This is a genomic window from Azospirillum thermophilum (assembly GCF_003130795.1).
Lineage (GTDB): Bacteria > Pseudomonadota > Alphaproteobacteria > Azospirillales > Azospirillaceae > Azospirillum > Azospirillum thermophilum.
Window position 1 is genome coordinate 1,307,436 of record NZ_CP029353.1, and the last position, 54,582, is coordinate 1,362,017.

Annotated in this window: 54 protein-coding genes and 1 other RNA gene (2 of these 55 running past the window's edge); 34 read left to right on the forward strand and 21 right to left on the reverse strand. The window is 70.3% G+C overall.

Annotation, left to right across the window (positions count from 1 at the left end):
* The 4 genes in view from DEW08_RS12395 to DEW08_RS12410 are tightly spaced (at most 49 nt apart) and all read left to right on the forward strand, a layout consistent with a single transcriptional unit that may run on beyond the window.
* A protein-coding gene (locus DEW08_RS12395) for a tetratricopeptide repeat protein (protein WP_109327527.1) crosses the window boundary here: on the forward strand, positions 1–689 show its 3' portion. Its footprint begins 367 nt before the window's first position; only the last 689 of its 1,056 coding nucleotides appear in the window; its start codon lies beyond the left edge, outside the window; its stop codon occupies positions 687–689.
* Between the two features lie 49 nt (positions 690–738).
* The gene (locus DEW08_RS12400) at positions 739–2,115 is read left to right on the forward strand and encodes a hypothetical protein (protein ID WP_109327529.1); all 1,377 of its coding nucleotides are present in this window, start codon (positions 739–741) and stop codon (positions 2,113–2,115) included.
* The gene (locus DEW08_RS12405; RefSeq protein WP_109327531.1) at positions 2,112–4,049 is read left to right on the forward strand and encodes a HAMP domain-containing methyl-accepting chemotaxis protein; all 1,938 of its coding nucleotides are present in this window, start codon (positions 2,112–2,114) and stop codon (positions 4,047–4,049) included. The genes DEW08_RS12400 and DEW08_RS12405 overlap by 4 nt, the downstream gene beginning before the upstream one ends.
* A 17-nt stretch (positions 4,050–4,066) precedes the next feature.
* Entirely contained in the window at positions 4,067–5,536 is a 1,470-nt protein-coding gene (locus DEW08_RS12410) for a mechanosensitive ion channel family protein (protein WP_109327533.1), read from the forward strand.
* Here the strand turns inward: DEW08_RS12410 and DEW08_RS12415 are convergent.
* Entirely contained in the window at positions 5,520–5,924 is a 405-nt protein-coding gene (locus DEW08_RS12415; RefSeq protein ID WP_109327536.1) for a DUF6524 family protein, read from the reverse strand. The genes DEW08_RS12410 and DEW08_RS12415 overlap by 17 nt on opposite strands.
* A 37-nt stretch (positions 5,925–5,961) precedes the next feature.
* Complete coding sequence (locus DEW08_RS12420; RefSeq protein WP_109327538.1) at positions 5,962–6,366, reverse strand: DUF6524 family protein; 405 nt, start codon at positions 6,364–6,366, stop codon at positions 5,962–5,964.
* A gap of 158 nt (positions 6,367–6,524) precedes the next feature.
* On the opposite strand from DEW08_RS12420, the gene DEW08_RS12425 reads away from it, so the two are divergent.
* The 7 genes from DEW08_RS12425 (at position 6,525) to DEW08_RS12455 (ending at position 14,190) form a co-directional block, all read left to right on the forward strand.
* On the forward strand, positions 6,525–7,244 hold the full coding sequence (locus tag DEW08_RS12425) for an MlaA family lipoprotein (protein WP_109327540.1): 720 nt from the start codon (positions 6,525–6,527) through the stop codon (positions 7,242–7,244).
* A gap of 186 nt (positions 7,245–7,430) precedes the next feature.
* A complete protein-coding gene (locus DEW08_RS12430; RefSeq protein ID WP_109327542.1) occupies positions 7,431–8,345 on the forward strand; it encodes a hypothetical protein in 915 nt (304 codons plus the stop codon).
* On the forward strand, positions 8,342–9,139 hold the full coding sequence (locus tag DEW08_RS12435; protein ID WP_168220353.1) for an efflux RND transporter periplasmic adaptor subunit: 798 nt from the start codon (positions 8,342–8,344) through the stop codon (positions 9,137–9,139). Before DEW08_RS12430 ends, DEW08_RS12435 begins: the two co-directional genes overlap by 4 nt.
* Positions 9,140–9,296: 157 nt before the next feature.
* On the forward strand, positions 9,297–9,863 hold the full coding sequence (locus DEW08_RS12440; RefSeq protein ID WP_146214687.1) for a hypothetical protein: 567 nt from the start codon (positions 9,297–9,299) through the stop codon (positions 9,861–9,863).
* 13 nt (positions 9,864–9,876) lie between these two features.
* Positions 9,877–12,987 (forward strand): efflux RND transporter permease subunit, encoded by a 3,111-nt coding sequence (locus DEW08_RS12445; protein ID WP_109327548.1) that lies wholly within the window; start codon positions 9,877–9,879, stop codon positions 12,985–12,987.
* 31 nt (positions 12,988–13,018) lie between these two features.
* Complete coding sequence (locus DEW08_RS12450) at positions 13,019–13,255, forward strand: hypothetical protein (RefSeq protein ID WP_109327550.1); 237 nt, start codon at positions 13,019–13,021, stop codon at positions 13,253–13,255.
* Complete coding sequence (locus tag DEW08_RS12455) at positions 13,252–14,190, forward strand: SH3 domain-containing protein (RefSeq protein ID WP_109327552.1); 939 nt, start codon at positions 13,252–13,254, stop codon at positions 14,188–14,190. Before DEW08_RS12450 ends, DEW08_RS12455 begins: the two co-directional genes overlap by 4 nt.
* 25 nt (positions 14,191–14,215) lie before the next feature.
* Here the strand turns inward: DEW08_RS12455 and DEW08_RS12460 are convergent, their stop codons facing one another.
* The 3 genes from DEW08_RS12460 to DEW08_RS12470 all read right to left on the reverse strand — a co-directional run bounded on the left by DEW08_RS12460 (position 14,216) and on the right by DEW08_RS12470 (position 16,199).
* A complete protein-coding gene (locus DEW08_RS12460) occupies positions 14,216–14,626 on the reverse strand; it encodes a hypothetical protein (RefSeq protein ID WP_109327554.1) in 411 nt (136 codons plus the stop codon).
* Between the two features lie 99 nt (positions 14,627–14,725).
* Positions 14,726–15,817, reverse strand: a complete 1,092-nt coding sequence (locus tag DEW08_RS12465) for a cation diffusion facilitator family transporter (protein ID WP_109327556.1) — start codon at positions 15,815–15,817, stop codon at positions 14,726–14,728.
* Positions 15,801–16,199 carry a hypothetical protein gene (locus DEW08_RS12470; protein ID WP_109327558.1) on the reverse strand — a complete coding sequence of 133 codons (399 nt, stop codon included), beginning with the start codon at positions 16,197–16,199 and terminating at the stop codon, positions 15,801–15,803. Before DEW08_RS12470 ends, DEW08_RS12465 begins: the two co-directional genes overlap by 17 nt.
* A gap of 233 nt (positions 16,200–16,432) precedes the next feature.
* On the opposite strand from DEW08_RS12470, the gene DEW08_RS12475 reads away from it, so the two are divergent.
* On the forward strand, positions 16,433–16,852 hold the full coding sequence (locus DEW08_RS12475) for an OsmC family protein (RefSeq protein WP_109327560.1): 420 nt from the start codon (positions 16,433–16,435) through the stop codon (positions 16,850–16,852).
* 10 nt (positions 16,853–16,862) lie between these two features.
* On the opposite strand, the gene sugE is transcribed toward DEW08_RS12475, so the two are convergent.
* The gene (gene sugE / locus DEW08_RS12480; protein ID WP_109327562.1) at positions 16,863–17,180 is read right to left on the reverse strand and encodes a quaternary ammonium compound efflux SMR transporter SugE; all 318 of its coding nucleotides are present in this window, start codon (positions 17,178–17,180) and stop codon (positions 16,863–16,865) included.
* Between the two features lie 296 nt (positions 17,181–17,476).
* Between sugE and DEW08_RS12485 the strand changes: the two genes are divergently transcribed.
* Positions 17,477–18,703, forward strand: a complete 1,227-nt coding sequence (locus DEW08_RS12485; protein ID WP_109326513.1) for an ISAs1 family transposase — start codon at positions 17,477–17,479, stop codon at positions 18,701–18,703.
* Positions 18,704–19,201: 498 nt separating this feature from the next.
* Positions 19,202–21,397 carry an anthranilate synthase gene (locus DEW08_RS12490; RefSeq protein ID WP_109327564.1) on the forward strand — a complete coding sequence of 732 codons (2,196 nt, stop codon included), beginning with the start codon at positions 19,202–19,204 and terminating at the stop codon, positions 21,395–21,397.
* Positions 21,398–21,454: 57 nt separating this feature from the next.
* On the opposite strand, the gene DEW08_RS12495 is transcribed toward DEW08_RS12490, so the two are convergent.
* Positions 21,455–21,703: a DUF2312 domain-containing protein gene (locus DEW08_RS12495; protein WP_109327566.1), complete on the reverse strand. Its 249-nt coding sequence runs from the start codon at positions 21,701–21,703 to the stop codon at positions 21,455–21,457.
* 103 nt (positions 21,704–21,806) lie between these two features.
* The gene (locus tag DEW08_RS12500) at positions 21,807–22,928 is read right to left on the reverse strand and encodes an ISAs1 family transposase (protein WP_109326842.1); all 1,122 of its coding nucleotides are present in this window, start codon (positions 22,926–22,928) and stop codon (positions 21,807–21,809) included.
* A gap of 408 nt (positions 22,929–23,336) precedes the next feature.
* Here DEW08_RS12500 and DEW08_RS12505 point away from each other — a divergent pair, with 408 nt between their 5' ends.
* From DEW08_RS12505 to DEW08_RS31180, 5 genes are all read left to right on the forward strand, one after another.
* Positions 23,337–24,488 (forward strand): Re/Si-specific NAD(P)(+) transhydrogenase subunit alpha, encoded by a 1,152-nt coding sequence (locus tag DEW08_RS12505; RefSeq protein WP_109327568.1) that lies wholly within the window; start codon positions 23,337–23,339, stop codon positions 24,486–24,488.
* Positions 24,489–24,511: 23 nt separating this feature from the next.
* Entirely contained in the window at positions 24,512–24,931 is a 420-nt protein-coding gene (locus tag DEW08_RS12510) for an NAD(P) transhydrogenase subunit alpha part 2 (RefSeq protein WP_109327570.1), read from the forward strand.
* Between the two features lie 4 nt (positions 24,932–24,935).
* A complete protein-coding gene (locus tag DEW08_RS12515; protein WP_109327572.1) occupies positions 24,936–26,333 on the forward strand; it encodes an NAD(P)(+) transhydrogenase (Re/Si-specific) subunit beta in 1,398 nt (465 codons plus the stop codon).
* A gap of 126 nt (positions 26,334–26,459) precedes the next feature.
* Positions 26,460–26,747: a DUF1330 domain-containing protein gene (locus DEW08_RS12520; protein ID WP_109327574.1), complete on the forward strand. Its 288-nt coding sequence runs from the start codon at positions 26,460–26,462 to the stop codon at positions 26,745–26,747.
* Positions 26,748–26,874: 127 nt separating this feature from the next.
* Complete coding sequence (locus tag DEW08_RS31180; RefSeq protein ID WP_168220354.1) at positions 26,875–27,027, forward strand: hypothetical protein; 153 nt, start codon at positions 26,875–26,877, stop codon at positions 27,025–27,027.
* 9 nt (positions 27,028–27,036) lie between these two features.
* Here the strand turns inward: DEW08_RS31180 and panB are convergent, their stop codons facing one another.
* Entirely contained in the window at positions 27,037–27,873 is an 837-nt protein-coding gene (panB, locus tag DEW08_RS12525; protein ID WP_109327576.1) for a 3-methyl-2-oxobutanoate hydroxymethyltransferase, read from the reverse strand.
* A 143-nt stretch (positions 27,874–28,016) separates the two neighbouring features.
* The gene (gene rpsU / locus DEW08_RS12530; protein ID WP_012974546.1) at positions 28,017–28,220 is read right to left on the reverse strand and encodes a 30S ribosomal protein S21; all 204 of its coding nucleotides are present in this window, start codon (positions 28,218–28,220) and stop codon (positions 28,017–28,019) included.
* Between the two features lie 215 nt (positions 28,221–28,435).
* Here rpsU and def point away from each other — a divergent pair, with 215 nt between their 5' ends.
* Both def and DEW08_RS12540 read left to right on the forward strand, forming a co-directional pair.
* Positions 28,436–28,975, forward strand: coding sequence for a peptide deformylase (def, locus tag DEW08_RS12535; protein ID WP_109327578.1), 540 nt, complete (start codon positions 28,436–28,438; stop codon positions 28,973–28,975).
* 21 nt (positions 28,976–28,996) lie between these two features.
* Positions 28,997–29,707, forward strand: coding sequence for a COQ9 family protein (locus DEW08_RS12540; RefSeq protein WP_109327580.1), 711 nt, complete (start codon positions 28,997–28,999; stop codon positions 29,705–29,707).
* A 21-nt stretch (positions 29,708–29,728) separates the two neighbouring features.
* On the opposite strand, the gene DEW08_RS12545 is transcribed toward DEW08_RS12540, so the two are convergent.
* The 3 genes from DEW08_RS12545 to ssrA all read right to left on the reverse strand — a co-directional run bounded on the left by DEW08_RS12545 (position 29,729) and on the right by ssrA (position 31,057).
* The gene (locus DEW08_RS12545) at positions 29,729–30,127 is read right to left on the reverse strand and encodes a TfoX/Sxy family protein (protein WP_109327582.1); all 399 of its coding nucleotides are present in this window, start codon (positions 30,125–30,127) and stop codon (positions 29,729–29,731) included.
* A 6-nt stretch (positions 30,128–30,133) separates the two neighbouring features.
* The gene (locus DEW08_RS12550) at positions 30,134–30,649 is read right to left on the reverse strand and encodes an SspB family protein (RefSeq protein ID WP_109327584.1); all 516 of its coding nucleotides are present in this window, start codon (positions 30,647–30,649) and stop codon (positions 30,134–30,136) included.
* A gap of 47 nt (positions 30,650–30,696) precedes the next feature.
* Positions 30,697–31,057: a transfer-messenger RNA gene (gene ssrA / locus DEW08_RS12555) on the reverse strand.
* Positions 31,058–31,115: 58 nt separating this feature from the next.
* On the opposite strand from ssrA, the gene thyX reads away from it, so the two are divergent.
* Both thyX and DEW08_RS12565 read left to right on the forward strand, forming a co-directional pair.
* A complete protein-coding gene (gene thyX, locus DEW08_RS12560; RefSeq protein WP_109327586.1) occupies positions 31,116–32,054 on the forward strand; it encodes an FAD-dependent thymidylate synthase in 939 nt (312 codons plus the stop codon).
* Positions 32,055–32,089: 35 nt separating this feature from the next.
* Positions 32,090–33,985: an O-linked N-acetylglucosamine transferase, SPINDLY family protein gene (locus DEW08_RS12565; protein ID WP_109327588.1), complete on the forward strand. Its 1,896-nt coding sequence runs from the start codon at positions 32,090–32,092 to the stop codon at positions 33,983–33,985.
* On the opposite strand, the gene DEW08_RS12570 is transcribed toward DEW08_RS12565, so the two are convergent.
* Positions 33,972–34,382 (reverse strand): DUF983 domain-containing protein, encoded by a 411-nt coding sequence (locus DEW08_RS12570; protein ID WP_109327590.1) that lies wholly within the window; start codon positions 34,380–34,382, stop codon positions 33,972–33,974. The two genes, DEW08_RS12565 and DEW08_RS12570, sit on opposite strands and share 14 nt — an antisense overlap.
* A 193-nt stretch (positions 34,383–34,575) precedes the next feature.
* Here DEW08_RS12570 and DEW08_RS12575 point away from each other — a divergent pair, with 193 nt between their 5' ends.
* The 3 genes from DEW08_RS12575 (at position 34,576) to DEW08_RS12585 (ending at position 37,304) form a co-directional block, all read left to right on the forward strand.
* Positions 34,576–35,556, forward strand: a complete 981-nt coding sequence (locus DEW08_RS12575; protein ID WP_109327592.1) for an ABC transporter substrate-binding protein — start codon at positions 34,576–34,578, stop codon at positions 35,554–35,556.
* Between the two features lie 69 nt (positions 35,557–35,625).
* The gene (locus DEW08_RS12580; protein WP_109327594.1) at positions 35,626–36,510 is read left to right on the forward strand and encodes an ABC transporter permease; all 885 of its coding nucleotides are present in this window, start codon (positions 35,626–35,628) and stop codon (positions 36,508–36,510) included.
* On the forward strand, positions 36,507–37,304 hold the full coding sequence (locus tag DEW08_RS12585) for an ABC transporter ATP-binding protein (protein WP_109327596.1): 798 nt from the start codon (positions 36,507–36,509) through the stop codon (positions 37,302–37,304). The genes DEW08_RS12580 and DEW08_RS12585 overlap by 4 nt, the downstream gene beginning before the upstream one ends.
* A 13-nt stretch (positions 37,305–37,317) precedes the next feature.
* Here the strand turns inward: DEW08_RS12585 and DEW08_RS12590 are convergent, their stop codons facing one another.
* Together DEW08_RS12590 and apbC are read right to left on the reverse strand one after the other, a co-directional pair.
* Positions 37,318–39,093, reverse strand: coding sequence for a monovalent cation:proton antiporter-2 (CPA2) family protein (locus tag DEW08_RS12590; protein WP_109327598.1), 1,776 nt, complete (start codon positions 39,091–39,093; stop codon positions 37,318–37,320).
* A gap of 344 nt (positions 39,094–39,437) precedes the next feature.
* Positions 39,438–40,568: an iron-sulfur cluster carrier protein ApbC gene (apbC, locus tag DEW08_RS12595; protein WP_109327600.1), complete on the reverse strand. Its 1,131-nt coding sequence runs from the start codon at positions 40,566–40,568 to the stop codon at positions 39,438–39,440.
* Between the two features lie 167 nt (positions 40,569–40,735).
* Between apbC and hflK the strand changes: the two genes are divergently transcribed.
* The 3 genes from hflK (at position 40,736) to DEW08_RS12610 (ending at position 44,748) form a co-directional block, all read left to right on the forward strand.
* A complete protein-coding gene (gene hflK, locus DEW08_RS12600) occupies positions 40,736–41,971 on the forward strand; it encodes an FtsH protease activity modulator HflK (RefSeq protein WP_245986181.1) in 1,236 nt (411 codons plus the stop codon).
* Between the two features lie 14 nt (positions 41,972–41,985).
* On the forward strand, positions 41,986–42,858 hold the full coding sequence (gene hflC, locus DEW08_RS12605; protein ID WP_109327602.1) for a protease modulator HflC: 873 nt from the start codon (positions 41,986–41,988) through the stop codon (positions 42,856–42,858).
* 423 nt (positions 42,859–43,281) lie between these two features.
* The gene (locus tag DEW08_RS12610) at positions 43,282–44,748 is read left to right on the forward strand and encodes a DegQ family serine endoprotease (protein WP_109329802.1); all 1,467 of its coding nucleotides are present in this window, start codon (positions 43,282–43,284) and stop codon (positions 44,746–44,748) included.
* Positions 44,749–44,848: 100 nt separating this feature from the next.
* Here the strand turns inward: DEW08_RS12610 and ltrA are convergent, their stop codons facing one another.
* Entirely contained in the window at positions 44,849–46,003 is a 1,155-nt protein-coding gene (gene ltrA / locus DEW08_RS12615) for a group II intron reverse transcriptase/maturase (protein WP_245986183.1), read from the reverse strand.
* Between the two features lie 671 nt (positions 46,004–46,674).
* Positions 46,675–47,496 carry an N-formylglutamate deformylase gene (gene hutG / locus DEW08_RS12625; protein ID WP_109327606.1) on the reverse strand — a complete coding sequence of 274 codons (822 nt, stop codon included), beginning with the start codon at positions 47,494–47,496 and terminating at the stop codon, positions 46,675–46,677.
* Between the two features lie 318 nt (positions 47,497–47,814).
* Between hutG and DEW08_RS12630 the strand changes: the two genes are divergently transcribed.
* Positions 47,815–48,288 carry a DUF3299 domain-containing protein gene (locus DEW08_RS12630; RefSeq protein WP_109327608.1) on the forward strand — a complete coding sequence of 158 codons (474 nt, stop codon included), beginning with the start codon at positions 47,815–47,817 and terminating at the stop codon, positions 48,286–48,288.
* A gap of 373 nt (positions 48,289–48,661) precedes the next feature.
* On the opposite strand, the gene DEW08_RS12635 is transcribed toward DEW08_RS12630, so the two are convergent.
* Positions 48,662–49,465 carry a succinylglutamate desuccinylase/aspartoacylase family protein gene (locus DEW08_RS12635; RefSeq protein WP_245986184.1) on the reverse strand — a complete coding sequence of 268 codons (804 nt, stop codon included), beginning with the start codon at positions 49,463–49,465 and terminating at the stop codon, positions 48,662–48,664.
* 98 nt (positions 49,466–49,563) lie between these two features.
* On the opposite strand from DEW08_RS12635, the gene DEW08_RS12640 reads away from it, so the two are divergent.
* The 4 genes from DEW08_RS12640 to DEW08_RS12655 all read left to right on the forward strand — a co-directional run bounded on the left by DEW08_RS12640 (position 49,564) and on the right by DEW08_RS12655 (position 53,906).
* Entirely contained in the window at positions 49,564–50,811 is a 1,248-nt protein-coding gene (locus tag DEW08_RS12640) for a hypothetical protein (protein ID WP_109327609.1), read from the forward strand.
* 62 nt (positions 50,812–50,873) lie between these two features.
* On the forward strand, positions 50,874–52,070 hold the full coding sequence (locus DEW08_RS12645) for a glycosyltransferase family 4 protein (RefSeq protein WP_245986186.1): 1,197 nt from the start codon (positions 50,874–50,876) through the stop codon (positions 52,068–52,070).
* Positions 52,063–53,046 (forward strand): Wzz/FepE/Etk N-terminal domain-containing protein, encoded by a 984-nt coding sequence (locus tag DEW08_RS12650; protein WP_109329804.1) that lies wholly within the window; start codon positions 52,063–52,065, stop codon positions 53,044–53,046. Before DEW08_RS12645 ends, DEW08_RS12650 begins: the two co-directional genes overlap by 8 nt.
* On the forward strand, positions 53,043–53,906 hold the full coding sequence (locus tag DEW08_RS12655) for a glycosyltransferase family 2 protein (protein ID WP_245986187.1): 864 nt from the start codon (positions 53,043–53,045) through the stop codon (positions 53,904–53,906). The genes DEW08_RS12650 and DEW08_RS12655 overlap by 4 nt, the downstream gene beginning before the upstream one ends.
* Before the next feature lie 7 nt (positions 53,907–53,913).
* On the opposite strand, the gene DEW08_RS12660 is transcribed toward DEW08_RS12655, so the two are convergent.
* Entirely contained in the window at positions 53,914–54,381 is a 468-nt protein-coding gene (locus DEW08_RS12660) for a helix-turn-helix domain-containing protein (protein WP_109329806.1), read from the reverse strand.
* Between the two features lie 100 nt (positions 54,382–54,481).
* Positions 54,482–54,582, reverse strand: the final stretch of a protein-coding gene (locus DEW08_RS12665; protein ID WP_245986189.1) for a glycosyltransferase family protein. It continues 538 nt past the right edge of the window; only the last 101 of its 639 coding nucleotides appear in the window; the start codon falls outside the window, past its right edge; its stop codon occupies positions 54,482–54,484.

Consider the following 54,582-nt stretch of genomic DNA (forward strand, 5'->3'; position numbering starts at 1 on the left):
CCATCCGCGGCGAGGACCGCAAGAGCGGCCGCAACCTCTACACCAAATACACCGGAGACCGCCCGGAGCAGCTGATCCGCCCCGTCGCGCTGGACATCGTCCGCTTCATCGATCCCTACATCATCGCCTCCTACTATTACGAGACGACCAAGGACGCGGGCGGCAGCGACTACTCCGACACGATCCGCGAGCTGCGCAACTGCATGATCGCCATGCCGAAGGAGGAGCGGCACTGGGCGGTCAACCTGATGGGCCTCGTGCTGCTGCAGCAGGGCAAGCCCGACGAGGCGATCGAGAAGTTCGCCGAGGCGCGCAGCATGAAGCCGGACTTCGTGCTTCCCATCCACAACACCGGTCTCGCGCTGGCCGCCAAGGGCAAGCACGAGGAGGCCATCGCCAGGTTCAAGGAAGTGCTGACGCTGGACGCCGAGAAGCGCAGCCGCTACCCGCACGCCTACACCCAGTGGGGTCTGGCCCTCGCCGCCCTCGGCCGGCCGGACGAGGCGGTCGCCATGTTCCGCCGGGCCGAGCAGGCCGACCCGACCTACGCCGACCTCTACAACGCCTGGGGCAAGGTGTTGCGCGACCAGGGCAAGACGGCCGAGGCGAAGGAGATGTTCCAGAAGGCGGTCGACCGCGTGCCGCAGCGGCAGGAGTTCCAGGCGAACCTGAAGTCGGTGACGAGTTGACGGCGCCATCCCCCGGCGAATGGGCCGGGCAGGGACGGGCCGATCGCTGATGGGCCAGGCGGTGACGGCGGCGATGTCGGCGGATCCGGCAGCACTGGAAGGACCGGGGGCGGAGCGGGGGGCGGTTGCGGGCTCCGCGCTCCGCCTCTGCGTCTGCGGCGTCGGCTGGACGGTGCCGGCCGCCTCCCTGCGCGCGGTGGCGGAGCCGGGACCGGTGACGCTCCTGCCGCTCGCCCCGGCACCGGCCGACGGGCTGGTCGCGGTGGAGGGGGTGCCTCTGCTGCAGGTGGACGGCGGCCTGCTGGCCGGCGCGTCCGCCGGTGAACGCCGGATGCTCGCGGTTCTGGCGACCGGTGCCGGCGACATCGCTCTGGCGGTCGACCGGGTCGAACCGCAGGACCCGTCCGGCGCGACGCTGGACCTCGCGCGGCTGCTGCCCTGGACCGGCGGCCTGCGCCCGGTGGAGCGTCCGCCCCGGAGACGGCCGTCCGTCCCCGGCCCGGCCGTCGGCCTCCTTCTCGTCCAGTCGGGGAACGAAACGGTCGGGCTGCGGCTGGAGCGGGTCGAGCGGACCGGCCGGGCGCGGATCCTCGGGCCCTTGCCGGATGGCGGACGGGCCGCCGACCGGCTGGTTCTGCTGGAGGACCGGCCGGTCGCCGCCCGCCCGCTCGACGGGGCCGTCCTGCCGGAGGAGCCCGTGGCCATCCTGCTGCGGGGCGACAACGGCGAGCGCGTCGCCCTGCTGGCCGGCCGCGTCCTGGGGGTGGAACCGGTCGAGGCCGGCCGGCTCGTGGCGGTCGACCATCCCGGCGGGGGCCGTTCGGTCTGGTGGCCGCAGGATGCCGGTCCGCCGGTCCGGCTGGTCGATCCCGGCCCCCTGGTCGGCTGGCCGCCGGCTCCGCCGCTGGCGGCCGGCGGCCCGGCCACGGTGCGGGGAACGCCGTTGCCCGGCCGCAGGAGATTCTGGTCGAGGCCGGTGGCCTGCGCATTGCGCTGCCCCTGGCCCTGGTCGGCCATGTCGAGGAGGAGCCGGTGGAGATCGGACGACGGCGCGGCGGCCGCCCGGTATGGGACGCGGCGCGGCTGCTCGGACGGCCCGACGGCGGGGCACGGCGCCTCCTGGCGCTCGCCGGAGGTGCCGGGCTGCTGCGGGTGCGCCGCATCCTTCCCTTGTCCGCCGCGCCCGCCACGCCCTGGCAGCCGCTCCATGCTCTTCCCCCGGCAGCGGCCGCCCTGTTCGACGCCGCGCGCCGGGAGGATGGCGCCTGGACCCTGCGCCTGCGCGGCGACCTGTTCGACCGTGCCCTGCCGCCCCTGCTGCGGCGTCCGCTGGCGGCGGCGCGGGTCGGCCGCGCCTCCTCTTCCGCCGCGGCCTCGCCTTCCTGACCCCAGAATCCCCGCCCCAACGAACCGACGAGACCGATGACCATCAAGACGAAGCTTCGGCTGGCCTTCCTGCTGATGATCGCCCTGTTCGCCGTGTTCGGTGCGGTGGCGCTCCATGCCCTGCGGACGGTCACGGGGGATGTCGAGAGGCTGGCCGGGCAGGTCGTGCCGTCCATCGTGCTGTCCAACGCGATCAACACCGCCACCAGCGACTACCGCGCGGCGGAGATGCAGCACATCCTCAGCACCGACCCGGCCGAGATGGCGCGGCTGGAGCGGGAGATGGACGGGCTGCGCGCGCAGATCGAGGCGCTGCGCAAGGAGTATGAGCCGCAGGTGGACACCCCGCGCGAGCAGGAGCGCTACCAGAACTTCTCGCGCGACTTCGCCTCCTATCTGGCGTCCAGCGAGCGTCTGGTCGCGCTGTCGCGGCAGAATGTGAGCCAGGACGCCGCCGCCGTCATCCGGGAGACGGAGCGGCTGTTCGCGGCCTTCAGCGACGACCTCGTCGCCCTGGTCGCCATCTCGAAGGAGGAGGGCGACGCGGCCGGCCGGGAGGCGGTGACCGTCGCAGCCCAGGGACGGACCACGCTGCTGGCGGGGCTCGCCGCCCTGATCGGCTTCGCGCTCTTCTGCATGTGGGCGGTCGATGCGCTGATCTCCCGTCCGGTGGCCGGGCTGACCGGCACGCTGACGCGGGTGGGGACCGGCGACCTCGCCGTGACCGTCGGGATGACGGAACGGGCCGACGACATCGGCCAGATGGCGCGGGCGGCCGAGGCGACGGTCACCGCGGTCAGGGGGCTTGCCGCCGACCTCGGCCGGCTGGTGGAGGCGGCCCAGGGCGGCGCCCTGTCGGTGCGCGTCGATCCCGCTGCCCATCACGGCGAATACGCCGCCCTGGTCGCCGGGCTGAACGATCTGATCGAGCTGCTGAGCAAGCCGCTGTTCGAACTGGTCGGCGTCATGCAGCTCCTGGCCGGCGGCGACCTCAAGGGCCGGATGACCGGCAGCTATGAAGGCGACCTGCGGGCGCTGAAGGCCAACATGAACCGCAGCCTCGATTCGCTGGTCAGCCTGCTGGACGAACTGGCGGCGGTCGCCGGCCGCATGGCCGACGGCGACCTGACCCGGTCGGTCGGCGGCAGCTACCAGGGCGAGTTCGCCGTGCTGAAGGGCAACGTCAACCGGGCGCTGGAGCAGCTCCGCGGGCTGGTGGGGGAGGTGGCGGCCAACACCACCCAGATCACCGCCGCCGCGACCGAGACCGCCGCCGCCGCCCGGCAGGTGGCGCAGGAATCGGCCCGCCAGCTCACCAGCCTGACCGCGGTCGCCGGGGCGGTGACCCAGACCGCCCAGTCGGTCACCGACATCACCGGCAACGCGGCGCGCGGGCGCGACCTCGCCGCCGGCACCGCGGCCCTGGCGGAGGACGGGCGGGCCAAGCTGGCGACCCTGTCGGGGGCGGTGGAGCGGATCGCCGCCGGCCATGGCCGGATCGAGCAGATCACCGGCACCATCACCCGCATCGCCGACAAGACCCATATCCTGTCGCTGAACGCCGGGATCGAGGCGGCGCGGGCCGGCGAGCAGGGCACCGGCTTCGGCATCGTCGCCCAGCAGATCGGCCGGCTGGCCGAGGAGGCCGCGCTCGCCGCCCGCGACATCGACGGGATCATCGCCGAGTCGGCCCGCACCGTCCATGAAGGCGTCGCCGACGCCGGCGAGGCGCGGCTGACCATCGAGCGGATCGCCGAGGCGGCGCGCGACAGCGGCGTCGCCATCCAGGCGATCTCCGCCGCGCTGGCGCAGCAGTCGGCCGCCGTGCAGGAGCTGGTCGGCCGGCTGGGCGAACTGCGCACCGGCAGCGAGGGCAACGCCGCCGCCGCCGAGGAGATCAGCGCCACGATGGAGGAGCTTGCCCGCATGGTCCACCGCGCCCGTGCGCAGGTCGACCGCTTCACGCTCGCCTGACCCGGAGCGGCGCCGCCATGACCCTTCGCCCCCTTCTTGCCGCGCTCAACAAGCTGCTGATGCCGCTCGGCGGCTGCATCCTGCTGGGCGGCGCGCTCTATCTGGAGGGCAGCGCCTATCAGGCGGCGGGGGTGGAGGCGCTGGAAAGCGGCTGGCGGGTGCTGGGCTACGGGCTCAGCATCGGCCTGGTCCTGTCGCTGGCCGTCCTGCTGCGGCGGCTGGTCCAGGTGGTGGTGCTCGACGGGCTGGTCGCCTCGGCGCTCGGCGGGCCGGTGCCGAGGCTGCTGAGCCAGCTCTCCGGCCTGCTGATCTACCTGATGGCGGTCGCCGCCATCGCCGGCTTCGTCTTCAAGCAGGACCTGACGGTGCTGTGGGCGGCGTCGGGCGTCGCCGGCGTCGTGCTGGGCATGGCGCTGCGGGAACTTCTGGTCGACATCTTCACCGGGCTGGCGCTGAACCTCGACCGGCCGTTGAGGATCGGCGACCACATCCGGCTGCACAAGGCGGGCGACATCACGATCGAGGGGCGGGTGGCGGAGATCAGTTGGCGCAGCACCCGGCTGAAGGATGATTTCGGCAACATCATCACGGTGCCCAACAGCCGGATCGCCGCCTCCACCATCACCAACCATTCGCTGCCCACCCCCTACCTGGAATTCATGGTCACGCTGACGCTGGATGTCGGCGTTCCGGCCGAGCGCGCCCTGCGCATCCTGGAGGCGGCGGCGGTCGAGGCGATGCTGCCCTTCGCCGCGCCGGGGGTGGACGCCCCCTATGTCCGGATCCGCGCCGTCACTCCGACCGGCGTGGAGTACGGCGTCTTCTTCTGTCCGCCGGTGGAGAAGCGGTTCCGTGCGCGCAGTCTCGTCCTGCAGCGGATCCTGAGCCATCTCGACCATGCCGGACTGCGTCCGGCCTGGCCGAAGGAGGAGCGGGCGCCGGGCGATCCCGACAGTGCCGTCTGGCGGTCGGTCGGCGCGGAGCGGCTCGCCCTGCTGCTGGGAGCTGCCGATCCCCTGTCGGCGCTGGATCATGCCGACGTCGCGTTGCTGGCGGCGGGCGTGCGCCAGCGCTGCCTGCCGCCGGGCAGCACGCTGGTCCAGGCGGGGGAGTCGGCCGCGGCGGCCTATCTGGTGATCGAGGGGCTGCTGTCCGCCGAACCGGCGCGCGGCCGCGGTGCGGCGACGGAGCCGGTGGCGGTCGGGCCGGGCCGCCTCGTCGGGCTGGACGCCCTCTTCCTCGGCGGCGCCCATGGGGCCACCGTGCGCAGCCGCACCGAAGCGCTGGTCGGCGAGATCACCATGGAGGCGATGCGGCGCCTGCTGGAACAGCGGCCGGAAACGGCAGCCCCGCTGGCCCGGGCGGTGGCCGGCGCGCTGGCCCGCGGTGGCGAGGGGCGGGCGGCGGAAACCGCGGACCTCGCGGCGGACATCCTGTCGAACCTGCGCCGGTCCACCGGCATCGCCGGCCTCATGGCGGCGGACTGAGCACCTGAGACTGTCCGGTGATCCGGCGCTTCACATGCGCCCAGCAGATGCCGACGCTGAGCGTCAGGGCGCTGACGACCAGGATCACATAGCCCGACCAGAAGGGCGCGTCGGGATCGACCAGCCCCAGCCGGCGCATCGCCAGATAGGCCGTCAGCACCACCGCCCACAGGGCGGCGGTGCCCAGCACGCCGAGCGCCAGCCACGTCACCCGCAGGTAGATGATGTAGGCGCCGACCAGGAAGGTGCCGGCCACCGCCTTGGCCGACCAGTAGGAGCCGTCGGCGGAGAACAGCCAGTCGATGTAGGAATAGCCTTCCGGATTCCAGGTGGCGAACACCAGCAGGAAGCAGCTCAGCGTCCGGGTGACGATGCCGAGCCACTTCATCGCGGAGCGTCCCTGCCGATGGGGAACGGCCGCCCGGTCATGCCGCGATGTTCTCCGAATCGACCTGCCCGCTGAGGCGGTAGCGGATGTGCGACCAGCAGAAGCCGGTGCCGAGCAGGATCGCCAGCGCCACCTGCACCACCAGGATCCGCGCCGTGTCGTCCGACAGGTCGACGAGGCCGAGGTCGGAAGCCAGCCACACGCTGGTGGCGATGATGGCGCTCAGCGTCGTCGTGCCGACGAACCGCATCGACCGCCACATGGCGCGGATCTGCAGGTAGAACAGGATCAGCAGGACCAGCCCGACGAACAGCTTCAGCGCCCAGTCGCCGATTTCCACATGCAGCCAGTGGTAATAGGAGTAGCCGGACGGGTTGTAGCTGCCGAAGATGACCAGCATGGCGATCAGCAGTCGGACCAGATAACCGGGAATCGTCAGCATGGCGGCAGGGCAGGGAATGCGATCGGAGTACCGACTCTACGCCCGCCGCGCCCGCGCGTCCAACGGCCTGTGCGGGGCCTCCTTCGGGTTGTGGTTCCGCTGCGTCGCCGAAAGGGGTAGAGTGTCGGCCACGCCGACAATCCGCCGCAGGAGGCTCCGTGTCCCGGTTGCGCGCCCTTCTCCTGTCCGCCCTGCTTCTGGGTGGTCTTTCCGCCGCCCGGCCGGTATCGGCGGACCCTGCCGTCTATGATCCGTGGGAGACGTACAACCGCGCGGTCTTCAGCTTCAACAACGGGTTCGGCAACGGCCTGCTGGAACCGCTGCGGCAGGCCTATGTCGGCAACGTCCCGTCCGGGACGCGCGCCGGCATCGCCAACGTCTTCGCCAACCTGCGCGAGCCCTGGACCGCGGTCAGCAGCGTGCTGCGCGCCGACCTGCCGAACGCCCGCGCGGCGGCCGGCCGCTTCCTGGTCAACAGCACCGCCGGCATCGGCGGCTGGTACGACGTGGCGGCCGAACGCTACGAACTGACCAGCCGGTACGACGATCTCGGCAACGTGCTGTGCAGTTGGGGGCTGAAGAGCGGTCCCTACATGGTGCTGCCCTTCTTCGGGCCGATGACCGCCCGCGACCTCGTCGGGCGTGCCGCGACGATGGCCGGCACATACTCGGTGCTGGGCATGGACGGCTACATCCTCTACCGCAGCACCGACGGTACGGTGCGCTATCTGGAGGACGGCTTCATCGGCCCCTACGCCCGCGATCCGTCCAAGGACGCCTACGCCATCGAGCGCACGCTCTACGCCACGGTGCGGGAGCGGCAATGCGCCGGCGGGGTGGTGCCGCCGACCTCGCCCTACGGGCTCGACCAGCAATAGGCCCACGGATGAGTGGCGCTGGTTGCGGAAAATCGCCGTTCCGCTTTCCGCACTGCGAGATGCGCCTTCCGTAGGGATAATTGTTTGTGCATGCTCGCCTTATGAGTTAGCCCGATGGTCGGTTCGGGCGATTGTTTCACGGGCTCCGGGGCGGGAGCCGGTGCAGAGCACGGGAGGCGAGGGGGCATGTCCTGCAAGCGCGCGGCCCGCGTGGCCACCGCACTGCTTGGTGTTTCGGTCCTGGCATTGACGGCCGGCGGGCGGGCAGAGGCGTCCTGGTGGTGGCGCCCCGCCGCCGACGAGGCCGACATCACCCTGGTGTCCGGCGGCCGGTCGGTCCAGCCGGCGCTCCCGGCGGAGGAACCCTCCCTGCTGGACAGCGCCCAGGCCTTGCTCGGGCAGGCTGCCGATGCCGGGGTGAGCGCCGCCGGGGCCGCCGCCTCGGCGCTCGCCGAGGTGCCGGGGCTGCTTGCCGTGCCGGTCGGCGCGGTGGGCAGCCGGGCACGCTCCGCCGCCGACACGATCGGCCAGTTCGCCTGGGAGGTCGCCTACGCGCTGGGCACCAACAGCACCCCGGTGACGGCCATTCCCATCACCGAACCCTATGATCCGCCGGAACCGGCCGCAGCCGGTACCCGCACGGTGCTGCGCAGCGAGCGCCGCGATCCGCCTCCGGCGCAGAAGCCGGTCAGACCCCAGCCGAAGCGTCCGGAACTCGCCACGACCGCTGCCGGTCCGCTCGCCCTGTCCGCTGCCGCGGTCGAGACGGCGCAGGGCGGTGCTTCGGCCGGCGGCCTGCCGCCGATCCAGATCGCCGCGCTGCCGTCGGGGTCCGACGCCGGTGCGATGCAGTCCGATGCCGCGGATCCTCCGGTCAGCCGGCCGCTCGCGTCCGCGGCGAAGGCTGCGAAGCCGCCGGCCCCCGCCGCCGAACCCGCCGCGGAGGAAGAGGGGCCGATCGATCCCAAGCTGCTCGCCAACTTCGTCTACGACAGGGCGCAGCGCCGGCCCGACGGTTCCTACTTCGTGCCCAAGCCGCTGCAGCGCCTGTTCGAGCTGCGCACCCAGGCGGTGGAGCAGGGGAGGCGGCGCTGTCGGTGAAGATCCCGGGCCGCATCGTGCCCGACCCCAACGCCCATGGCGATGTCGAGGCCAGCCTGACCGGCCGGATCGAGGCGCCGAAGGGCGGCCTGCCGGTGCTGGGCGAGGAGGTCAAGCAGGGCCAGATCCTGGGCTATGTCTCGCCGGCCGTCGGGGTGGTCGACCGCACCCAGGTCCGCCGCGAGGTCGCCCGCCTGACCACCGAGATCCGCCAGACCGCCGAGAGCGTCGAGCTGCTGAAGCAGTTCTGGTTCGTCCCCTTCCGCGACGGCAAGGTCATCCAGGCCGAGATGAAGCTGGAAGGGCTGCGGCGCGAGCGGGCGGCCCTGCTGCCGATGCTGCAGACCCAGGAGGTGCTGCGCGCCTCGACGGACGGGGTGGTCTCCGTCTCCAACGCCATCAACGGGCGCATCGTCCAGCCCGGCGAGAAGATCTTCGAGATCGTGAACCCGAAGCGCCTGTGGGTGGAGGCCGTCGCCGCCGACCCGCATCTGGCGGCGGTCGCGGCGGAGGTGGAGGAGGCGGTCGCCACCACGCCGGACGGGCAGGCGCTCGACGTCTCCTTCGTCGGCAGCGGGTTGTCGCTGCAGCAGCAGGCGGTGCCGCTGATGTTCCGGGTCGAGGATCCGGCGGAGGGCCTGCGGGTCGGCCGGCCGGTCACCGTGTCGATCCGCAGCAAGCAGAAGTCCCGTCCGGGCATCGCCGTGCCGCGCGACGCGGTGGTGACCGGCTCCAACGGGCTGGAGCAGGTGTGGGAGCATGTGGCGCCCGAGGTCTTCGTCCCCGCACCGTGACGACGGAGGCGATCGACGGCCGCACCGTGCTGGTGACCGCCGGCCTGCCCTCCGGCGCCCGGATCGTCACCCGCGGAACCCGTCTTCTCGTGCAGCTGCAGTAGCCCCGTCCCCATCCCCCCGTGTTTCCAGCCGAGAGATGATGCCGAACCGGTCCATGCCGCAGCACCGCAGCACGCCCCCCGGCCGCTTCGCCGGCCGTCTCCGCCGCCTGACGGCGCTGATGCTGCTGGCGGGGTTGGTCCTCCCCGTCCTCGTCCTGGCGCCGGCCGCCCGCGCCGCGGAGGAACCCGGACCGGCCCCGCGCGTCAGCCTGACGGTGGGCGGGGTCGGCGTCGTGCTGATCGCGGCCAACCGGCAGCTTTACGCCTTCCTCGACCGCACGGCCGACAACGCCCCGGTGACCGGCGGGCGGGTCGGCGTGAAGGCCGGCCGGACGGAGCTGCAACTGGCGGAAAGCTCGCCAGGCGTCTATGTCGGCGGCCCCTTCGCCCCGACCGCGCCCCGGGTGGCGCTGACCGTCTCGATCGACACGGCCGCCGGATCCGGCCGCGCCGCCGCGGAGATCGAGATGGCCCATGTCCCGGTGCAGTCCGGCGGCGGCGGCGCGCTGCGCCTGCTCGGCTGGGTCCTCGGCCTCGCGTCGGCCGGGGGCATCGGCTGGTTCGGCTGGCGCCAGTGGCACGGACGCCGCCGCGGGCTCGCCGACGCCGGACCGGCGTGACGGGCGGCCCGCGATGTTCCAGGCTCTCGTCGGCATCTGTCTGCGCCAGCGCGTTCCGGTCCTGATCCTGACCGCGCTGCTGACCCTCTGGGGAATCCTCGTCGGGCGCGACATGCCGATCGCGCTGCTGCCCGAACTCCACCCGCCCGTGGTCACCATCGTCACCGAGGCCGGCGGCCTTGCGCCCGAGGAAGTGGAGCAGATGGTGTCCTTCCCGCTGGAGACCATGCTGAACGGCATGCCCGGCGTGGCGCGGGTGCGCAGCTCCTCCAGCCCGGGCTTCTCGCTGATCTATGCCGAGTTCCAGTGGGGCACCGACCCCTACCGCAACCGGCAGATCGTGGCGGAGCGCATCGGGATGGCGCGCGACCGGCTGCCGCCCGGCCTGTCGCCGCAGCTCGCCCCGATGTCGTCGGTCGCCGGCCTCGTCATGCAGGTGGCGCTGACCTCCGACACGCTCGATTCGATGGCCCTGCGCGAGGTTGCCGACTGGACCCTGCGGCCGCGGCTGATGGGGGTGGACGGCGTGTCGCAGGTCTATGTGGTGGGTGGCGACGTGCGGCAGTTCCGCTTCACCCCCAGCCTTGCCGCCATGCGCTCGCTCGGTATCGGGCTGAACCAGGTGGACCATGCCCTGACGGCCTTCGGCACCAACAGCTCCGGCGGCTTCAACGACGTCCACCACTCCGAGTACATCATCCGCAACGTCGCCCGCAGCCACGACCTGGACGACATCCGCAACCTGGTGGTCGCCTACCGCGACGACCGGCCGGTGCTGCTGAGCCAGCTCGGCGAGGTCAGCTACGCGCCGAAGATGAAGCGCGGCGACGGCAGCTTCAACGGCAGGCCGGCGGTGCTGCTGTCGGTGCTGAAGCATCCCGGCGCCAACACGGTGCAGGTCGCCGCCAACATCGAGCAGTTCCTGGCGGAGATCGCCCCCTCGCTGCCGGCGGGTGTGCGGGCGGACCAGATCAGCTACAGCCAGGCCGAGCTGATCAACGCCTCCATCACCAACGTCACGCATGTGCTGCGCGACGCCATCATCATCGTGGTGATCGTCCTGCTGGCCTTCCTGCTGAACCTGCAGACGACGCTGATCGCCATGCTGTCGATCCCGGTGTCGCTGCTGGTGACGATCATCACCTTCCATCTGATGGGCGCCACCATCAACACGATGACGCTGGGCGGCATCGCCATCGGCATCGGTCAGCTCGTCGACGATTCGGTGGTGAATGTCGAGAATGTCCTGCGCCGCCTCTACGAGAACCGGCAGCGCAAGCATCCGCGCCCCATCCTGGCGGTGATCGCCGACGCCTCGCAGGAGGTGCGGTCGGGCATCGTCTACGCCACCATGATCATCCTGCTGGTCTTCCTGCCGCTGTTCGCGCTGCCGGGCGAGCAGGGGCGGCTGTTCGGGCCGCTGGGGCTGGCCTACATCGTGTCGATCTTCGCCAGCCTCGTGGTGTCGATGACGCTGACGCCGGTGCTGTGCTCGTACCTGCTGCCGCGGATGAAGGACCTCGGCGCCTCCTACCACGGCAAGCCGGTCCTGCTGCTGAAGGCGGCCAACACGCGGGCGCTGAACTGGGCGCTCGACCATCGGAAGGCGCTGTTCGTCGCCGCCGGCGCTCTGGTGGTGCTGGCGGCGGCCACCCTGCCGTTCCTGCCGCGCAGCTTCCTTCCCCCCTTCAACGAGGGCACGCTCTACGTCCAGATCCTGAACAAGCCGGGCATCTCGCTGGCGGAATCGGTGCGCATCGGCCAGATGGCCGAGCATCTGATCCTGCAGGTGCCGGAGGTGGTGAGCGTGTCCCGCCGCACCGGCCGCAACGAGAGCGACGAGGACGCCGATCCGGTCAGCGCCAGCGAGTTTCCCGTGCGCATCGCGCTGGCCGGACGCAGCCGCGCCGAGGTGATCGAGGATCTGCGCCGCCGCCTGTCGGTTCTGCCGGTGGACCTGACGGTGACGCAGTTCCTCACCTCGCGCATGCAGGTGGCGCAGAACGGCGTGCGCGGCGCCATCGTGCTGAAGATCTACGGGCAGGACCTCGACACGCTGCGGGTCCTGGCCGACGGGATGCGCCAGAAGTTCGCCGCCATTCCCGGCCTCGTCGACCTTATGGTGGAACAGCAGGTGCGCGTGCCGCAGGTCCGCATCACCATGGACTACGGGCGGGCCAAGCTGTTCGGCGTGACGCCGGCGGAGGTGACCCAGGCGCTGGAGACGCTGGCCAACGGCCGCGTCGTCTCGCAGATCATCGACGACGGCCGGCGCTTCGACGTGCTGCTGAAGCTGTCGGACGACGAGCGGACGCCGGAGGCCCTGCCGCAACTGCGCATCGAGACGCCGGCCGGCCATGTGCCGCTCTCCACCATCGCCACCGTGGTCAGCGGCGACGGCCCCAACCAGATCCTGCGCGAGAACGGCATGCGCCGCATCGCGGTCATCGCCAACACCGACGGGTCGGATACCGCGGCCATCGTGGCGAAGATGCGCGAGGCGGTCGCCGCGACGGCCCTGCCGCAGGGCTATGCGACCCGCCTCGAAGGCTCCTTCCGGCAGGAGGAGGAGGGGCGGCCGATGATGATCGGGCTGAGCTGCCTGTCGGCTGCCCTGGTATTCCTGGTGCTCTACCAGCGCTACCGCTCGGTGGTGCTGACCGCCATCATCATGGGCAACATCCCGCTGGCGCTGATCGGCAGCGTGGCCGCCCTGTGGCTGGCGGGCGAGGATCTCAGCCTCGCCGCCATGATCGGCTTCATCGCGGTGGCCGGCGTCGCGGTGCGCAACGGCGTGCTCAAGATCAGCCACTTCATCAACCTCGCCCTTCACGACGGCATGCCGGTCGGCCGGGCGCTGGTGGTGCGCGGCTGCGAGGAGCGGCTGATGCCGGTGCTGATGACGGCGCTGTCCGCCGGGCTCGCCCTCATCCCGCTGCTGATCGCCTCCGACGCGCCGGGCAGCGAAATCCTGCATCCGGTGGCGCTGGTGATCTTCGGCGGGCTGGTCAGCTCGACCCTGCTGGACACGCTGACGACGCCCGTCCTCTTCCACCGCTTCGGCGAACCCGCCATCGACCGCCTGCTGGCGGCCGGCGGCGAGCTTGCCGTCGAGACCTACTGACCCGACGACCTCCACCGGGGAGACACCGCCCATGGGCTCCGCATCGCTGACCGCACTGGTGATCACGGCCTCCGTGCTGGGGTCGGTCGCCGTGGATGTCGGAATGAACACGCTGCAGGACTGGTACCAGACCTTCTACGCAGACGCCCTGTGGGGCAACCGGCCGGCGACCAGCGAGCTGGACCACCAGCTCCGCAAGGAGGAGGCGGAGATCGACCGGCTGATGCGCGAGGACAACTTCATCGTCGAGGAGGCCGAGGCCCGATGACTTCCACCCCTCATTCCAGGGCCGCTCTCGCCGCCGCGCTTCTCTGCTGGTCTCTCGCCGCCGGACCCGCCCTCGCCCAGACGCCGTCCCCGACCGGCCCCGCCAGCCGGGCGGCGGTCCGGCTGGAGGCGCTGGAGGGCGAGTATGTGACGCTCGGCCGGACCAACCTGCGCCAGCAGCCGAGCCAGCAGGGAGCCCGCCTCGCCCAGATCGACGCCGGCACCCGGCTGCGCGTCACCGGCAAGGTGGCGGACGCCCCCTGGTACGCGGTGGTCGGGCCGGACGGGCGCAGCGGCTATGTCTTCGCCGATCTCCTGCGGCCGGCGGCGGATGCCGCGCAGCAGCCGGCGGCGGCCGGGGACGCGGTGGGCTCGGCGCTCACCAGGCGGCTCGACGCCATGGAGTCCTCGCTGAACGCCATCCGCGACCAGTTGAAGGCGCCGGCCGATGCCATGCAGTCGATGGCCGCCCGCCAGGAGTCCCTCGAAAAGGCGGTGGAGGGTCTGCGCGCCGACATCGCCGGCCTGCGCGGGGCGGCGGCCGAGGCGGCCGGGGCCGCGGTGGCGGAGGCCGACAAGCCCGGCGGGCTGATCGACCGCGTGCTGAAGCTGCAGGAGCAGATCGCCGCCCAGATCGCGGAGCAGAAGGCCGAGGTCGGCAAGCTGGCCGAGCGGCTCGACAAGACCGAGGAATGGCTGAAGCCGCTCGGTTCCTGGAGCGAGGAGACGTGGAACCGCGTCCGTCCCGAGGCCGAGAGCTGGAGCGGCTGGATCTGGAACCGCTATTCGGCGGTGAAGGGCTGGTTGACCGAGGGCTGGTGGTGGCAGCAGCCCGCCGCCCCGGCGGTGCAGCCGGCGCCGCCCGCCGAACCGCCCGCCGAACCGCCCGCCCCGGCGCCGGCCAGCCCCTCGGCCGGCCGCACGATCATGGGCTGAGCGGTCAGCGACATGGGCTGAGCGGTCAGGGGATGTACTCTGCCGCCTGGATGCGCAGCCGCCGGCTGTCCGGCGACTCGCGTGCCGGCGCCGGCGCTTCCGGTGCGGGGGCGCCGGGCGGGAAGGCGGTGGCGATGAAGGCCCCCATGGTGCAGCCGGCCCCGAAGAAGGCCAGGAGCTCCGCCACCGCCGGCGCAGCGGTCGCGCCGCCGCCCGCGGTCGCCATGGTGCCGGAGGCGAGCGCCAGCCCGGTCACGCCGAGCCCGACGACGCTGCAGCCGATCGCCTGGCGCTGGGCGATCTCCGGCCGGCTCGACAGGGTCGGGAATCCTTCCGGCGCGCCGCCCGCCGCCAGGGCGGGAGAGGCGGCGAGCGTCAGCGTGACGGCACAGGCCGCGGCGAGGCGGCGAAGGGGCGAGGCGCTTTCGTGATCCATGGCGGGGGCGTCCGGAAACCGACTGAAGGCTTCCCATCAAACGCCGGGCCCCGGCCTGCGGACCGCCACTCTTCCGGCGGTCGCCGCCGTGGGTAACCGTCAGACCACGTTGGAGGGGGCGAGGCGGCAGAAGGCGCCGTCATGCTCCACCTGGAGGGTGGCGTGGCCGATGCCGAAGCGCTCCTTCAGCGTCTGGGCCACCTCCTTCAGCAGATCGTCGTCGGGACCGGCGCCCGGCCGGACGAGATGGGCGGTCAGCGCCACCTCGGTCGTGCTGAGCGGCCAGATATGCAGGTCATGCACCGCGGTGACGCCGGGCAGGTCGGCCAGATAGGTCTCGACGCCGGCGCGGTCGACGCTCTCCGGTACGGCGGCCAGCGCCAGCCGGATCGAATCGCGCAGCAGCCCCCAGGTGCCGACGGTGATGACGGCGGCGATGGCGAGGCCGGTCAGCGGGTCGATCCACAGCCAGCCGGTCAGCCCCACCAGGATCGCCGCGATCACCACCCCCAGCGACACCGCGGCGTCGGCCGCCATGTGCAGGTAGGCGCCCTTGACGTTCAGGTCGTGCTGGCCGCCCATGAACAGCCAGGCGGTCAGGCCGTTGATGACGATGCCGATGGCGGCGACCACGATCACCGTGCCCTCGGCGACCGGCTCCGGCTCGACGAAGCGGCGGACCGACTCCATGGTGATGGCACCGACCGCGATCAGCAGGATCACGGCGTTCAGCAGCGACACCAGGATCGAGACGCTCCCGAACCCGTAGGTATAGCGCCCGGCCGGGATGCGCCGGCCGATCCAGGCGGCGCCCCAGGCGAACAGCAGCCCGGTCACATCGCTCAGATTGTGGCCGGCGTCGGCCAGCAGGGCGGTGGAGTTCGCCAGGAACCCGTAGACCGCCTCCACCGCCACGAATCCGATGTTCAGCACCGCCCCGATGGCGAAGGCCCGGTCGTAGCTGACGGGGCCATGGGAATGACCACCATGGGAATGGCCCCCGTGGGAATGGCCTGCATGGGACTGATTGCCGTGAAAGTGCCCGCCGTGCCCGCGGCCCTCCTGCGACCGGCCGGTATGCCCGTGCCCCGCCTGCGCGCCATCCGCCTGCGCGTGGCCGTGGGCGTCGTGGCCGTGCTTGTGGCCGTCGTGCTTGTGGCTGTCGTGCCCGGGGTCAGGGGAAAGCGGCATGGATCAGGGTCTCTCGCGGCCTCTCGGGCGGCAGTGGCGCGGTTGGCAGGTCTTCGATCTCCGGCTCGTCCGGCGGGGCGACGAAGCTGCGCCAGGCCCAGCTGTAGCCGGTCGCGGCAGCGGTATAGGCGACGCCGAGCCCGCAGCCCACCCCGGCGGATGCGGCGACCGCCGACGCGGCAACGCCCGTTCCGATTCCGCTGTGCGCCAGGGGAATGGCGACGAAGGCGGTGGTGACGCCGCTGATCGTCGCGCCGCTGAGGCAGGAGACGACGGCCTGCTCGGTGAAGCCGTCGCCGCTGCGGACGCGCTTGGCCTCGGCGGCCCCGGCTGTGCAGAGCGCCGCGAGAAGGATGGGGATCGCGAGGATCGGTCGGCGCATCGAATGTCCTCCGGCGGCGATCGGCAAGGTCCCGGTCGGCCGTGCCGCACCGGCCGCTCCCGGTGGCGGGATCGACCGTTTCGCACCTGCGGCAGGCGAAACCACCCTTAGGAGATATCATCGGCGGATGAACAGCGGCAAGCCGGATTCGCCCGCCGGCGGGACTTGCGCGGCAGCCCGGCCGGGCCTAGCCTCCGCCCCATCCATTCGTTTGCACATGCGGAGATGGCACGATGAAGGCGCGGGTGACCTGGGTCGACGGCAGGATGTTCGTCGGCGAATCCGGCAGCGGGCACGCCGTGGTGATGGACGGCGCGCCGGAATCCGGCGGGCGCAACCTGGGCATCCGCCCGATGGAGATGCTGCTGATCGGCATGGGCGGCTGCACCTCCTTCGACGTGGTGATGATCCTGGAGAAGGGGCGTCAGGTCATCACCGACTGCGAGGTCTCCATCGAGGCGGAGCGGGCGGAGACCGACCCGAAGGTCTTCACCAGGATCCACGCCCATTTCGTCGTCACCGGCCGCAACCTCGACCCGGCGAAGGTCGAGCGCGCCATCGCCCTGTCGGCGGAGAAATACTGCTCCGCCTCCATCATGCTCGGGCAGACGGCGACGATCACCCACGACTTCGAGGTGCGCGAGGCGCCGTAACGGTGCCTCGTCAGGCGGGCACCAGCTTCAGCCCGACGATGCCGGCGGCGATCAGCGCGATGCAGGCAAGCCGCAGCGCCCCCGCCGGCTCCCCGAACAGCAGGATGCCGAGCAGTGCCGTGCCGATGGTGCCGATGCCGGTCCACACCGCATAGGCGGTACCGAGCGGCAGGCTCTTCAGCGCCACCCCCAGCAGGAGGACGCTGACCAGCATCGCGAGGCCGGTGAACAGGCTGGGCCACAGGCGGGTGAAGCCTTCGGTGTACTTCAGTCCGACGGCCCAGCCGACCTCGAACAATCCGGCGAAGAACAGCGTAATCCATGCCATCGCGGCACCTCCCAACATCTATCCCTGGATCTGGCCCTGGATCGGGCACTGGATCAGGGTGTCGTGCGGCAGGGTCGTCCCTGCACGGAAGGCCCCTCGGCAAAGGGCGGGGTCGTCCCCGCGGGGCAGGGCCTCCCATATGGCACCCCGACCGTGAGGGTCAAGGTTGAGGAATTCCGATCACCTCCGGCCGATCGTCCGTTTTTCCCCAGGGCTCCGAAGTCGGGTTAACGCTGGTTTACGAACGGCACGGTTTCTGATTCGGTGGGGCCGAACCGGATCGGGGGTGCCGTGCCATGAGTTCCATCGCAGCCGAATTTGGTCAGAAATCGCGTCTGAAGGCGCTGCTGGATCATTTTTCGCTGATCGACGATCCGCGCGATCCGTGGCGGGTGGCCTATCCCTTGCCGGAGATTCTGCTTCTGGCGGTCTGTGGGACGATCGCCGATTGTGAGGATTATGAGGCGATCGCAGCGTGGGGCGAAGCCCGGCTCGATTTTCTGCGGCGGTTTCAGCCCTACCATCACGGGGTGCCGAGCGGACGCTGGCTGACCGTGTTCATGAACCGGATCAACCCGTGCCTGTTCCAGGACTGCTTCACAGCCTGGGTGCGCGAGGCTTGGCCCGACCGCCCCGAGCTTGTCGCCATCGACGGCAAGACCTCGCGGCGCAGCCATGACCGCAGCCGCGCTCAAGCCCCTCTCCACTTGGTGTCGGCCTTCGCCACCACCAGCCGTCTGGTGCTCGGGCAGGAAGCCGTCGAAGACAAGGCTGGCGAACTCGCGGCCATTCCCGTTCTTCTGGAGCGCCTGGCGGCCGACGGCGGCCTCACGGGAGCGATCGTGACCATCGACGCCATCGCCTGCAACGCCACCATCGCCCAAGCCATCCGCGACGCCGGGGCCGACTACCTGCTGGCGGTCAAGGCCAACCAGCCGACCCTGCGCGATGAGATCGAAACTTACTTCGCCGAGGCCCCGGACGTGGCCCTCGAGCACGCCACCGACATCGACAAGGGCCATGGCCGGATCGAGCAGCGCACGGTCACGGTCGCCCGCGAGGTCGATTGGCTGACCGGCGAGCGCCGCTTCCCCGGCGAGGTGCGTCTGCCCGCCGTCGCCTCGATCATTCGGGTTGGCAGCAAAGCCGAGTTGAAGGACCGCTGCCGCTTCGACACCCGCTACTACGTTTCTTCCGCCACGCTGAGCGCCCAGGCAGCGGCTGAGGCCATTCGGGGGCATTGGGGCATCGAGAACCGGCTGCATTGGGTTCTCGACGTCGTCTTCACCGACGACCAGTCCCGCTTGCGCAAGGGACATGGCGCTCAGAACATGGCCGTCGTCCGCCATTTCGCCATCAATCTCGTCCGCAAGGCCGAGGAACCCGCCCGGCCGCGCTCGGGACTGCGGCGCGCCACCAAAAAACCGGCCAAACCCAAAGCGACAAGCATCAAGCTCCGACGAAAGCTGGCGGGATGGGACACCGATTACCTCGACGCCATCCTTGCCGCCAAAATCCGTTAACCTGGATTCGGAGCCCTGCGTTTTTCCCGGCAGCCTTGCGCCGCCTGCGTCGTGACGATAGCCTTCTCCTGTCGGAGGCCGGAGCGCGCCCCGGCCATTGTGCAGCCGACGCACAACGGACGTACCCGGACGATCTCCGGCAAGTCCTTGACTATCCTCTGAAAATGACGGGTGAAGCGCATTGTGCGGCAAATGAGGTCCGCACAACGCGCACCATCCGGCACGGGAACGGACCCGGCGGACCTGCTTGACAAGCGGCAGGCCCTGTGGCGAAGTCGGGGCCATGACGACGTTTGCGCTCCTCCTGTCGCACCGCTGGTGGTGGCCCGCTTAACCGGGCCGGCCAGGCGATGCGCGTGAGCGCGATACCGATCGAAGAGACGATCATCAGGCCGCCCGGGGGTTCCCGGAGCGGCCTTTTCCTTGTGCGGGAAGCGGGGTGTCGGGCGGGGATCTCCAGGCGGTTCATCCAGGAACGACGAACCGCGGAGCCATTCGATGTTCTCCCCCAGCTTCTTCCTCGCCGATCCCGGGCATCTGGAGCCCCTGACCTTCCGGACCGCCGGCGGTCTGACCGTGCTGCGGACGGCCGAGCCGCTCGATCCGGCCGATGCGGTGGAACCGCTGATCGACGCGCTCGACAGCCGCCGCGGCCTCCTGCTGTCGAGCGGGGTCGAGGCGCCCGGCCGCTATCGCCGCTGTGCGCTCGGCTTCGTCGATCCGCCGCTGTCGGTGACCGCCCGCGGGCGGACGGTCCGGATCGACGCTCTCAACGCGCGGGGTAGGCTGCTCCTGCCGGCGGTGGCCACAGCGATGGAAGCGCTGCCCGCCGCCAGGGCCGTCGAGGTGGCGCCGGCCCGCGTCTCGGTGCTGGTGCGCAAGCCGGCCCATCCCTTCCCGGAGGAGGAGCGCAGCCGCCAGCCCTCGGTCTTCTCCGTGCTGCGCGGGCTGACCGGGCTGTTCGGTGCGGAGGCGGATCCGCTGCTTGGGCTGTTCGGCGCCTTCGGCTACGACCTCGCCTTCCAGTTCGAGCCGATCCGGCGGCGGCTGGAGCGGCCGGACGACCAGCGCGACCTCGTCCTCTACCTGCCCGACGAACTCGTGGCCGTCGATCCCGCCGCCGGCGTGGCCCGCCGCTTCCGCTACGACTTCGCGGTGGGGGAGGCGGGCACGGCCGGCCTGCCGCGGGACGGGCGGCCGCACCCCTACCGCCGCGAGACCAACGCTCCGGCCGAGGGAGACCACGCGCCGGGGGAGTATTGCGCGGTGGTCGAGGCGGCGAAGCAGGCCTTCCGCCGAGGCGACCTGTTCGAGGTGGTGCCCGGCCAGACCTTCGCCGAGCCCTGCGCCGACACGCCCTCGACCGTCTTCCGCCGGCTGCGCGCCGCCAACCCGGCCCCCTATGAGGCGCTGGCGAATCTCGGCCGCGGCGAGTTCCTGGTGGCGGCCAGTCCGGAGATGTATGTGCGGGTCGGCGGCCGTCGGGTGGAGACCTGTCCGATCTCCGGGACCGTGGCCCGTGGGGCCGACGCGCTGGAGGATGCCGACCGCATCCTGTCCCTGCTCAACTCCGCCAAGGACCGGGCGGAGCTGACCATGTGCACCGACGTCGACCGCAACGACAAGGCAAGGGTGTGCGAGCCCGGCTCGGTCCGCGTGGTGGGGCGGCGGATGCTGGAGCTCTACTCCCGCCTGATCCACACGGTGGACCATGTGGAAGGGCGGCTGCGCGAGGGGTTCGATGCGCTGGACGCCTTCCTGACCCATACCTGGGCGGTGACGGTGACCGGCGCGCCCAAGCGCTGGGCCATGCAGTTCCTCGAGGATACGGAGAAGTCGGCCCGCCGCTGGTATGGCGGAGCCTTCGGGCGGATCGGGTTCGACGGCGGCCTGGATACCGGGCTGACGCTGCGCACCATCCGGATGCAGGACGGCGTCGCCTATGTCCGGGCCGGCGCCACCCTGCTGTCCGACAGCGACCCGCGGGCGGAGGATGCCGAGTGCCGGCTGAAGGCGGCGGCCTTCCTCGGCGCCATCCGGGGCGAGCCGGTGGCCGGCCGTGCCGTGACCGCACCGCGCGGCGGCCTGGGGCAGCGGGTGCTGCTGGTCGATCATGACGACAGCTTCGTCCATACGCTGGCCGACTATCTGCGCCAGACCGGGGCGGAGATCACCACCCTGCGCCATGGCCATGCGCGTGCGGCTCTCGCCGCCGACCCGCCGGACCTGCTGGTGCTGTCGCCGGGACCGGGCCGGCCGGCCGATTTCGACGTGGCCGGGACGATCGACGCCGCGCTGGCGCTCGGCGTGCCGGTGTTCGGGGTCTGTCTCGGGCTGCAAGGCATGGCCGAACGGTTCGGCGGCAGCCTGGGGCAGCTTCCGGAGCCGGTGCACGGCAAGGCGTCGGAGGTTCGGGTATTGGGCGGTCGGCTGTTTGCCGGTCTGCCGGAGCGTCTGACGGTCGGCCGTTACCACTCGCTGGTCGCGCGGCGGGAAACGCTGCCGGCCGAACTGCTGGTGACGGCGGAGACGGCGGACGGGCAGGTGATGGCGATCGAGCATCGCGCGCTGCCGCTGGCCGCGGTGCAGTTCCACCCGGAGTCGATCCTGACCCTGGAGGGTGGGGTCGGGCTGGCGCTGATCGGGAACGTGATGGCGGGCCTCGCCGGCCGGCTGCGGGCGGAGGCCGCATGAGGTGGCAGAAAAGGGCGTCCGGCAGCGATGCCGGACGCCCCCTGGAGGCGGCGGAGCCTACTCCGCCATCCCCAGCGCTTCCTTGTAGAGGTCGAGCAGGGCCTCCTGCTCCTGGCGGTCGGCCTTGTCCATCTTCCGCAGGCGGATGATCTGGCGGATGATCTTGGTGTCGAACCCGGTGCCCTTGGCCTCGGCGTAGACTTCCTTGATGTCCTCCTGCAGGCCGCGCTTCTCCTCCTCCAGGCGCTCGATGCGCTCCACGAAGGATTTCAGTCGATCCGCCGCAATGCCGCCGACGTCGGACATGATCGGGTACCTCACTCGAATTTTCGGGATATCGGGAAATCGGGGGCGGACGATATCCGGCCGAGCGGGGCCCTGACAAGTGCCGCCTGCCCGGCGGCCACGGCTATCGCATTTGAGCGAGGATTGAACGGGCGTAGTCGTCGGACCATCCGGCGCGCTTGCGTCTGGCGCGGATGGAGTCGTCGTTTTTCGCGGCGCGCACGACGTTGAGGGCGAGCTTTCGCAGGATGGCGAGGTTTTCGGGGCCATGGTCCTTGCGGTTGCGGGCGCGGTCCTCGTCAAAGCTGGTGTCGAGCACCCAATGGACGGCGGCCTCGATGCTCCAATGGGCGCGCACGGCGCGGGCCAGGGCTTTGGCATCCAGTCGAGCGGAGGAGAGATAGAGGGTGCGGGTGGTCGTCGTGCGCTGGTCGGCCGCGGTGACGGTGCGCTCGATCAGGCCCAGGGTCTTCAGGCCCGGCAGGGCGGCCTCGTCGGGAAAGCGGCGGTCGGAGGCCAGCCACGCCACCTCCGGGCTGGTCCAGTGCCGGCGAACCTCGATGCGGCCGTGATCGGCGTCGGTGGTGACGTGGGCGTCGCCCAACGCCGCCGCCGGGTCGGCGAAGTAGCGCTCCACCTCGGCCCGCAGCGCCGGGCGGTTGTCCTTGAGCGGGAACAGCCAGTCGCCACCCCGCTCCAGAATGGTCTGCGCGGTCTGCGCCTGACAATGAAGGGCGTCGCCGGTGACCAGCACGCCGTTGAGGTCGAACAGTTCCAGCAACGCCCGCGCCGCGGTGATCTCGTTCTCGCCCGCCGCCACCGCCCGCTGCCCCACCACCATCCGGGCGCCGGAGGCAAACGCGGTGACGACATGCAGGGCCGAGCGGCCGGCGGCCCGATCGAAGGAGCCGCGCAGCGTCTTGCCGTCGATCGCCAGCACTCCGGCGCCATCCTCGCCCAACTGGCCGAGAAATTGCTCAAAGCAGCGCGCGAGCGCCGCCGGGTCCAGCAAGCGGAAGATGCGTGAGAAGGTGTCGTGGCTGGGCAACCCGCCCGCCAGTTCCAGAAACTCCGCGAACAGCGCCCGCCGGTCGCGGGCGAACAGGGCGAAGTCCACGCAGCTTTCCGCCCCGCAGATCGATGCCGTCAGCGCGATGGTCAGCACCTCCAGCAGGTCGTGACGACGGGCATTGCCCGTTCGCGGATCGGGTAGCCCTTGAAAGGAAATGCGAAACACACCGGCCATCGACACAGTTCCTCTGCCTTGGGCCGATAGTCAGAATCCATTTCCACCCACGACGCTACTCCTCTTTTTCAAATGCGATTCCCGTGGCCCGGCGGCCGGCGCGGGGCAGGTAGCTGGGCGCTGCGGCCAACTGTCGCGCAAGGAGGCGGAAAGCGGACTTGACAGAGGGTGGGTTCCGAAATGCCGCGGTTGTCGGAGATTTCACAACAATCCTGCTGCAATTGCCAGCTCGAACATGGCTTTGTTGCGACGCGAAGGAGAGGCTGGTAGTACCATCAACCTGTGTGGCTTCACAAAGCCGCTCAAATCCGGCATGTATGCCGGTCGTCGTGGCGGAGCGCCGCAAAGACGGCCTGGGGATTTGGCCGTTGCGGGGCGTTGTGCCCTTTTGAGGCAGGGGAGTGGAAAATGAAGGTCGCCGTACCCAAGGAGCGACGCGCGGGAGAACTCCGCGTAGCGGCGTCTCCCGAAACGGTGAAGAAGCTGAAGGGGCTCGGACTCGACGTCGTGGTGGAACAGGGAGCCGGCCTCGGCTCCAGCATCACCGACGCGGCTTTCGAGGCCGCCGGCGCTTCCATCGTGGCCGATCCCGCGGCGCTGCTGCGGGACGCCGACATCGTGCTGAAAGTACAGCGTCCGCTCGCTTCGGGGGAAGGTGAGCTGGACGAGCTGTCGCTGATGAAGCGCGGAGCGCTGCTGTTCGCCATCCTGAATCCGTACAACAGCCGCGACCTGGTGAAGGCCTATGCCGACGCCGGCGTCAACGCCTTCGCCATGGAATTCATGCCGCGCATCACGCGCGCCCAGGTGATGGACGTGCTGTCGAGCCAGGCGAACCTCGCCGGCTACAAGGCGGTGGTGGATGCCGCCGGCGAGTATGGCCGCGCCTTCCCGATGATGATGACCGCCGCCGGCACCGTTCCGCCGGCGCGCGCCTTCATCATGGGCGTCGGCGTCGCCGGCCTGCAGGCCATCGCGACCGCCAAGCGCCTCGGTGCCATCGTGTCGGCCACCGACGTGCGTCCGGCGGTGAAGGAGCAGGTGCAGTCGCTCGGCGGCACCTTCGTCGCCGTCGAGAACGAGGAGTTCAAGCAGGCCGAGACGGCCGGCGGTTACGCCAAGGAGATGTCCGACGACTACAAGCGCCAGCAGGCCGCGCTGGTCGCCGAGCATATCAAGAAGCAGGACATCGTCATCACCACCGCGCTGATCCCCGGCCGCAAGGCGCCGATCCTGGTGACGCGCGAGCATGTCGCCTCGATGAAGCCCGGGTCGGTCATCGTCGACCTGGCGGTCGAGCAGGGCGGCAACGTCGAGGGGGCGGAACTGGGCAAGGTCGTCACCACCACGAATGGGGTGAAGATCGTCGGTCACGCCAACTACCCGAGCCGCATCGCCGAGTCCGCCTCGCTGCTCTATGCCAAGAACCTGCTGGCCCTGCTGCAGGTGCTGCACGACAAGGAGGCCAAGGGCATCCTGGTCAACTGGGACGACGAGATCGTGAAGGCCATCGCGCTGACCCGCGACGGCGCGGTCGTCCATCCCGCCTTCGCCGGCTGAGCGGCCTCGAGGAGATCTCCTTCATGGATCAGACCCAAGTTTCCGCCCAGATCAACGATCTGATGGCGAAGGTTCAAGTGCTGAAGCAGCAGGCGGACGCCGTCACGGCGCAGCTTGCCGCCCACGCCCAGCCGGTCGCCGACGCGGCCGGCGGCCATGGCAGCTTCTTCATCACCGGCCTGACCGTCTTCGTCCTGGCCTGCTTCGTCGGCTATTACGTGGTCTGGCGCGTGACGCCGGCTCTCCACTCGCCGCTGATGGCGGTCACCAACGCGGTGTCCTCGGTCATCATCGTCGGCGCCTTGATCGCGGCGGGTCCGGCCGACTTCGGCTTTTCCAAGATGATGGGCTTCCTCGCCGTCATCCTGGCCAGCGTCAACATCTTCGGCGGCTTCCTGGTCACCCAGCGCATGCTGAGCATGTTCAAGAAGAAGGGCAAGTAAACCCATGGAAACGCTGTCCGCCCTTCTCTATCTGGTCGCCTCGATCTGCTTCATCATGGCGTTGAGGGGCCTGTCCTCGCCCGAGACCTCGCGTCAGGGCAACATCTACGGCATGGTCGGCATGACCATCGCCATCGTCACCACGCTGGCCTCGCCCTTCGTCCAGTCCTACTGGATGATCGTGCTGGGCATCGCGATCGGCGGCGCCATCGGCTATGTCGTGGCGAAGAAGATCGAGATGACGGCCCTGCCGCAGCTCGTCGCCGCCTTCCACTCGCTGGTCGGTCTGGCCGCCGTGTTCGTGGCGCTGGCCGCCTTCTACTCGCCGGAGGCCTACGGCATTGGCGTGCGGGGAGCCATCGCCAAGGGCTCGCTGGTCGAAATGGCGCTGGGAACCGCCATCGGCGCGATCACCTTCACCGGCTCGATCGTCGCCTTCGCCAAGCTGCAGGGACTGGTGACCGGCAAGCCGCTGGTCTTCCCGATGCAGCACCCGCTGAACGCCGCGCTCGGCGTGCTGACGGTGCTGCTGATCATCTGGCTGGTACAGTCGAACTCGGCCGCCGCCATGTGGCTGATCATCCTGGTGGCGCTGGCGCTGGGTTTCCTGCTGATCCTGCCGATCGGCGGCGCCGACATGCCGGTCGTCATCTCCATGCTGAACAGCTATTCCGGCTGGGCGGCCTGCGGCATCGGCTTCACGCTGCAGAACAACCTGCTGATCATCACGGGCGCCCTTGTGGGCTCCTCGGGTGCGATCCTGTCCTACATCATGTGCAAGGGCATGAACCGCTCGATCTTCAACGTGATCCTCGGCGGCTTCGGCGGCGAGGGTGCGGCCGCCGCCGCCGGCGGTGGCGGCGGTCCGAAGGGTTCGGTGAAGGCCGGCTCGCCCGAGGACGCCGCCTACATCATGAAGAACGCCCAGTCGGTGATCATCGTCCCCGGCTACGGCATGGCGGTCGCCCAGGCGCAGCACGCGCTGCGCGAGATGGCCGACCACCTGAAGAAGGAAGGGGTGGAGGTCAAGTACGCCATCCATCCCGTTGCCGGCCGCATGCCGGGCCACATGAACGTGCTGCTGGCGGAAGCCAACGTGCCGTATGACGAGGTGTTCGAGCTGGAGGACATCAACCGCGACTTCGGCACCGCCGACGTGGCCTTCGTCATCGGCGCCAACGACGTGACCAACCCTGCGGCCAAGACCGACCCCGCCTCGCCGATCTACGGCATGCCGATCCTGGACGTCGAGAAGGCGAAGACGGTGTTCTTCATCAAGCGCTCCATGGCCTCGGGCTATGCCGGCGTCGAGAACGAGCTGTTCTTCCGCCCGAACACCATGATGCTGTTCGGCGACGCCAAGAAGGTCACCGAAGAGGTGGTGAAGGCCATGGAGGCCTGATCCTCCCGGCCCAGCTTATACGCGCTGAACCCGCCGACTCCCCGGGGCCGGCGGGTTTCTTTTTTGCCCCGGCCGGTGGCGCGCTACAGTGGGCGCCCTTGAGGCCCAACGCAGGAATCCGCCGTCATGCCCGCCTACGTCATCGTCGATGCCAAGGTCACCGATCCCGTCGCCTATGAGGCCTACAAGTCGCTGAGCCCGGCGGCGATTGCCGCCTACAACGGGCGCTTCCTCAGCCGGGGAGGGGCGACGGAGGTGCTGGAGGGTGATTGGCAGCCGAACCGCATCGTCGTGGTGGAGTTCCCCGACATGGCCGCCGCCAGGGCCTTCTACGACAGCCCGCAGTACCTCGCGGCACGGGAAGCGCGCAAGGACGCCGCCGAGTTCCGCATGATCGTGGTGGAGGGGCTGTAGCCGGCCGGCTCCCGCCGCTGAACCCCGCTGTTACCATCCGTTACACAAGGCCCGACTCCGGGACACATGTCCGCAACAGCCCGGCGCTATTCCGGACGTGTCGACCAATCAACAGAGAGTTCGGGCCATGGAACAGTGGGAAAAGGCGGTCGAGGAGCCATACCCCGACGATCGGATCGAAGGCCAGTTGAACTGGTGGACGCGGGTGGCCTGCGGGCTGCTGCTGGTCGGGATGTGGCTGTGCGCCGCGTCGATCTACCTGATGGTCCGCCAGGCGTGACGGCCGGCCTCAGCCCGTCTCCGCCGGTGCCTTGACGCCGAAACAGTGCTCCGGACCGGGGAAGCGGCGGCTGCGCACCTCGTCCGCATAGGTCGCGACCGCCTGGCCGACAGTCTCGGCGAGGTTAGCGTAGCGCTTGACGAATTTCGGCTTGAACTCGCCGAACAGGCCCAGCAGGTCGTCGCTGACCAGAACCTGCCCGTCGCAGGCGGGAGAACCGCCGATGCCGATGGTGGGGATGGCGACGTCCTGCGTGATCTGCCGGGCGAGCGGCTCCATCGTGCCTTCGATGACCAGGGAGAAGGCACCGGCCTCGGCGATGGCGCAGGCGTCGGCGCGAATCCGCTCGGCCGACGCCGTGTCCCGGCCCACCGCCTTGTAGCCGCCGAGCGCGTTCACCGACTGCGGCAGCAGTCCGACATGGCCCATGACGGGCACGCCGCGGCTGGTGAGGAAGGCGACCGTCTCCGCCATCTCCAACCCGCCTTCCAGCTTCACCGCCTGGGCGCCGGTCTCCGCCATCACGCGGGCCGCGTTGCGGTAGGCCGTCTGCGGGCTCTCCTGATAGCTGCCGAAGGGCAGGTCGACCACCACGCAGGCCGTGGACGAGCCGCGCACCACGGCGCCGCCATGGGCGATCATCAGGTCGAGCGTGACCGGCAGCGTGCTGTCGAAGCCGTAGATCACCATTCCCAGCGAATCGCCGACCAGCAGCAGATCGACATGCGGGTCGAGCAGGCGCGCCATCGGCGCCGTATAGGCGGTCAGGCAGACGATGGGCTCGCCACCCTTGCGGGCACGCAGGCTGGGGACAGAGGTGCGGGTGATCGCCTTGGACGCGCTCATGGGGTCGGCCTTTCGCTGGGTCGACGCGCAGATACACCAAAACCGCCCGCGCGAAACATCACGGGGCGGTCGGTGCAAGACACAAAGGGGTCTCTGGCGCTTTGCGGGCGCCTCAACTCTGCCGGCGCGGGTGCGCCAGAGAATTAATAGCCCTCACGCTCCATGCGCTTGCGCAGCAGCTTGCGGGTGCGACGCACCGCCTCGGCCTTCTCGCGCGCACGCTTCTCCGAGGGCTTCTCGTAGTTCCGGCGCAGCTTCATTTCGCGGAAGATACCCTCGCGCTGCATCTTCTTCTTGAGCGCGCGGAGGGCCTGATCGACGTTGTTGTCTCGGACCAGAACTTGCACGTTAACCGTCACCCTTTCTAAAGAGCCGTGTCGCTTTTCAGCAACGAACGGGCATGCGCATGCGGGCGCACCCCCTTGTGTGGGAGCAGTGTGTATCACGCTCCTTCACGCTTGTGAAGGGGGGAGTGCCGTGCGAAATGGCCGCAAGACGGCAAGAAGGAGGGAAATGGAGCGAAATGATTGCCGGCCTACCCTCCCGTCCCAGATAATAGGGCATGGCACTCCTCAAGATCGCCCGCATGGGACATCCGGTGCTGCGCACCGTCGCGTCACCCGTTTCCGACCCGACCGCCCCGGCCATCCGCCGGCTGGCGGAGGATATGATTGAGACGATGCTGGACGCCCCCGGAGTCGGACTTGCCGCTCCCCAGGTCCACGAGTCGAAGCGGATCATCGTCTTCCGGGTTCCGGCGGACCGCTCCGGCGGCGAGTCGGTCGGCATCACCGTTCTGATCAATCCGGTGATCGAGCCGCTGGGCGACGGGATGGAACTGGGGCCGGAAGGCTGCCTGTCGATTCCCGGCCTGCGTGGCATGGTCCCGCGCTGGAGCCGCATCCGCTACCGCGGCTACGGCCTCGACGGCGAGTTGGTCGAGCGGGAGGCGGACGGGTTCCACGCCCGCGTCGTGCAGCACGAGACGGATCATCTGGACGGGGTTCTCTACCTGGACCGCATGACGGATCTGAGGCTGCTGGCCTTCACCGAGGAACTGCATTACATCGCCGATGCCCTGCGCCAGCAGGAGCAGGGCTGACCGGAAGGAGACGAGGTTCCCATGCCCGCCATCAACCCAACCATCGACGACCTGCGCGACGAGATCCTGCTGTCGACCCTGCCGAACGTCGTGTTCGACGGCTGGACCATGCAGGCCCTGCGGGACGGGGCCACCATGGCCGGCCATGACGGCACGGCCGTCTACCGCGCCTTCCCCGGCGGGATCCCTGATCTGGTGGAGCATTTCGTCGACTGGACGAACCGCCGGATGCTGGCGGCGCTGGAGGCCCACCCGCTGGAGGAGATGAAGGTCCGCGACAAGATCGCGCTGGCCGTCCGCACGCATTTCCAGGTGCTGGAGCCCCACCGTGAGGCGAAGCGCCGGCTGATGGCGTGGCTGGCCCTGCCGCAGAACGTCGGGCTGGGGATGCGGCTGCTGTACCGCACGGTGGATGCCATGTGGTTCGCCGCCGGCGACACCTCCACCGACTACAACCACTATACCAAGCGGGCCCTGCTGTCGGCCGTGGTCAGTTCCTCCACCTTCTACTGGCTGGACGACCAGTCGGAGGAACATGTTGAGACCTGGGCGTTCATCGACCGCCGCCTTGCCGACGTGATGACCATCGGCCGGGCCACCGCCTCTTTCGGCAAGGTGGGAACCCTGCTGTCGCACCTGCCGAATCCGGTCCGCTTCGCCCGGCAGCTTCGCCAGCGCACGACCGCGGCCCAGGCCGACAACGCGACCGTCCACATGGCCGAGAACATCTGAAGGGCTGAGGAAATCTGAAGATCAGGACCCGGCGCCGGCCTTCCGGCGCCGTCCGGCCGAAGCGGGCGGCTTCTTCGCCCGCGCCCGCAACGCCGCCTCCAAGGCCGGTCTCGCCCAGGCCAGCATCTCCTCCGGATCGTCGAAGACGCTGTCGGGCGGCGTGTGGTAGGGCATGACCATCGGCCGGGGATCCGGCCGGTCCGCGAAGGGGCGGAAGGGCTGGAGCCCCAGCGATTCGTAAGCCGGCCGGTTGGTTTCGTCAGTTCGGAAGAACAGCGTGTCGAAGGCCACCAGGGCGAAGGGTACCCCGTCGCAGGAAATGCCGTAACCGCCGAACATGCGCCGGGCCCGGACATCGCCGAGCCGGGCTAGCGATTCGCAGATCATCGCGACGAACTCGTTCGACGCGACGGCGGCCATGGTAGCTTACTTCTTGCGGAAAGCGTCGAGCGCAACGACCTCGCCGCGTTTCGGCTCCTCGGCCGGACCGGCGGACTTGTCGTCGGATTTCTCCCCCTTCTCGGCACCCTTGTCCGCGCTGCCGGCGCGGGAGGGCAGGGGGGCGACCTCGGCCGATTCTGCCGGGATCATCGGCTGGAACTGCAGGGCGAAGTTCACCGACGGATCGGCGAAGGTGCTGATGGCGGCGAAGGGTATCACCAGCCGCTCATGCACGTTGTTGAAGCTCAGCGTCACCTCGAACCGGTCGTCGTGCACCTCCAGCCCGTAATACTGGAACTGCAGGACGATGGTCATCTCGTTCGGGTACTGGGCCGAGAGATAATCCGGGATGGAGACGCCCGGATAGCCGGTGCGGAAGGTGAGGTAGAAGTGATGGTTGCCGGGCAATCCCCGTTCCGCCACCTGGGTCAGTGCCTCGCGGACGACACCGCGAAGGGCGGATTCGACCATCAGGTCGTAGCGGAGCTGCTCTCTCGACATAATCACGCGGGTCCTCGGAGCGCACCGGGTCAGGCGCAGGCTGGTAAGGTGTGGGCCTTCTGTTGCTAGGCGGCCCACGGCCCCACCCTTGGGCGCTAACCCGCGGGGATTAGGTTTAGGCTACCAGCCGCCGTTAGGCAGCGAGGCGAGCCTGAGCAACGTTGTCGTTGGCAACTATTGCAACGGCCCGATAACGGCGGAACCATGCCGGGCGAAGACCATGCCTTTACTACGCGTGTCGATCCTATTTCGCCCCCAACGATCCCGGTCAACGAAGCCGGTTTACGATTGGTGGAGGCGCCGGGTACCGCCCCCGGGTCCACAACGCTTATTCCGCAAGGCGTTTATCGCCATAGTCGGCGAACCGACGATGCCAATATAGGCATTCGCGCCGGGCATGCAAAGGGGATTGAGAGGGGTGGGGCCAGCCCGTTAGAGTGCCGCCCGACAGAACCCCGGAGCTACCATGCCGATCACGCCCGAGCAGCGCGACGAAATCGATCGCCTGCGCGCCGCCACCTACACCACCCGCCGCGCGACCGTTCCGGCGCTGGAGGAGATCCTCTACCAGCCGATCGAGGTGCTCGATCACGGATTCGTGCGAGTCGTCGACTACATGGGCGACGACTCGGCCGTGGTCCAGGCCGCCCGCGTGTCCTATGGCAAGGGTACGAAGAAGGTCTCGGAGGATGCCGGGCTCATCAAGTACCTGATGCGCCACCGCCACTCGACCCCGTTCGAGATGTGCGAGATCAAGTTCCACGTCAAGCTTCCGATCTTCGTGGCACGCCAGTGGATCCGCCACCGTACGGCCAACGTGAACGAGTACTCCGCCCGCTACTCGATCCTCGACCGCGAGTTCTACGTCCCGGCGCCGGAGAACCTGGGCGCCCAGGCCGTCGTCAATCGCCAGGGGCGCGGCGACCTGCTGGAGGGCGAGGAGGCGGCCGGCGTCCTCAAGCTGCTGCGCGACGATGCCGAGCAGGTCTACGGCCACTATGAGGAGATGCTGAACCACCGGGAGGACGGCACCCAGATCGACCCGTCCCGCCAGGGGCTGGCGCGCGAGCTGGCGCGGATGAACCTGACGCTGAACTACTACACCCAGTGGTACTGGAAGGTGGACCTGCACAACCTGCTCCACTTCCTCAGCCTGCGGGCGGACACCCATGCCCAGTACGAGATCCGCGTCTATGCGGAGGCCATGCTGGACGTCGTCCGCCGCTGGGTGCCCGCGGTGTTCGAGGCCTTCAGCGAGTACCGCCTGGGTGGCACCAGCCTGTCCAGGACCGGTATGGAGGTGGTCAAGCGTCTGCTGGCCGGCGAACCGGTGACGCAGGAGACGAGCGGCCTGTCCAAGCGCGAATGGCGCGAGTTGATGGACCAGCTCGGCCGGGCCGAGTAAGTCCGGCAGACCTGCCGCTCGAAGAAGGGGACCGCATGACGCCGCAAGAGGCCGAAGCACTTCACCGCCGAGGCCTGGTTGCGGCGCAGGCGGGGCGCCTGGACGAGGCGCTGGATCTGATCGCCCGCTCCATCGCCGCCTGCCCGACCGAGGCGCCCTGGTGGGCCAACTACGGGCTGGTGATGGAAAGCGCCGGCGATGCCGTCGGCGCGGCACAGGCCTACGCCGGGGCGCTGAATCTCGACGGCGGACTGGCCCTGGCGCTCGAAGGACTGCTGGTGGTTGCCGATCGGCTGCGCAGCGCAGGCCGGGCCGACGTGGCGGAGTCCTGCTACCGCCGCGCCATCGTCCTGGCGCCGCAGTCGGCGGCGGCGCTTGCCAACGGCGGCGTACTGCTCCGGGCCCAGGGCCGGCGGGAAGAGGCGGCGACGCTCTACCGCCGTGCCGGGCGACTCGACTCTGCCAACTGGGTGCATCCCTACAACCTCGGCAATGCACTCGCCGAACTGAACCGCCTGGACGAGGCCGATTCGGCCTACCGGGAGGCGCTGGACCGCGACCCTGCCCGGGCCGAGGTGATGGCGAATCGGGCAACGAGGGTCCTTGCCCTGCAGGGACGCATCGCCGAGGCCATCGCGGCGCTGGAGCAGGCGCTGCGAGGTCACCCCGACGCCGATCCGCTGCACAGCGCGCTGCTCTACCTGATGCAGTTCGACCCGGCGCGATCGATGGAGCAGATCGCAAAAGCCCATGCCGACTGGGGCGCCCGCTATCCGGATCGTCCGGCCGCTTCCGCGCCGGCTCCGGCGCCGCGGCTGAAGATCGGCTATGTCTCCCCCGATTTCCGCGCCCATCCCGTCGGCTATTTCCTGGAGCCGGTGCTGGCGGCCCATGACCGCGCGGCCGTGGAAATCACCTGCTATGCCAATACCGCCAACCCCGACTGGAAGACGCAGCGCCTGCAAGGGCTGGCCGACCGCTGGGTGTGGACCGCGGGGATGGATGATGAGGCGTTGAGCCGCCGGATTCGGGAGGACGGCATCCACATCCTGGTCGATCTGGCCGGGCATACCTTCGGCAACCGGCTCGGGGTCTTCGCCCGGCGGCCGGCGCCGGTCCAGGCCACCTGGGCCGGCTATGTCGGCACGACCGGCCTGCCGGCAATGGACTATCTGATCTCCGACTCCCGGCAGAGCCCTGAGGGTGCGGACGGCTGGGCGATCGAGGGGATCGTGCGCATGCCGGACGCCTATGTCCCCTGGGGACCGCCGGACGATGCCCCGGATGTCGCTCCGCTGCCGATGCTGGAGCGCGGATTTCCGACCTTCGGCAGCTTCAACGCCCTGCCGAAGCTGAACGCGGAGGTCGCGGCGCTGTGGGGGCGGGTCCTGGCCGCGGTGCCGGGATCGCGGCTGTTGCTCCGCACGCCGGGATTGGACGATCCGGCGCAGCAGGTCCGGACCCTCGCCCTCTTCGAGTCGGCCGGGGCCGACCCCGGACGGCTGGACGTCCGGGGCGGCGCGCCGCACCGGGAGTTTCTCGCCGGCTATGGCGAGATCGACGTGGCGCTGGATCCATTTCCCTATTCCGGCGGCCTGACCACGCTGGAGGCACTGTGGATGGGCGTGCCGGTGGTGACGCTGGGTGGCGACCGCTTCTGCGCGCGTCATTCCGTCACGCACCTGACCTCCGCCCGGCTGGCGCCGCTGGCGGTCGAGGGGCCGGACGCCTATGTCGCCATGGCCGCCGCGCTGGTCTCGGACCCGGCGTCGCTTTCGGCGCTGCGGGGTACGATGCGGGACCGGCTGCGGTCGTCGCCGGCACTGGACGGCGTGCGCTTCACGCGGGCGCTGGAGGCGGCCTATGGCGTGATGTGGCAACGCTTCGCGGCCGGCGCCGGCCGGGCCTCCTTCTCGCTCAGCTTCGATTGAGCGGAGGGGCTTCGGCGGCCTCCTCCGGCTCGTCATCGTGGGCGCCGGTGCTCCACATGATGCCGAGGATCAGGCCCTTGAAGCGCGGCAGCAGGATCAGGGTCAGAACGAGGGCCAGCAACGGCCAGACCGCCATATGCAGCCACATAGGCCATTCCCAGGTCTGCTCGACATGCAGCAGGGCCGGAATGACGATATGGCCGACCACCAGGATGGTCAGCCAGGGCGGGGCGTCATCGGCGCGCAGGTGGCCATAGGGCTCGCCGCAGACAGCGCAGCGGTCCACCGGCTTCAGGTAGTTGCGCAGCAGCTTCCCCAGCCCGCAGTGGGGGCACCGGCCCATGAGGCCGCGCATCGCGGCGGTGAATTTGGAGGGTGTCTCCGCCACGGGGGCCATGCCGATTCCTTCCGCCGGTTTCCGTTGGTGTGCCCACAATATAGGCGGTCAAGCGATCCGCACCACCCCGCTTCCGTACCGCCCGGCATATTCGCCGGGAGGGGTGCAGGGCTGCGGCACGCCGAGCCTCGTTGACGAGGACCATCCCGGCGGTCTACGGGAGGGGTAACGACCGGACAGGAAGGGGAATGCCATGCCGATCACGCGTCTGATGTGCGCCGCGCTTGCCGTTGCGGCCTTCGCCGCTCCCATGGCTCCGGCGGCTTATGCGCAGAGCCAGAGCAAGACGGTAGCGATCACCGCGATCGTCGAGCATCCGTCGCTGGACGCCATCCGTGCGGGAGTGATCGAGTCGCTGAAGGCGGCCGGCTGGACCCCCGGCCAGAACCTGAAGGTCGAGTTCCAGAGCGCCCAGGGCAACCCCGCCACCGCCGCGCAGATCGCCCGCCAGTTCGCCGGCTCCAAGCCCGATCTCATCGTTCCCATCACCACCCCATCGGCGCAGACCGTCGCGGCGGCGACCAAGGACATCCCGGTGGTCTTCGCCGCGGTGACCGATCCGGTCGGCGCGCAACTCGTCAAGTCGATGGACAAGCCGGGCGCCAACATCACCGGCGTGTCCGACATGGCTCCGGTCGCCGAGCATGTCGCCCTGATCCGCGAGATCGTGCCGGCCGTCAAGCGCATCGGCGTGCTCTACAACCCCGGCGAGGCGAACTCGGTAGCGCTGGTGAGCAAGCTGAAGGAAGAGGCCGGCAAGGCCGGACTCGCCGTCGTCGAGGCCACCGCCACCAAGTCCGCCGACGCGCAGGCCGCCGCCCGCGGTCTGGTCGGCAAGGTCGAGGCCGTCTACGTGCCGCTGGACAACACCGTCGTCTCGGCGCTGGAAAGCGTGATCGCGGTCGGTCAGCAGTCGAAGCTTCCGGTCTTCTCCGCCGACACCGACAGCGTCGGCCGCGGCACGGTCGCCTCCATCGGCTTCGACTACACCCAGGTCGGCCGGCAGGCCGGCGATCTCGCCGCCCGCGTCCTGAAGGGGGAGAAGCCGGGGGACATGCCGGCCGTCCTCGCCAAGGGCACCGACCTGTACGTCAACCCCAAGGCCGCCGCGGCCCAGGGCGTTACCCTGCCGGACGCGGTGGTGAAGCGGGCGACCAAGGTGGTCGGCCAGTAACGGGGCCGGGGCGCTCGGGCAACCGGGCAGGGAAGGGGCAGGCGGCAAGGCCTGGGGTGTCTGCAGTTCATGAGTGAGATCGCCTTTTTCGGCGCCATAGAGATCGGACTGGTCTACGCGCTGGTCGCCCTTGGCGTGTACCTGTCGTTCCGGGTGCTCGACTTCCCCGACCTGACGGTCGACGGCAGTTTCCCGCTGGGGGCTGCCGTCGCCGCGGCCCTGCTGGTGGCCGGAGCCAATCCCTGGCTCGCCAGCTTCGCCGCCGCGCTGGCCGGTGCCGCTGCCGGCCTGGTGACGGCGACGCTGAACGTGCGGTTCCGCATCCTGCATCTGCTGGCGAGCATCCTGACGATGATCGCCCTCTTCTCCGTCAACCTGCGGGTGATGGGGCGACCGAACGTGGCGCTTCTGACGCAGGAGACGGTGCTGACTCCCTTCTACGGGTTGGGACTGCCCGACCATCTGGTGCGGCCGCTGGTGGTCCTGGTCATCGTGGTGGCGGTGGTCCTGCTGCTGGCGCGGTTCCTGGCGAGCGAGTTCGGGCTCGCCATGCGGGCGACCGGGGCGAACGCCCGGATGGCGCGGGCGCAGGGGGTCGACACCGACGCCCACATCTATGCCGGCATGGCGCTGTCCAACGGGCTGTGCGGTCTGGCCGGCGCGCTGTTCGCCCAGACCAACGGCTTCGCCGACGTCACCACCGGGCTTGGCACCATCGTCGTCGGGCTGGCGGCGGTCATCGTCGGGGAGACGGTGCTGCCGGCCCGCATGCTGGTGCTGGCCCTGATCGGCTGCGTCGTCGGGTCGATCCTCTACCGGCTGGCGGTGCAGGTCGCCCTGTCGGCCGACGCCATCGGGCTGCAGGCCTCCGACCTCAACCTCGTGACGGCCGTGCTGGTGGCGGTGGCGCTGATCCTGCCGCGGCTGAAGGCCGCCGCGGGAGGGGCCCGATGATCACCGTCCAGGGTATCCACGTCACCTTCGGCCGCGGCACGCCGCTGGAGAAGAAGGCGCTGCGCGGGGTGGACCTGACCATCCCCGAGGGGCAGTTCGTCACGGTCATCGGCTCCAACGGCGCCGGCAAGTCGACCCTGCTGGGCGCGCTGGCCGGGGACGTGCTGGCCGAGCGCGGGACGATCGCCATCGACGGCACGGACGTCACGCGCTGGACCACGCCCAGGCGGTCCGCCCTGGTCGCCCGCGTCTTCCAGGACCCCATGGCGGGGAGCTGCGCCAACCTCACCATCGAGGAGAACATGGCGCTGGCTGCGGCGCGCGGGCGGCGGCGCGGCCTGGGGCTGGCGCTGCGCTCCGACCGCCGCCACCAGTTCCGCGAGCGGATCGCCGAGCTGGGGCTGGGGCTGGAACGGCGGCTGCACGACCGGATGGGCCTGCTGTCCGGCGGGCAGCGGCAGGCGGTCAGCCTGCTGATGGCCACGCTGTCCGGGTCCAAGATCCTGCTGCTCGACGAGCATACGGCGGCGCTGGACCCGGCGACGGCCGACTTCGTTCTGGACCTCACGCGCCGGATCGTCCGCGAGAACCGGCTGACCACGCTGATGGTCACCCATTCCATGCGCCAGGCGCTCGACTATGGCGACCGCACCGTCATGCTCCACGAGGGGCAGGTGGTGCTGGACGTCGCGGGGGAGGAGCGCGCCGGGCTGGACGTGCCCCACCTGCTCGCCCTGTTCGCCCGGCAGCGCGGCGGGGTGGAGATCAGCGACGACAGCCTGCTGATCGACTGAGGCCCCCGCGCCGTCACCGCTCGTCCCGGTCCGCCTCGAAGAGGGCCTGGAGCTCGGCTGCGGCCTGCCGCGAGGTCTGGATGAGCCGGGTCTCGTCATGGTGGACGGCGTGCTGGCGGAGGAGCGTCCGTTCGTCATGGGCGCGGAAGGTGTCGAGCGTGCGGGCGACCTCGTCCTGCGGCAGGCCCAGCGTCTGCAGCACGTCCCCGGTCAGCCGCAGGCTCGAGTCGAGGGTTTCCCGGACGATGTGGGTGACGCCGCGGTCCATCAGGTAATGGGCGTGGCGCCGGTTGCGGGCGCGGGCCAGGATGGTCAGGTTGGGGAAGTGGCGCCGGGCGATCTCCACGACGCGCAGCGATTCCTCCACATCGGCCAGCGCCACCACCAGCACCCTGGCGGTCTCCGCCCCGGCGGCGCGCAGCAGTTCGGGCCGGGTGGGGTCGCCGTAGAAGACCTTGTTGCCGAAGCGCCGGACGAAATCGACCTGCGCCGCGTCCTTCTCCAGCGCGGTGAAGGGGATGCCGCGCAGGCGCAGGATGCGGCCGACGATCTGGCCGACCCGGCCGAAGCCGCAGATGAGGACCGGCGAGCCGTCGGTCTCGATCCGGTCGAAGGGCCGCGGCGACTTGACGATCAGCCGCGGTGCCAGCCAGCGCTCCTCCGCCGAGAAGAGGAAGGGGGTGGCGAGCATCGACAGGGTGACGACCAGCATGGCGGCCGAGGCCTGCGCCTGGGTCATCGCCCCGACCGAGACGGCGAGGCCGAAGAGGACGAAGCCGAACTCGCCGCCCTGGCTCAGCACCGTCGCCATGCGGACCGAGCCGCCGATGCGCAGGCCGCCGAACCGGCCCAGCCCGACCAGAACCGCCGCCTTCACCAGCATCAGCCCGAGGGCCAGCGCGATGAAGCGCACCGGCTCGGCCAGCAGGGCCGGGATGTCGGCGGCCATGCCGACCGACACGAAGAACAGGCCGAGCAGCAGCCCCTCGAACGGCTCGATGTCGGCACGGACCTCGTGCCGGTATTCCGAATCGGACAGCAGCACGCCGGCCATGAAGGCGCCGAGCGACATGGACAGCCCGGCGGCCTGGACGAAGACGGCGGTGCCGATGACGATCAGCAGGACCGTCGCCGTGAAGATCTCCGGCGACTTGGCGCTGTCGGCGGCGCGGAAGGCCGGCCGTACCAGATAGCGGCCGCCGACCAGCACCAGGGCGATCGCGCCCACCCCCTTGGCGACCGCCAGCCAGGCCCCGTCGGCGTCCGGCATCGCGCCGCTGTTGCCGAGCAGGGGCAGCAGGGCCACCGCCGGGATGATCGCGAGGTCCTGGAACAGCAGGATCGAGAAGGCGTTGCGGCCCGACAGGCCGGCCAGCAGCTCCCGCTCCGCCAGCATGGGCAGCACCATGGCGGTGGAGGAGAGCGCCAGCCCGAACCCCAGCACGACCGCCGCCGGCAGCGGCAGGCCGAGCCCGAATGCGGCGAGCGCCCCGACCACCACCGCGGTGACGATCACCTGTGCCCCGCCCAGCCCCAGCACGGCCTTGCGCATCACCCACAGGCGGGCCGGCCGCAGCTCCAGCCCGATCAGGAACAGCAGGAGGACGACGCCGAGCTCCGAGGCGTGGGCGATGGCGCCGACGTCGGTGACGAGCCCCAGCCCCGCCGGCCCGACCACCAGCCCGGCCGCGAGGTAGCCCAGCGGCGCCCCGAACCCGAATCGCTTCGCCACCGGCACGGCGACCACCATCGCCGCCAGCAGCACGACCACCGTAACCAGCTCCGCCATCTGTTCCCGCCCGTTGTCTTGCCCCGCTCCAGTATGAGGCAAATCGTCGCAGAGCAGGTAGGGGGCGGATGGCCGGCGTTGTGCGCGTTGTGCAGCGTTCTTCCGCCGCACAATGGATTCTGGTCGAGATTGTATTGTGAAATCAACGCATTGGCGGAACCGTTCGTCCACGGTCATTGTGCGCGGGATGCACAATGCAGACGTGAGGGGTGCCGGGCGCACCTATCGCGTTGATGGAACGACTGTATCAGCCTGATCGGGATGGGGCAAGCCGGTGCGCTTCGAGCGACCGGGGCTGCCCCTCGCATCCCATCCCCTCTCCACCGGAGCGTGTGGTCCGCCCCTTACTGCACCACGATCCGCGGCGCGGCACGGCTGGGACCGGTGGCGCCGGAGATCTTCTCCCAGACGCGGGCGGCGATCCGGCGATAGGCCTTGGCGTGCTCGCTGTCCGGCTGCGACACGACGATGGGCTGGCCCTGGTCGGAGGTCTCGCGGATCGACAGGTGCAGCGGAATCTCGCCGAGGAACTCCATGCCGAGCTGCTCGGCCTCCCGCTTCGCGCCGCCGTGGCTGAAGATGTCGGTGCGGTGGCCGCAGTTCGGGCAGCAGAAATAGCTCATGTTCTCGACGATGCCGAGGACGGGCACGTCGACCCGGCGGAACATGTTCAGCCCCTTGCGGGCGTCCAGCAGGGCGATGTCCTGCGGCGTGGAGACGATGACGGCGCCGGCCAGCGGCACCGACTGCGCCATGGTGAGCTGGGCGTCGCCGGTGCCCGGCGGCATGTCCACCACCAGCACGTCGAGCTCGCCCCAGTTCACGTCGCGCAGCATCTGCTGGAGCGCGCTCATCACCATGGGGCCGCGCCAGATCATCGGCGTATCCTCGGCCACCAGGAACCCCATGGACATGACCTTGATGCCGTAATTCTCCATCGGCTCCAGCCGGCGCCCGTCCGGGCTGCCGGGGCGGCCGGCGATGCCGAGCATGCGGGGCATGGAGGGGCCGTAGATGTCGGCGTCGAGCAGCCCGACCCGCTGTCCGTTGGCGGCCAGCCCCAGCGCCAGGTTCACGGCGGTGGTCGACTTGCCGACGCCGCCCTTGCCGGACGCGACGGCGACGATCGCCTTGACGCCGGGGACCATCGCCTTCTGCTCTCCGGCGCCATGGGCGTGACCATGGCCGTGCCCCTGCTGCGGGGCGGCCTGCCCGGCGGGGGCGGCACGGTGGGCGGTCAGCACGGCGGTCACCGACAGGACGCCGGGAATCGCCTCCACCGCCTTCTCGGCGGCATGGCGCACCGGCTCGGCCTGGGCGCCGCGTTTGGGGTCCACCTCGATGGAGAAAGCGACGTGCCCGTCACGCACCACCAGACCGGACAACATGCCGAGACCGACGATGTCGCGGCCCCGTTCCGGATCGATCACGGACTTGAGCGCGTCCAGAACTTGAGCTTCGCTGACCTGCACCATGGTTGAAAACTCCGCTGCCTTCCCGATATTGGCGGATATCCGTTGGTGGATCCCTGCCCTGATCGGCGGGGGCACTATAGGACCGAGGAATAACAATGGTAAAGGGAGCCGGCCGCTTACCGGTTCCCTCGACCTGACGAGAGTGTGAGGAAGGGGGACTGAACGGAATGCCGTGGAGCAATCAAGGCGGGGGCGGTGGAGGTGGCGGCCCCTGGGGTCCTCCGCCGGGTGGTGGCCAGAATCCGTGGGGACGGCCGCCCGGCGGCGGCAACGGGGGCGGGGGCGGGGGCGGTCCGCAGCCTCCCGACCTTGAGGATCTCCTGCGCAGGAGCCAGGACCGTCTGCGGCGCGTGATGCCCGGCGGCGTCGGCAGCGGCCGCGGGATCGCCCTGGTGGTCGGCGTGCTGGCGCTCGTCTGGCTCGCCAGCGGCATCTATCGGGTGGAGGCGGACGAGCAGGGCGTGGTGATGCGGTTCGGCCAGTGGGTGCGAACCGAGCAGCCCGGCCTGCGCTACCGCCTGCCGTCGCCGATCGAATCGGTGCTGCTGCCGAAGGTCACCCGCGTCAACCGCATCGAGGTCGGCTACCGCTCCGCCGGCGACGGACGCCGCGGCGACCGCGACGTGACGGACGAGTCGATGATGCTGACCGGCGACGAGAACATCATCGACATCGACTTCACGGTGTTCTGGGTGATCAAGGACGCGGGCCAGTTCCTGTTCAAGATCCGCGAGCCCGAGGTGACGGTGAAGAAGGCGGCCGAGAGCGCGATGCGCGAGGTGATCGGCCGGACCGAGCTGCAGCCCGCCCTGACCGAGGCCCGCCAGCAGATCGAATCCTCCACCCGGCAGCTCCTGCAGGCGATGCTCGACGACTATCAGGCGGGCATCGAGATCACGCAGGTCCAGCTCCAGAAGGCCGACCCGCCGTCGCCGGTCATCGACGCCTTCAACGACGTGCAGCGTGCCCGCTCCGACCGCGAGCGCGCCCGCAACGAGGCGGAAGCCTACCGCAACGACATCATTCCGCGCGCCCGAGGCGAAGCGGAGCGCCTGATCCAGGAGGCCTCGGCCTACCGCGAGCAGGTGGTGAGCCTGGCCCAGGGTGACGCCGACCGGTTCCGCAAGGTGCACGAGGCCTACAGCCTGTCCAAGGACGTGACCGCCCGCCGTCTCTACCTGGAGACGATGGAGGAGATCCTGCGCGGCCGGAACAAGGTGATCGTCGACGGCAACGCGCAGGGCGTCGTGCCCTACCTGCCGCTGAGCCAGCTCCACCCGGCCTCGCCGCCGGCGCCGGGGCAGATCCCGATGCGCAGCGGCGGCCCGATCGCGCAGCCCGGCAGCCAGTCGTCCGGCGCGACGACCCTTCCCGGCGCCCAGTCGTTGCAGAGCAACCGGTAAGGGGGAGAGACGCCATGAACCGTACCCTTGCCATCGCCGGCCTCGGCATCGTCGCCGCCGCCGTCGTCGCCTCGTCCGCCCTGTTCACCGTGAACGAGGCGCAGCAGGCGCTGGTCCTGCAGTTCGGCGAACCGCGCCGGGTCATCCAGACACCGGGCCTGCAGGTGAAGATCCCCTTCATCCAGGAGGTCCGGATCCTCGACCGCCGCGTGCTGGACCTCGACCCGCCGGTCGAACAGGTGATCCTGGCCGACCAGAAGCGCCTGGATGTCGACGCCTTTGCCCGCTACCGCATCCACGATCCGCTGAAGTTCTACCAGACCGCGGGAACCGAGGCGGTCGCCGAGACGCGGATGAACTCGATCGTCAACTCCTCGCTGCGCCGCGTGCTGGGCAGCGTCACCCTGCTGGCCGTGCTGTCGGAGGAGCGCGCGCGGATCATGAACGACATCCGCGGCCAGGTGAACGGCGAGGCCCAGCGCTTCGGCATCGAGATCGTCGATGTCCGCATCCGCCGCGCCGACCTGCCGGAGGAGACCAGCCAGTCGATCTTCGCCCGCATGCGGTCCGAGCGCGAACGTGAGGCCGCCGAGGCCCGCGCCCAGGGCCAGGAGCAGTCGCAGCAGATCCGCTCCCGCGCCGAGCGCGAACGCACGGTCATCCTGGCCGAGGCGCAGCGCGACGCGCAGATCCTGCGCGGTGAGGGCGACAACCAGGCGATCAAGCTGATCGGCGAGGCGACCTCGATCGATCCGCAGTTCTACAGCTTCTACCGGTCGCTGGAAGCCTACCGGAAGGCCCTGAACAAGGACGACACCACCCTCGTCCTGAGCCCCACCGGCGAGTTCTTCCGCTATTTCGGCGCCGGCAGCACTCCGGAGAAGTAACGGAAGCGGCACCTCCTCCGCCCGATGGGGGCGGAGGAGGAACCCGCAAAAAATCCCCCTTTCCCGGCAATGAAACGGGACTCCGCCGTTTCCTCCGCGCCATTTTAAGGCCATAGTCGCCAACGAATACTCGTACGACCAGGAGATCGGCGCCGGGGCGGATCCGGCCGCTTCGGACGGTTGCCCCGGGGCTTGGACCCAGCGGCAGTTGCTTGAAGCGATGTGGTGGATGCCCTAGATCCGCTGCCATCGGATCGGGCGTGCCTTCCGGCCGCCGTTCCGCATGACCGCGACCAGGGCCGGTCGTCTGGCAGGGAGAAGCAGTTGATTCGCACCGACAACACCGGTTCGGCCGCTTTCGTTTCGGCCGCCCCTTTCCTCACCCGGCGGCTCCGCCCGTCCGCCCTGCTGTCCGGCGTCCGCATGCTGGTCACCGCGGCGGTCTGCGCGGTGACGCTGGCCGCCGGCACCCCGGCTCTCGCCCAGGGGCGCAGCAACGCGCCGGGCAGCTTCGCCGATCTGGCGGAAAAGCTGCTGCCGGCCGTCGTGAACATCTCCACCAGCCAGGCCGCGCCGCAGCGCCAGCCGGGCCAGCGTCCGGAGGTGCCGCAGTTCCCGCCGGGCTCGCCGTTCGAGGAGTTCTTCCGTGACTTCTTCGACCGCCAGCAGCAGGACCAGCCGCAGCGCAAGGCCACCTCTCTGGGGTCGGGATTCGTCATCGACGCCAAGAACGGCTATGTGGTGACCAACAACCACGTCATCCAGGACGCCGACGAGGTCACGGTCATCCTGCAGGACGACACCAACATCAAGGCGGAGGTCGTCGGCAAGGACAGCAAGACCGACCTCGCCCTGCTGAAGATCAAGACCAACCATCCGCTGGTCGCCGTGCCCTTCGGCGACAGCGACGCCATGCGGGTGGGCGACTGGGTGCTGGCGATCGGCAACCCGTTCGGGCTCGGCGGCTCGGTCACCGCGGGCATCATCTCGGCCCGGCAGCGCGACATCAACGCCGGCCCCTATGACGACTTCCTGCAGACCGACGCCTCGATCAACCGCGGCAACTCCGGCGGCCCGATGTTCAACCTGAACGGCGAGGTGATCGGCATCAACACCGCCATCTTCTCGCCCTCGGGCGGGTCGGTCGGCATCGGCTTCGCCATCCCGTCGAACCTCGCCAAGCAGGTCGTGGCCCAGCTCCGCGACTATGGCAAGACGCGGCGCGGCTGGCTGGGCGTCCGTATTCAGGCGGTCACGCCGGAGATCGCGGAGAGCCTGGGCCTGCCGGCGCACAAGGGCGCTCTGGTCGCCTCGGTCACGCCGGACGGCCCGGCCGCGAAGAGCGGAATCCAGGCCGGCGATGTCGTGACCAAGTTCGACGGCAAGGAGATCAACGAGATGCGGCGCCTGCCGCGCGTGGTTGCCGAAACCGCCATCGACAAGGCCGTCCCGGTCGAGGTCTGGCGCAAGGGCAAGACCATGAACGTGCAGGTCAAGGTCGGCGAGCTGGAGGCTGCCGAGGAATCGGGCCTGCTGGCCGCCGGTCCGGAAGAGCGCGCGCCGAAGGACAAGGGGCCGGCCCCGAAGGCGACCGAGGCGCTGGGCCTGAAGCTGACCGCCATCACGCCGGAACTGCGCCAGCAGTACGAGATCAAGCCCGAGCTGAAGGGCGTGGTCGTGACCGAGGTGCAGAGCGGTTCCACCGCCGGCGAGAAGGGCGTTCGCCCGGGCGACGTGATCGTCGAGGTCGGCCAGGAGGAGGTCCGCAAGCCGGAGGACGTCACCGGCAAGATCCAGAAGGCCAAGGAGCAGGGCAAGAAGTCGATCCTGCTGCTGATCGACCGCAAGGGCGACCTGCGCTTCGTCGCCATCCCGCTCGGCCAGGGCTGACCGGCCGGCGCAATCGGCATAGGGGGCGACCCGAGAAGGTCGCACCCCTGCCACACCACCCGGCATGCGGGTCCGCACCGGGCGGTTCGGGGGATTGAGGTCATGCGAGCCTGGGCAGTCCGAGTTGGTCTGCCCATTTGATCGTGAGGACTGCATTGAGAAGCTTGCCGCTGTTGCCCCACCAGGGTCGGCCATTGGCCGCGATTTGTTGGGCGACGGCGGGCTTGGCCCCTCTGGCCGTCAGTTCCCGGAAGATGGTCTTCCCCCGCTTCCACTGCTTGAGCTGAATGGCCCGCAGCCGGTGGCGTATCCATTCGTCCAGCGTTCGCCGGACCTTTGGAGTTTGCGCCAGTCGGAAGTAGGCTTTCCAGCCCAGCAGGAAATCGCGCAGCCTCGCCACCACCGCGGCCATCGACCGTCCCGTCAGCCGGGGCGTCAGGTCGCGGATGTGGTCCTTGAACGCCGTGATCGCCTTGTCGGCGACCCTCCGCCTGACCTCTCCCTTCGGTCCGGCCCAGAAGGCATAGCCGAGGAATTTGCGGCCGAAGACGGGGGCCACGGCGCTCTTGGCTTCGTTCACCGTCAGGTGCAACCGGCCATGGAGGCGCCGCAGCAGGGCCATCACCCGCTCTCCCGCCCGACGCGACCGCACATGGACGTTGCAGTCGTCGGCGTAGCGGCAGAAGGCATGGCCCCGGCGTTCCAGTTCCTTGTCCACCTCGTCCAGGATCAGATTGGCCAGCAGCGGCGACAGCGGTCCCCCTTGCGGGGAACCCGTCCGACGCCGTGCGACCGCCCCATCGTCCTCCATGACGCCGGCATCCAGGTAGGCCCGCACCAGCCGGATGATGGCCGGGTCCGGGACCCTCTTGGACAGACGGTCGATCGGAAGGTCATGGTCGATCCGGTCGAAGAACTTCTCCAGGTCCACATCCACGACGATCCGCCGGCCGGACTGCACGAAGCTTTGCGCCGCAAGGACGGCGTCGTGCGCACTCCGGCCGGGACGGAAGCCGTAACTGTGGTCGCTGAAGCCGGGATCGAGGATCGGCTGGAGAACTTGCAGCATCGCCTGTTGGATCAGGCGGTCCGTCACCGGGGGAATGCCGAGTTCGCGCTCGCCACCCCCAGGTTTCGGGATCATCACGCGACGCACCGGCTGCGGCCGGTACGTCCCCTCCCGCAGGCTGTCGCGGATCGCCGGCCAGCGGCTCTTCAGCAGTGCGGCGGTCTGGTCGATGTCCAGGCCGTCCACTCCCGCTGCACCCCCGTTGGCCCGCACCTTCCTCAACGCTCGCAGAAGGTTCTCTCGCGCCAGGACCGCATCCAGCAGCCCCGGCCCCATGGCGTCCGTGTCCCGGCGCGGGCGCTCGGCTTCGTCAAGACGGGCCTCCGGACGGGCTTCACCCGTCCTCCTCTCCCGCCTCCCGGATCGCTCCGGCATCTGACGCATGGCCTCACGCATCGTCGGGTGGACTCCATTCTCCCTCGTTCGGCCCTTCGGTCCGGCTCGCGCCTCGCCTACTATGGCCTCTGCTGACTTCCCGCTCCGGCTCGACGCCGTCGCCCTTTCAGGCGCAAGGCGGGATCTCCCCAGGTAAGAACGCGTTCCTTCGCTGCACGACCGCCGGATTTACGCCACCGACCCTTGGTCACAAGAGCTTCGCGGTTCCATGCCCGCTCGCCCTGGTCGGCACCGCCTCATATCCGGTTCTTGTTCATCGGCCCGCAGCTGCGATCCACGCTTCCTTCCCACGGTCGGTTGCCCTTCCGCAGTTGCGCTTCTCTTCGTTCGCCGTGATCAGCTTACGGAGGGACTTACACCCTCAAGAACGCGCCCATGCTGGGCGCACACGGAAAAGCCCTTCCCCCTGCTCGGGGGAAGGGCTTTTTTCTTTGCCGCGGGCGATGGGCTGGAGGGATGGCCTAGAGGAAGGCCGCGCGGCGGGTCGAGGCGTTCTCCCACGCCCATTCGACCAGGACGCTGACCAGCCGCTCCAGGCAGGGCTTCACGTCGCCGGCAAGATCGGGGCGGAAGCCGAAGGGCGGCTCCTCGTCCATGTAGATGGACTGGGCCAGTTCCAGTTGGATGGCGTGGATGTTCTCCTTCGGCCGGCCGTAGCGGCGGGTGATGAAGCCGCCGTTGAAGCTGCCGTTCAGCACCGACGAGTAGCGGCCGTTGGCGCTCAGCACATTCATCAGCCGGCTGACCAGGGCGGGAGCGGCGGTGGTGCCGTCGCCGGTGCCGAGGCTGAAGTCGGGCAGCGCGCCGCCGAAGAAGCGCGGGACCTGCCGCCGGATCGAATGGGCGTCCAGCAGGACGGCGACGCCGAAGCGGTCGCGCAGGCTCCGCAGTTCGGCGTCGAGCTGCTCGTGGTAGGGGCGCCAGAAGGCGCCGACGCGGCGCTCCACCTCCGCCGCGTCGGGCGCGCGGCCGGGCTGGTAGAGCGGCTGGAAATCGAAGCTGGTCAGCGGGCAGAGCTCGGTGTTGCTGATCTCCGGGTAGGAGGCGGCGCCGGCCGGGTCGCGGTTGAGGTCGACGACGTAGCGGGACAGCACCGGCCGCAGGAAGCCGATGCCGAGCGCCGGGGCGAAGTGGTAGAGGCGGTCGAGGTGGCGGTCGGCATCCGGCTGGGCCAGCGCCGCTTCGGTCATGCAGGCCTCGATATCGGAAGGAATAACCGTCCCGACATGGGGAATGCTGAGCAGGACCGGCGTCTCGCCGGGCTGAAAGCGAAAGGAATCCATGTCCCGACCCGTAGGTGAAGTCGCGGCTCCACGGCTGGGAAGCTGCCCAGCGTGCGCTGCAACATGAAGACTATGGTACGAATGAAACTTCCGGGTCAAACGGATTGCAGATTCCAGGAACGATTTTTCATCGCTCCGGGAAAGCTTCTTTCGCGCGGGCGGCGATGACGACCTGCACCACCCGGCGGGCCGCGGTCCAACTGGGTGGTTGACCTCGGCCGCCGCCTTCGCAACACTTGCCGCCGTATCGGCAAGGCCCGGCAAGAGGCCGCGAGGGTCCCCGAAGAGGGACCGGGAAACGACCAGGGGAGATTGCCCATGAACACGCGCCGACAGCTTCTGCTGCCGCTGGCATTGGCACCCGTCGCCGGTTGGGCCATTTGGGCCGGCGGAGCCGAAGCCCCTCCCGCCCATGCGGTGGGCCCGTTTCATCTTCCGCTCGACGACTCGACCGCCCTGTGGCGCGACCTGATCCAGGTCCGGCTGTCCGGGCCGGACGGCGCTCCGCAGTTCCCGGCGCGCGTCGCGGCCCTGGACGGCAAGCCGGTGACGGTGCGCGGCTTCATGGTGCCGCTGGAGGAGGCGGTGGCGCACCGGCGCTTCATCCTCGCCGCAAACCCGGTGAGCTGCCCGGCCTGCCAGAGTCCGGCGCCGGCCACCATGCTGCAGGTGCAGAGCCTGCGGCCGGTGGCGGAGACGCAGGCGCCGGTGCTGCTGACCGGCACGCTGCGGCTGCGGCCCAACGACGGGCTGTTCTACCGGCTGGAGCGGGCGGAGCTGCGCGCGGCCTGAGCGGACCGTCCGCCCGGCCGGCGCCGAACAGCTCAGTCGAACAGCAGGCCGCTTCCCTCGGCGGCCAGCGGCTCGCGTCCGGCGATGGAGGCGACGAGGTCGCCGCGCCCGGCGAAGCGGACATTGCTGCGCGCCATCACCAGCCCGGCGACCGGGCTGCGCAGGGAGAGGCGCCCCTGCGCCGGGTCGGCGGCGGTGGGATCGACGATGTCCGCCACCACGTCTCCGGCGGCGACCCGCTCGCCGACCTGGCGGTGGAAGGCGATGACGCCCGAGCCCGGCGCGACCACGCGGGCGAGGCCGGACAGCGGAGTCGCCTCGCAGGGCAGGGGCGGCAGCGGCTCCGGCGTGCCGGAAACCAGCCCGCGCCGCATCAGGAACTGCACCAGCGCATCGGCGTCGCCCGCCGCCTGCGCATCGTCGACGTCCGCCTTGCCGCGCAGCTCGATGGTGGTGGCGGCGCAGGCCGGCGGGATCGGCCCCTGGGCGGCGAAGCGGTTCGCCAGCACCCACCAGGGGCCGAGCAGGCCTCGTCGAACGGGTCGCCGCCCGACTCGCTGGCGAGCAGCACCGCCCGCGCCCCGAGCAGGGCCGCGAGGTCGGAAAGGTCCGGCCACAGCGCGTCGCCGGTGTAGAGGTGCGGCACCGCCTCCAGATCGCAGTGGAGGTCGAGGACATAGTCGGCATCCAGCGCCATGCTCTGCAGCAGGCGGCGCAGTGCCGCCACCTCGTCCCGCGGCTGCGGCAGCGCGGCATGGGCGGCGCGCAGGGCGGCGCGCACCTCGGCGACGTTGGCCGCCGCGTCGGGCCCGATCCGGCCGTCGAGCAGGGCGGCGGCGCGGTCGGTCAGGTTGGCGAAGGAACGGTTGAAGTTGCCGCCTCCCTCCAGCCCGTAGCGGCCGACATGCACCCCCTCCACCACCTGCGACAGGCCGATCGGGTTGGCGGCGGGCACCACCACCAGGTCACCCGCGATGCGGCCTGCGGCGTCGAGGTCGCGCAGCCGGCGGATCAGGTGGTGGGCGACCAGCAGGCCGGGCGTCTCGTCGGCATGCAGCGCCGCCTGGATGTAGGCCTTCGGCCGGGCGCCGGGCGTGCCGAAATGGTGGACCGTCAGGCTGCGGCTCGTCCCCAGCCGGCCTGAGGGCAGCGGCACCGGCTCCACGCGGTGGGTCACGGGATGGCTCCTTTCGTCGCGTTGAATCCTGCCGCCAGTCTGCCACAAGGAGATGCGGGTGCGGGACGTGCGATGACGGAGGGACAGGGGTGACGGCAATGCCGCTTGCGCCGGCCGGGGGACGCGGTCTCGCCAGGGCGGCGGCGCTGTCGCTGGCACTGGTCCTGTATGGCGGGCTGAGCGCGCCGGCGCCTGTCGCGGTCGGTCCGCGGGAGATGGCGGTGGCGGCGGCGCTGGTGCTGGCGGTGGGCTGGCGGAGGCCGCTCGCCGTCTTCAGCGGGCAGGCCCTGCGGTCGCCCGGCCTGCCGGCCTGGGAAGCCGCCGCGATCCTGGCCTTTTCGTGGCTGCTGTGGGTGCCGACGCTGCGGGGGGCGGCGCAGGGGCGGGACCTCGGGGAGATGGCGCGGGACCTCGTGCCGCTGGTCTATCTGTTCCTGCCGCTGCTGCTGGTTCCGCCGCTGCGCCGCACGGGGCCGTGGGGGCTGCGGCTGCTGTGCGGCGGTCTGGCCCTGGCCGGGCTGCTCTTCGCGCTGCGCTGGTGGGACAAGGCCCGGTGGGGATTCGGGGCGGTCGGGACGCGCGTGATGGAGGAGGGCGGCGCCTATCTGCTGAACGCGCCGGCGGTGCTGTTCGCCGCCGTGGCGCTGCCGCTGGCCGGGCTGGGGCTGTGGCGGCGGGGCGGGCTGTGGCGGTGGCTGCCGGCGCCGGCCTGTGCTGTCGGCGGGCTGCTTTGCGCGACCGCCCTTGCCGGTACGGTGCATCGCACGGCGGTCGGCTTGGCGGCGGCCTCCGCCGTCGCCGCTGTCCTGTGGTGGGCGAGGCGGACCCCGCGGGCGGCGCTGCTGCTCCTGGTCCCGCTGCTGGCGGTGGCCGCCGCCTATGGCGAACCGCTGGCGGGAGCGGTGGCGCTGGCGCTGGAGAAGACACGGCTGACCGGCGGCAACGCCCGCTGGGAGGAGGCCGCCGCGGTGCTGGAACAGGCCGGACGGACGCCCGGGTCCCTGCTGTTCGGCGAGGGGTGGGGCGGGCTGATCGCCAACCCGGCGGTCGGCGGCTGGCGGGTCTCCTACACGCATCTGCTGGCCAGCTACGCGCTGTTCAAGGCGGGACTGACCGGGCTGCTGGCCGTGGCGGCCTATCTCCTGGCCCTGCTGCCGGCGGTGCCGAGGCTGCTGCGCACCGACCCGCCGCTGGCCTGGGCGTTGCTGCCCCCGCTGGTCATGGCGCTCGGCCTTCACACGAGCTTCAAGTATCTCGACACCGGCGTTCTGCTGACGATTCTGCTCCTCGGCGCCGGGGCCGGATCCGTCCCGGCGGAGAAGCGGTTGTCGGCGCCATCCGCCTGATGCATACTTTCGCGTGTCATTGTCAGAATGGCACGCCCGATATGCGCGACAGACCATCGATCATGCTCGTGAACCGCGTGTTTCCGCCGGAGCGCGGAGCGACCGGGCGTTGCCTTGCCGATCTGGCGGGACGGCTGGCCGCCGCAGGCTGGCAGGTCACCGTGCTGCGCGACGGCAGGGCCGGGGAGGGCACGGCGGGTGGCGTCACCGTGGCGGAGACGGGGGTGGCGCTTCCTGCCGGCGGGCCGCCGCGGGCGCGATCCTATCTGGACAGCCTGCGCCGGCTGGTGGTCCGCGGGCTGAGATTGCCGCGGCACGACGTGGTGGTGACGATGACCGATCCGCCGCTGCTGGCACTCGCCGGGCCGCTGCTGGCCGCTCGTCACGGGGCGGCGGCGATCCACTGGTGCCAGGATCTCTATCCGGAGCTGCTGCCGGTGCTGGGCATCCGCCCGCCCGTCCCCCTGATGCGGCTGATGCAGGGCGCCGCCGCCAGGGCCATGGCGCGGCACGACCGCATCCTCGCCATCGGCCATTGCATGGCCCGGCGCATCGCCGCGCTGGGCGTAGCGGAGGAGCGGATCACGGTCCTGCCCAACTGGCCCGACCCGCGGATCCGGCCGGTGCCGCGGCAAGTCGACCGCTTTCGTGCCGAACATGGGCTGCAGGGCCGTTTCGTCGTCGCCTATTCCGGCAATCTCGGCCTTGCCCATCCGATCGCCGGCATCCTGGAGGCGGCGGAGCGGCTGGCGACCGAGGCGCCGGAGGTGCTGGTCCTGGTGATCGGCGAGGGGCGGCGCCATGCCGGGCTGACGGCGGCAGCGGCGGTGCGGCGGCTCGGCAACCTGCGCACCCTGCCGCTTCAGCCAGGCGAGCGGCTGGCCGAGAGCCTGTCGGCCGCCGACCTGCACCTCGCCGCCATGGAGCCCGATGCCTGCGGCCTGCTGGTGCCGAGCAAGGTGGCGGGGGCGCTGGCCGCCGGCCGGCCCTGCCTGTTCCTGGGGCCGGCGGGGAGCGATGCCGCCCGTCTGGTCGCGGGGTGCGGCGCCGTGCTGGATCCGGCGGATGGAGCGGCGCTTGCCCGGATGATCCGGGACTATGCCGGCGATCCCGCGCGATGCGCTGCGGAGGGGGCTGCCGCCGCCATCCGCGCCGCGGGCTGGGATGCCGACCGTGCGGCGGCGCGGTTCGGCGCGCTGGCGGCCGGGCTGCTGGCGCCGGCCCGGTCGGCCGGATGGCGGCGCGCGCCCCATGCCTGATACGCGGCTGAGCTTCATCGGGCCGCCGCCGGCTGCCGACCTCGACCTGCACGAGCTGGTCCGCACCCTGCGCGAGGGCTGGCGGCTGGTGCTGGCCTGCGGGCTCGCCGGGCTGCTGCTGGCGCTGGCCGGCATCTGGCTGGTGCCGCCGGAGTTCACCGCGACCATGGTGGTCGGCCCGACCGCGCGGGTGGGGGCGGCGGCGATGGGGGCGCGGACCCCCGTTCCGGCCGGGCGGGAGGCGGCGCAGAGCGTCGCGGAGCCGGGACCCGGCGAGGAACTGCTGTCCGACTTCGCCCGCTATCTGGAGCTGTTCGGCTCCACCGCCGTTGCGGAGCGGCTGATGGCCGATCCCGGCCTGCTCCGCGCCGTCTATCCCGGCCGCTGGGACGAGGAGGCGCAGCGCTGGCGTCCGGCGCCCGGGCTGGGCGGCATGGTGAAGCGCCTGCTGCTGGCGCTCGTCGGGCGGGAGGATTGGGAGGAACCCGACGCCGACCGCTTCGCCCGCTGGCTGCGCAGCCGCATCGCGGTGGACATGGTCCGCTCCGGGCCGATGCGGCGGATCACGCTGCGCCACCGTGACCGGGCATTCGCGCTCGACCTGCTCGGCCGGGTGGCGGTGGCGACGGATGCGCATCTGCGCGCCGAGGCGCAGCGGCGCAGCGCGGCGCAGATCGCCCATGTCCGGTCCCGGCTGGCGGCGGTGACGGTGACCGAGCATCGCCGGGCGCTCGCCGATCTGCTGGCCGACCAGGAACGGCTCGCCATGATGATCGAGGTGGAACTGCCCTTCGCCGCCGACCTGATCGATCCGCCCCACGCGGCGCGCCTGCCCGACTGGCCCGATCCCACGGTGATCGTTCCGCTGTCGGCGGCGGCCGGGCTGGTCGCCGGCGGCTTCCTGCTGGCCGTCCGCGGGGTCTGGCGTCGGGAAGGGATCCGGCAGGGAGGAACCGGGAGAGGGGGCGGGCCGTGACCATTCCGGTGTCGGTCGTGGTGATGACCCGCAACGAGGCGGCGAACCTGCCGCACTGCCTGCCGCGCCTCTCCCGCTTCGCCGAGATCTTCGTGGTGGACAGCGACAGCGAGGATGGGACGCAGGCGCTGGCGGCGGCGCTGGGCATCCCGGTGGTGCCCTTCCGCTGGGACGGCCGCTATCCGAAGAAGAAGCAGTGGTGCCTCGACCGGCTGCCCTTCGCCTATGACTGGGTGCTGTTCGTCGATGCGGACGAGCGCCCGACGCCGGCCCTGGTGGAGGAGATCGCCCGGCTGATGGCGCGGGGACCGCGTCACGCCGCCTATTTCATCGCCGGCCGTCCGGTGGTGGCGGGCCGGCCGCTGCGGTTCGGCGCCTGGAACCGCAAGCTGGCCCTGCTGGACCGCCGCCGCGCCCGCTTTCCGGAGGTGCGCGATCTCGACGTGGCCGCCATGGGGGAGGTCGAGGGGCACTATCAGCCGGTGGTGGACGGCCCGGTCGGGGCGCTGCGCCACCCGATGGACCATGCCGACGAGAAGCCGCCGTCGGCATGGTTCGACCGGCACAACCGCTACTCCGACTGGGAGGCGGCGCTGCGGTCGGACGGGCGGATGGCCGCGCTGATCGGGCGGGAGCGGGGGTGGCGCCGGATGGCCAAGCTCTGCCTGCACCGGACGCCCTGCCGTCCGCTGGTCGCCTTCCTCCATGCCTATGTGGCGCGGCTGGGCATGCTCGACGGACGGGCCGGCTTCGACCATGCCGTCGCCCGCGCCTTCTATTACTGGCAGGTCGGCGTGAAGATGCGGGCGGCGGCAGGCCGGCCCGCCGTGGAGCAGGCCGGCCCGGCATCGCGGCGCTGAGGAGCGGTTATTCCTCGCCGCCACCCGGCTTGTCGCCGCCGAGAGCCTTCACGAGGTCGAAGGTCCGTTTGCGCACGCCGGCATCGTCGATCCGGTAATAGGCGCGGACCAGCTCCAGCGTCTCGCGCCGGGCCATGGACTCGAACTCGTCCGGCTCGCCCCCTTCCTCGGCGATCTCTTCCTGGATCACGTTGCCGGGGGCCGGCATGTCGTCGAAGAAGTAGCTGACCGGCACGCCGAGAACCTGCGAGAGGTTGAAGAGGCGGCTGGCGCTGATGCGGTTCGACCCGCGCTCGTACTTCTGCAACTGCTGGAAGGTGATGCCGACGGCCTCACCGAGCTTTTCCTGGCTGAGACCCAGCAGGGTCCGCCGCAATCGCAGCCGGGCTCCGACATGGATGTCGATCGGATTGGGACCCTCGCCCCGTCGCGACAGGGTGTGGGCGGGACCGAGCTTGGACTTAGGCGCACTCATCATCTACCTCGAAGGGGCCGGGGGCGAGAACCAGCAGTCGATACTTAGTTCAGGAAGTAAATTCTATGCAACTTTTCGTGCGCATCAACCTTTTGAATCATCAGTCAGGGTGCAGGGAGTCGGAAAGACCGACTGTTTCCGCGTCGCGGTAACGCCATTTCGCATACGCACGCGGAAATTGCCGGCGGACACTACCCGCGA

What these genes read in the sequence shown, in the direction of transcription:
- DEW08_RS12490 (WP_109327564.1), top strand. Translation starts at nt 19,202, where the DNA reads ATGTTCTCCCCCAGCTTCTTCCTCGCCGATCCCGGGCATCTGGAGCCC.
- DEW08_RS12470 (WP_109327558.1), bottom strand. Translation starts at nt 16,199, where the DNA reads ATGCGCCGACCGATCCTCGCGATCCCCATCCTTCTCGCGGCGCTCTGC.
- sugE (WP_109327562.1), bottom strand. Translation starts at nt 17,180, where the DNA reads ATGGCATGGATTACGCTGTTCTTCGCCGGATTGTTCGAGGTCGGCTGG.
- apbC (WP_109327600.1), bottom strand. Translation starts at nt 40,568, where the DNA reads ATGGTGCAGGTCAGCGAAGCTCAAGTTCTGGACGCGCTCAAGTCCGTG.
- DEW08_RS12540 (WP_109327580.1), top strand. Translation starts at nt 28,997, where the DNA reads ATGCCCGCCATCAACCCAACCATCGACGACCTGCGCGACGAGATCCTG.
- DEW08_RS12650 (WP_109329804.1), top strand. Translation starts at nt 52,063, where the DNA reads ATGCCTGATACGCGGCTGAGCTTCATCGGGCCGCCGCCGGCTGCCGAC.
- hflC (WP_109327602.1), top strand. Translation starts at nt 41,986, where the DNA reads ATGAACCGTACCCTTGCCATCGCCGGCCTCGGCATCGTCGCCGCCGCC.
- DEW08_RS12575 (WP_109327592.1), top strand. Translation starts at nt 34,576, where the DNA reads ATGCCGATCACGCGTCTGATGTGCGCCGCGCTTGCCGTTGCGGCCTTC.
- DEW08_RS12500 (WP_109326842.1), bottom strand. Translation starts at nt 22,928, where the DNA reads ATGGCCGGTGTGTTTCGCATTTCCTTTCAAGGGCTACCCGATCCGCGA.
- DEW08_RS12430 (WP_109327542.1), top strand. Translation starts at nt 7,431, where the DNA reads ATGTCCTGCAAGCGCGCGGCCCGCGTGGCCACCGCACTGCTTGGTGTT.
- DEW08_RS12455 (WP_109327552.1), top strand. Translation starts at nt 13,252, where the DNA reads ATGACTTCCACCCCTCATTCCAGGGCCGCTCTCGCCGCCGCGCTTCTC.
- thyX (WP_109327586.1), top strand. Translation starts at nt 31,116, where the DNA reads ATGCCGATCACGCCCGAGCAGCGCGACGAAATCGATCGCCTGCGCGCC.
- DEW08_RS12545 (WP_109327582.1), bottom strand. Translation starts at nt 30,127, where the DNA reads ATGGCCGCCGTCGCGTCGAACGAGTTCGTCGCGATGATCTGCGAATCG.
- DEW08_RS12585 (WP_109327596.1), top strand. Translation starts at nt 36,507, where the DNA reads ATGATCACCGTCCAGGGTATCCACGTCACCTTCGGCCGCGGCACGCCG.
- DEW08_RS12400 (WP_109327529.1), top strand. Translation starts at nt 739, where the DNA reads ATGGGCCAGGCGGTGACGGCGGCGATGTCGGCGGATCCGGCAGCACTG.
- DEW08_RS12505 (WP_109327568.1), top strand. Translation starts at nt 23,337, where the DNA reads ATGAAGGTCGCCGTACCCAAGGAGCGACGCGCGGGAGAACTCCGCGTA.
- DEW08_RS12475 (WP_109327560.1), top strand. Translation starts at nt 16,433, where the DNA reads ATGAAGGCGCGGGTGACCTGGGTCGACGGCAGGATGTTCGTCGGCGAA.
- DEW08_RS12570 (WP_109327590.1), bottom strand. Translation starts at nt 34,382, where the DNA reads ATGGCCCCCGTGGCGGAGACACCCTCCAAATTCACCGCCGCGATGCGC.
- DEW08_RS12645 (WP_245986186.1), top strand. Translation starts at nt 50,874, where the DNA reads ATGCTCGTGAACCGCGTGTTTCCGCCGGAGCGCGGAGCGACCGGGCGT.
- DEW08_RS12495 (WP_109327566.1), bottom strand. Translation starts at nt 21,703, where the DNA reads ATGTCCGACGTCGGCGGCATTGCGGCGGATCGACTGAAATCCTTCGTG.
- DEW08_RS12445 (WP_109327548.1), top strand. Translation starts at nt 9,877, where the DNA reads ATGTTCCAGGCTCTCGTCGGCATCTGTCTGCGCCAGCGCGTTCCGGTC.
- def (WP_109327578.1), top strand. Translation starts at nt 28,436, where the DNA reads ATGGCACTCCTCAAGATCGCCCGCATGGGACATCCGGTGCTGCGCACC.
- DEW08_RS12450 (WP_109327550.1), top strand. Translation starts at nt 13,019, where the DNA reads ATGGGCTCCGCATCGCTGACCGCACTGGTGATCACGGCCTCCGTGCTG.
- DEW08_RS12580 (WP_109327594.1), top strand. Translation starts at nt 35,626, where the DNA reads ATGAGTGAGATCGCCTTTTTCGGCGCCATAGAGATCGGACTGGTCTAC.
- DEW08_RS12405 (WP_109327531.1), top strand. Translation starts at nt 2,112, where the DNA reads ATGACCATCAAGACGAAGCTTCGGCTGGCCTTCCTGCTGATGATCGCC.
- DEW08_RS12440 (WP_146214687.1), top strand. Translation starts at nt 9,297, where the DNA reads ATGCCGCAGCACCGCAGCACGCCCCCCGGCCGCTTCGCCGGCCGTCTC.
- DEW08_RS12420 (WP_109327538.1), bottom strand. Translation starts at nt 6,366, where the DNA reads ATGCTGACGATTCCCGGTTATCTGGTCCGACTGCTGATCGCCATGCTG.
- DEW08_RS12520 (WP_109327574.1), top strand. Translation starts at nt 26,460, where the DNA reads ATGCCCGCCTACGTCATCGTCGATGCCAAGGTCACCGATCCCGTCGCC.
- DEW08_RS12460 (WP_109327554.1), bottom strand. Translation starts at nt 14,626, where the DNA reads ATGGATCACGAAAGCGCCTCGCCCCTTCGCCGCCTCGCCGCGGCCTGT.
- DEW08_RS12640 (WP_109327609.1), top strand. Translation starts at nt 49,564, where the DNA reads ATGCCGCTTGCGCCGGCCGGGGGACGCGGTCTCGCCAGGGCGGCGGCG.
- hflK (WP_245986181.1), top strand. Translation starts at nt 40,736, where the DNA reads ATGCCGTGGAGCAATCAAGGCGGGGGCGGTGGAGGTGGCGGCCCCTGG.
- DEW08_RS12510 (WP_109327570.1), top strand. Translation starts at nt 24,512, where the DNA reads ATGGATCAGACCCAAGTTTCCGCCCAGATCAACGATCTGATGGCGAAG.
- DEW08_RS12415 (WP_109327536.1), bottom strand. Translation starts at nt 5,924, where the DNA reads ATGAAGTGGCTCGGCATCGTCACCCGGACGCTGAGCTGCTTCCTGCTG.
- DEW08_RS12610 (WP_109329802.1), top strand. Translation starts at nt 43,282, where the DNA reads ATGCTGGTCACCGCGGCGGTCTGCGCGGTGACGCTGGCCGCCGGCACC.
- DEW08_RS12590 (WP_109327598.1), bottom strand. Translation starts at nt 39,093, where the DNA reads ATGGCGGAGCTGGTTACGGTGGTCGTGCTGCTGGCGGCGATGGTGGTC.
- DEW08_RS12485 (WP_109326513.1), top strand. Translation starts at nt 17,477, where the DNA reads ATGAGTTCCATCGCAGCCGAATTTGGTCAGAAATCGCGTCTGAAGGCG.
- DEW08_RS12410 (WP_109327533.1), top strand. Translation starts at nt 4,067, where the DNA reads ATGACCCTTCGCCCCCTTCTTGCCGCGCTCAACAAGCTGCTGATGCCG.
- DEW08_RS12550 (WP_109327584.1), bottom strand. Translation starts at nt 30,649, where the DNA reads ATGTCGAGAGAGCAGCTCCGCTACGACCTGATGGTCGAATCCGCCCTT.
- hutG (WP_109327606.1), bottom strand. Translation starts at nt 47,496, where the DNA reads ATGGATTCCTTTCGCTTTCAGCCCGGCGAGACGCCGGTCCTGCTCAGC.
- DEW08_RS12565 (WP_109327588.1), top strand. Translation starts at nt 32,090, where the DNA reads ATGACGCCGCAAGAGGCCGAAGCACTTCACCGCCGAGGCCTGGTTGCG.
- DEW08_RS12660 (WP_109329806.1), bottom strand. Translation starts at nt 54,381, where the DNA reads ATGAGTGCGCCTAAGTCCAAGCTCGGTCCCGCCCACACCCTGTCGCGA.
- DEW08_RS12630 (WP_109327608.1), top strand. Translation starts at nt 47,815, where the DNA reads ATGAACACGCGCCGACAGCTTCTGCTGCCGCTGGCATTGGCACCCGTC.
- DEW08_RS12465 (WP_109327556.1), bottom strand. Translation starts at nt 15,817, where the DNA reads ATGCCGCTTTCCCCTGACCCCGGGCACGACAGCCACAAGCACGACGGC.
- panB (WP_109327576.1), bottom strand. Translation starts at nt 27,873, where the DNA reads ATGAGCGCGTCCAAGGCGATCACCCGCACCTCTGTCCCCAGCCTGCGT.
- DEW08_RS12515 (WP_109327572.1), top strand. Translation starts at nt 24,936, where the DNA reads ATGGAAACGCTGTCCGCCCTTCTCTATCTGGTCGCCTCGATCTGCTTC.
- DEW08_RS31180 (WP_168220354.1), top strand. Translation starts at nt 26,875, where the DNA reads ATGGAACAGTGGGAAAAGGCGGTCGAGGAGCCATACCCCGACGATCGG.